Genomic DNA, 57,671 nt, shown 5'->3' with positions numbered 1-57,671 from the left:
CCGCCAAAGGCCACCCCTGCCGCCTGCGATGGCCGTAATTATCAGGCCCCCGAACAGCTATGCGGCGATCATCGCCTGCCCGAGTGCCAGCCTGACGCCTTGTGGAGCAGCAACGAAGATGACATCCACCAGCAGCTGCAGTCATTTTTGCAGCAGTCGGTGCAGCGTTATCATCAGTTGCGGGATATTCCATCACAGCCGGCCACCAGCCAATTATCCTGCGCCCTGGCGCTGGGGCTGATTTCAGCGCGCCAGTGTTTGTACAGCGCCTGGCAACAAAATGCCTGTGAACTGGCCGGAGGAGAGCCCGGCCTCGACAGCTGGATCAATGAACTGATCTGGCGTGAGTTTTACCGCCACCTGATCGTGGCTTACCCGCAACTGTGTCGCCATAAAGCCTTTAAGCCCGATACCGAAAACGTGCCATGGCGCTACAGTGAGAGCGATTTTAACGCCTGGTGCGAAGGCAAAACCGGCTATCCGATTGTCGATGCCGCCATGCGTCAGCTGAAGCAAACCGGCTGGATGCACAACCGCCTGCGCATGATCAGCGCCATGTTTTTAACCAAACACCTGTTGATTGACTGGCGCTGGGGCGAAGCCTGGTTTGCCAGCCAGCTGGTTGACTTTGATCTGGCGTCGAACAATGGCGGCTGGCAATGGAGTGCCTCCACCGGGGCCGACGGCGCGCCGTACTTCCGTATCTTTAACCCCACCACACAATCGCAGAAGTTTGACCCGGACGGTCAGTTTATTGTCCGCTTTGTACAAGAATTAGCAGCCCTGCCGGCCAAACAACGCCATCAGCCCGATAGCCTGAAACGCCGTCAGACCGGTTACCCACAGGAAATTGTGGCACATAAATTCGGCCGTGAACGGGCACTGGCTGCATTTAAAGGTGAACCTTTTGCACAAGTTATGTCTAACAATGGCAAAAGTTATACTGATGATCTGTTTTCAAATAATGGCGACGCCGCTGCGGCGTTACCTGACACTGATAAAAAAGGTGTGTAATGGACAAGCAACCGAGCATTCAACCTCAGTCGCGCTGGCGCAACATTCAGCGCTGGATTGATTCCGACGTTGGCCAGGATGAGGACATGACCAGTACCCGCTTTAACTGGCTGCGGGTGATGCCGTTTATTTTTCTTCATCTGATGGCGCTCGTGGCGCTGTTTATTGAGGTCAGCACCACCGCAGTGGTGGTGTGTTTTGCCTTGTACTGGTTGCGTCAGTTTGCCATCACCGCCTTTTACCACCGCTATTTTGCCCACCGTTCCTACAAAACCAATCGCTTCTGGCAGTTTGTGTTTGCCTTGCTGGGTAATATGTCGGCCCAGCGCGGGCCGCTGTGGTGGGCCGCTCATCACCGCGCCCATCATCAGCACTCCGACAGCGAACAAGACCTGCACTCGCCGGTACAGCGCGGCTTCTGGTGGAGCCATGTCGGCTGGTTCACCTGTGATGCCAGCTTCCGTACCCAGCTCAACCGCATCAAAGACTTTGCCAAATTTCCGGAGTTACGCTGGCTCGACCGCTTTGATATTACCGGCCCGGTGTTACTGGTGGCCTTGCTGTACCTGGCCGGCGAGTTACTGGCGCACTATTCGCCACAACTGAATACCAACGGGTTTCAGCTGGTGATCTGGGGTTTTTTTGTCTCCACCGTGATGCTGTTTCACTCCACGGTGGCGATTAATTCCCTCGGCCACATCTGGGGGAATAAACGCTTCAGCACCAAGGATCAGAGCCGCAACAACGCCTTTCTGGCGATTCTGACCCTGGGTGAAGGCTGGCACAACAACCACCACCGCTTTGCCGTCTCTACCCGTCAGGGGTTCTATTGGTGGCAGATCGACATTACCTATTACATCCTCAAACTGATGAGCTGGCTGGGCATTATTCACAGCCTTAATCCGGTGCCGGCGCATATTCTCGCCGAAGGCCGCGACGCTGAAAAAGTCGCTCGTGCCCAGGCAGAAACAGGTGTCTTGTCATGAATCAGGATGCGGTCACCGCGTTTCAGCAGCTCTACCAGCAACTGAACCGCGATACGGTGAATAAAACATTACTGGCCCAGGTATACGGCGACGCCATCCATTTTCAGGACCCGTTTCACCAGATATATGGCCTGCAGGCGCTGACCGATTATTTCGTCAACCTGTATGAAAACGTCGAATACATCGAGTTTGATTTTGGCCACTGCTGGTACGACAACAACCACGCTTTTATTCGCTGGCAAATGCACTATCGCCACCCCCGTATTAATGGCGGCAATACCGTCACGGTCGATGGTGGCAGTGAACTGATCTGGCAGGACAACCGCATCATTCAACACCGGGACTTTTTTGATGCAGGCCAGATGCTGTACGAAAAACTGCCATTAATCGGCTGGCTGATCCGCAAACTCAAGGAGCGCATGCAATGACCGCACAACCGCGCAAAACCGCCCCGCCGCTGGCGCAGCAAGTGATCTGGCTGACCGGCGCATCTTCCGGTATTGGTGAAGCACTGGTCAAATCACTGGCCAGCCGTTGCCTGCAATTAATTATTACCGCGCGCAACGCCGATAAATTACAGCAGGTCGCACAGCAGTCCGGTTGCAGCAATATTTTATGTTATCCGGCCGACATCACCGACCGCGATCAGCTGCACAAAGTCGCCGGTGAAATCGAACAACAATTCGGCCGCCTGGATACCCTGATTGCCAATGCCGGTACCTGTGAATACGTCGACGTAAAACAGTTCGATGCCGAATTATTCGAACGTGTGGTGCACACTAACCTGGTGGGTTTAGCGAATTGTACCGAAGCGGCGTTGCCATTATTGCGTCACAGCCAGCGCGGCTATCTGGTCGGTACCAGCTCAAGCGTGGCCTACTTGCCGCTGACACGGGCTCAGGCCTACGGTGCCAGCAAAGCCGCCACCAACCATTTTCTGGAAGCGATGAAAATTGACCTGGCTGGCGAACAGACCGATGTATCCGTGATTTGCCCGGGGTTTGTCAAAACACCACTGACCGATCGTAATGATTTTCCGATGCCGATGCGCATCAGCGCGGCTGAGGCCGCCGAGGAAATTATTCGCGGCATTGAGCGCCGCCAGTGGGAAATTCATTTCCCTCGTCGCTTCACCTGGATCTTAAAAACCATCGCGGCATTACCGGCCGGTTTACGGATGCGCATCACTCGCTCCATGAGCCGTAACCAAGCCAGCGCTTCCAGCCGCTAACCAAGGAATTCACTATGCCAACCGAATCGGTTTTCACCCCATCTGCGACGCCATTAACACCCGCTCCTGGTGGAAAAAAAATTGCCATCATTGGTTCCGGTATTGCCGGTTTAACCTGCGCTTATTTATTAAATGGTCGCCATGATGTGCACCTGTTTGAAGCCAATGACTACCTCGGAGGCCACACCCAGACCACCGATGTCCCGGTAAACGGCACCAACTATCCGGTGAATACCGGCTTTATTGTATTCAACGACTGGACCTACCCGAATTTTATCGAGCTAATGGATCAGCTGAAGGTGGCCAGTGAAGACTCCGACATGAGCTTCAGTGTAAAAAGCCCGCTGACCGATATGGAATACAACGGCCACGATTTTAATTCACTGTTTGCCAAGCGCCGCAACCTGCTGAATCCTAAATTCTGGCTGATGCTGCGCGATATTCTGCGCTTTAACAAAGAAACCAGTGCCGAGCTGGCCGCGGATGAAATTAACCGCAATGAAACGCTGGGCAGTTACCTGCAGCGTAAGCAATACGGCGATTATTTCCGCCGTTATTACATCATCCCGATGGGTGCGGCGGTCTGGTCAGCCAGCGAAGAAATGATGATGTCATTTCCGCTGTACTTCTTTGTGCGCTTTTTTAATAACCACGGCATGCTCAGCGTTGATGACCGCCCTCAGTGGCGCGTGATCAGTGGTGGCTCGCGCTCATACGTTGAAGCCATCGCCAAACGATTGCCGGAAAATCAGGTATTCCTCAACACCCCGATTCAATCGGTTGAGCGCCTCAGCCATGGCGTCGAGCTGACCTACAACCACCTGGGGGAAAAATGCCAGAACCACTTTGATGAGGTGATCTTTGCCTGTCACAGCGATCAGGCACTGCACATGCTCAGTGATGCCACCCATGTTGAAAAACAGGTGCTGGGTGCTATCCCTTATCAGATGAATGAAGTGGTGTTACACACCGATGAAACCATTTTACCGAAGCGCAAAGCCGCCTGGGCAGCCTGGAATTACCACATCGACGAGAACACCAAGCAACGCGACACCGTTGCCGTTACCTACTACATGAACCGGTTGCAGAATTTTGACCACTGCCCGAAACATTTCTGCGTCACACTGAACAAAACCGAAGATATTGATCCGGCCAAAATTATCCGTATTTTCCAGTACGCCCATCCGGTGTTCACCATGGAAGGCATGTTGGCGCAAAAAAATCATCACACCATTAACAATAAACACCACACCCACTTCTGTGGTGCTTACTGGTTTAATGGTTTTCATGAAGACGGCGTCAACAGCGCGCTGCGGGTGTGTGAATCGTTTGGCATTACGCTGAAAAATCATCACCCGGACGATGCCTGGGTTAACCAAAACCACACGTCAGACCGCACCTCAAACCGCACCTCAAACCGCAACTCAAACCGCACTACAGACCAGGCCGCAGCGGATAACAGCGGGAAGGTTGCCTGATGAATAGCCTGGTGGACTCCCCGTTTAACAGCCGCATTTACAGTGGCTGGGTGCGGCATCGTCGTTTTACCGCGGTAAACAATACCTTCCGCTATCGGGTCTTTATGGTGATGCTCGACCTGGATGAGGTGGATGCGATCTTTAAGCTGTCACCCTTTTGGTCGGTGCGCCGCTGGGCAGCGGCGCGTTTCCGCCGCCAGGATTATTTTGCCGGGCAACAGCCGCTCAGCCAGGCTGCAAGGACGGCGCAGGATTCTCAGGCCGCAGAACTGAAGCAGGCCGTCATCAGTCGCTTTTATCAGGACACCGGGCTGCGTGCCAGCCGCGTGTGTGTACTGACCAATTTGCGCTATTTCGGTTATCTGATTAATCCGGTGTCGTTTTATTACTGCTACGACGATAACAACCGCTTGTTGGGCACCCTGGCGGAAATCACCAATACGCCATGGGATCAGCGTTTTCATTACACCCTGATCGAACACCAGGCTGAGCAAGCTCAGGCGACACGCGCAATTGCTCCCAGCCGGGTGTTCAGCGATGCTCAGCAGCATAAAAGCGAATATCGCTTCGCCAAAAGTTTTCATGTCTCGCCGTTTAACCCGATGCAGATGAGCTATCGCTGGGTGATGCAGCAACCGGGCGATGAATTACTGATTCATATGGAAAACTACGCCGCCGCTGATGACAAACAACAAAACCAGGCCGACGACCAGCCACAGCGCCACTTTGATGCCACCCTGCGGCTGACGGCCGAGCCTTTTACCCGTGCCAGTATGCACCGCGTTATTCGCCAATACCCAATGATGACGCTCAAAGTGGTGGCCGGAATTTACTGGAACGCACTGAAACTCTGGTTACGTCGTTCACCGTTTTACGATCACCCTCATAACGATCCGGAGCAAACCCTGCGTCAGCAGCTGAGTCGCTCGGATCATACCGCGGGCCAACAACCCTCTTCGTTATCCACTGCGCTTCAGAAGGAGTCGTTGCAATGAAATCCACTACTGTTAAATCCACCCCCAGCACTCAGCCATCGATGCATTGGATTGACCGATTATGTCGCAACGGCCTGTTCAGTACGCTGGAAAAACTGCACACCGGCAGCCTGACCATTGTCGAAGGTGATCAGCGTTTTGTGTTCGGCCAACCGGAAAACAACGGCGATTATGCCAAGCACCAGTGTGAAATTGAAATTCACGATTTTGAGGCCTACCGCAACATTGCCTTATACGGCAGTGTCGGCGCCGGCGAAGCCTACATGACCGCCGACTGGAGCAGCCCCGATCTGCCTATGGTGATTCGGGTACTGGCGCTCAATAAAGACGTGGTGGATCAGATTGATGGCGGCTGGGCCACAGTCGGTAAAGTGGCACTGCAGTTTTTCCATCAGCTGAATAAAAATACCGAAAAAGGCTCGAAGCGTAATATTGCTGCACACTACGACCTCGGCAACGATATGTTCGAGCTGTTTCTAGATCCGACCATGATGTATTCCAGCGGTATTTTCCCCAGTGACGATGCCACTATGGAAGAAGCGTCGGTGTACAAGCTCGATCGTATTTGTCAGAAACTCGATCTCAAGCCGGGTGACCATCTGGTCGAGATCGGCACCGGTTGGGGATCCATGGCGATCCACGCTGCCAAGCATTATGGCTGTCATGTCACCACCACCACCATTTCTGAAGAGCAGTTTGCCTGGGCAGAAGATAAGGTCCGTGCCGAAGGCTTGCAGGATAACATTACGCTGCTGAAACAGGATTATCGGGTATTAGCCAGCGAACGTGCCGGCCAGTTCGATAAACTGGTATCGATTGAGATGATTGAGGCGGTGGGTTATCAGTACCTGAATACCTACATCGATGCCTGCAGCGCGTTATTAAAAGACAACGGCGTGGCACTGATTCAGGCCATTACCATCGATGATCAGCGCTACGAACAAGCCAAAACCGAAGTCGATTTTATTAAACGCTATATTTTCCCCGGCAGTTTTATCCCCTGCGTCACCGCCATTCAAAACGCGGTTACTCAGGCATCGGATATGAAAATGACCCATATGGAAGATATTACGCCGCATTACGCCCGCACCCTGGCGGCCTGGCGCGAGCGCTTCCTGGCCAACCGCGATGCCATTAAAGCGCTGGGCTACGACGACACCTTTATTCGCCTGTGGGATTTTTATTTCGCCTATTGTGAAGGGGGTTTTGCCGAGCGGGTCATTGGTGACGTGCAGCTGATGTTCGCCAAACCACGCAACCGTCGCACCCCGGTGCTGGGAAAGCTGGCTTAACTTATGAGCTGGTCAAATGTATTCAGCCGCCCGACTCCCTGGCTGAAAACCGTCATTAACGCACTGTTGTTTCAGGCTTGCTGGCTGGCCTGTGTAATTGGCGGAGACCCCTGGGCCTTTGCCGCACTACTGCTGTTGTTGGTGGTACACGCCGGATGGTTATTAACTCGGCAGGAATTCTCCCGGGAACTGGTCATTGTCTTACCGGTTATCAGCGCCGGTATTGCCTTTGATACCCTGCTACTGCATGTTGGCTGGCTGAGTTTTGCCGATCACAATTCGGCGGTGATTCCGTTCTGGCTGATGGTATTGTGGCTGGCGTTTGCCTGTACCCTGCGCCATTCCCTGGCGGGGCTTATTCGCCGTCGCTGGCTCGCCCTGTTATTAGGAGGCCTGGGAGCCCCCTGGAGTTATTATCTCGGCGATAAACTGGGCGCCGTTAATGCCACCACCGAAGGCTTAATTGCCATCGGTTTATTTTGGGGAGCGTTACTGCTGTGGGTCTGTGCGCAACTGCGCCGACCCGTACTGAACAACCCGGGAGAGACACTATGAACTGGCAGCCGTTATTGAAATGCTTACCGGGCCTGTTACCAAGAACGCGTTCAGTAACAAGATCACGCATAGTCACAAGCCGCTTGATGTTCACAGTGTTGCTATTGCTGTCATGCAACAGCCAGGCAAAACAGCTGATTAATTATCTCGGCGAAGCGCGGGCACTGGATGATGCGGATACCGTTTTGTATCGCGAGGAGCATCAGTTGTGGCAACAACAAGATCAACAAACCGGCCAGTGGCGACCGCTCAGACGTCTGGTGAATTATTATTCCGCCGACGGTGAACTGATCGCGCAAAAACGCAATGAGTATCCGGGCCTCGCCAGTCAGCCGGATTTTATACTGATGGATTTTCGCCAACCTTATAAAGAAGAGGCAAAACGCACCGATAAAGGCCTGCGCCTGACCTTATCGGAAAACGGCGACGTCAGTCGCGATATCGTCAACGACAGCGACTACTCTCTGGTGGTGGATGCCGGCTTCGACGATTTTATTCGTGCCAACTGGACGACACTGCTGGCCGGCGACAGCGTGCCCTTTAGCTTTGCCTCCGCCGCACGCCAGAGCAGCGTTAATTTTGAACTGCAGGCGCAAAACCCGGATGCCAGTAACAGCGAACCACTGAAGCTGACAATGACGTTAAATTCTGCGTTACTGTCATGGCTGCTGGACCCGATTGAGCTGGAGTATCACCGCCAGACTCAACAACTGCTGCGCTACCGTGGTATCAGCAATATCCCGGACGCCAACGGTGATGGCCAGCAGGTCGATATCCGTTATCGATACTTCCATAAAGATTCAGCTTCTGTTAATACTGACCAGCCACAATAACCGCCAGCGTTCGTTAAACAGGGAAATACCATGGCTTTTTCACCGACACGTTATTTATTGGCTGCCACCATCAGCAGTGCCTTGCCCACAGTGACACTGGCTGCTGAACAAACGGAGAGCAGCAGCGACACGGACAGTGTCAGACTGGACAGCGTTCAGGTACAGGGTGAAGAAGCACCGCTGACAGAAATATCTACCGACAAACTGTTGCGGGTACCCGGCTCCGGTAATGACCCGTTAGGCGCGATCGACAGTTTACCCGGTGTGGTGTTTGCCAATGGTAATCGCTCAGAGCCGGCAGTACGGGGGTCGTCACCGGAAGACAACGCGTATTACGTCGACTTTTTACCCGTGGGATATATTTTTCACCTGGATACCAGCAGTATTCTGAATGATAACGTGGTAAAAGACTTTACCCTGGAAGCCGCTGCCTTTGGCCCACATTACAATAACGCCACCGGCGCCGTCATTGATGCTGATTCGCGCCTGCCCTACCAGGACCGCGGCCAGACGGTCATCGATGTCAGCCTGTTAAAAGCCGGGATTTTTGTCGAAAATCAGGTCAGTGATGATCAGGCGTTTTATTTTTCTGCACGCCAGAGTTTATTTCAGTATTACATCGAAAACTTCCTGGATGAGGAAGATTTTGAATTCACCCAGGTACCGGAATTTTACGATTATCAGGGTAAATACAGCTGGCGTATCAGCGACAGCGAAAGCCTGACGTTTCAGGTGATTGGTGCACGGGATAAAGGCGCTGTTTTATTCGCCGAAGATTCCGATACCGTGTTGCAGGACCCGGGCCTGGAAGGTGGCATTCGCTTTGAACAGTTTTTTAATACCCAGGGGCTGGTATGGGATAAATTATACTCGTCCGGCATGACCCATAAAATCGGCATTTCCCAACTGGAAGAAAAGTTTGCCTTTGGTATTGGTGCCGACAACCGCATTGATGTCAAAGTGAATTCCTACCACCTGCGTTCCCAGTTTACCTATCCGCTGAATTACGATCATGAATTGCAGTGGGGTCTGCAATATAAAGAAGCACAAACCGGCTATAACGGCCGTTTCTCGGCCCCCAATTGCGATGGGTTTGACCCTGACTGTCGCATTGTTGATGGCACCGATACGTTATCCGGTAAAGGGAAACCTGTGATTAAAACCTGGTACGCCAACCTGGCGGATGCCTGGTCGGTTACGCCCTACTGGACGTTAACCCCAGGTGTGTTGATTTCCACCGACGACTATACCGACCAGAACTTTACCGAACCGCGCCTCAACAGCCGTTGGGAATTTACCCCGGGCTGGGCTTTTACCTCAGGTTATGGCCAGTACCATATACTGCCGGATAACTTTGGCGCTTATACGCCGGAATTTGGTAACCCGGAACTGGATCAGCCAACCGCCGATCATTATGAACTGGGTATCGAAAACGAACTGGCCAATGATTTGTTCTGGAAAGTGGAGGTGTATTACAAAACTCTGAAGGACATTATTATCGGTCGCCCGGGTCCGGAACTGTATAACTACGATCTGGAGCAACCCGCTGATCTGGCCGCTTATAATGCCTTACCACGTTATACCAATGACGCTGACGGCCGCGCCTGGGGCATGGAATTCTTTATCAATAAAAACCTGACCGATAAATGGTACGGCTGGTTATCCGCAGCGTATTCGCGTACCGAACGGAAAGACCAGCTGACCGGTGACAATTTCCGTTATAACTACGACCAGCCGGTAATCATTAATATGGTCAGCAACTACCAGTACAATAAAGACTGGCAGATTGGCTTTAAATGGCGCTTTCAGAGCGGTCAGCTGGTTACACCAATCATCGGAGCTGAGTTTAATCAGACAAAAAGTGACAAAGCTGGTCGTGATGTATATGACCCAATTTACGCCGATCTCAATTCCGAACGATTAAAAGCCTATCACAAGCTGGATATCCGCGCCGACCGCACCTTTATATTCAAATCCTGGGAAATGGACTTTTACGCCGAAGTGCTGAACGTCTATGGCCGCCAGAATGTGGTGGACTACGAATACGAAGGAGACGACTACAGCAAACGCAACGAGGTTACCGACCTGCCCACCATTATTTCATTTGGTATCAAGGCCAAACTCTGACCGGCAAAGCGGCCGCTGGCTTCAGGCTAGCGGCCAATATGGATCAATAACAAAATTATCATACCAATTGTTCCATAAACCTTTTAATTTCTGAAACAGCCCCCATACTGTGAATCATTGTTACCCTGAGGTCAGAAGAATATGTTGATCGGTAAACGTGAAGAATTTGATCTGAACGAAATGGCCATTTTTGTTCATGTGGTGGAAGCCGGTAGCTTTACCGGTGCTGCCAAAAACCTGGGGCTGCCTAAGTCCACGGTGAGCCGTAAAATTACTCAGCTGGAAGAGCGACTGGGCGTGCGCCTGATTCAGCGTACCACCCGCAGCCTGCGCCTGACCGATACCGGCAATGCCTATTATAACCACTGTGCCCGCATCCTCAGCGAAATAGAGGAAGCGAATATTGCCGTCACCCAGATGCAAAGCACCCCCACCGGTACCTTGCGCATTACCGCTCCGGTGTTGTTTGGTTCGACGGTGCTCAGTAGCCTGGTGGCGGAATATATGGAACAACACCCACAGGTCAGTATCGACCTGACGTTATCCGATCAGAAGCTGGATCTGGTACAGGAAGGCATAGACATCGCTTTCCGCGTTGGTCAGCTGGAAGACTCCTCCCTGATTGGTCGTCATCTGGGTGACGTACGTGGCCTGTTATGTGCCAGCCCGGACTATCTGCGTCGCCACGGTTCCCCTAACCATCCGAACGATCTCAGCGATCATATCCTGTTATCCAGCCCGGACTGGAACAGCTGGGGCTTTATCGGTCCGGATGAACAGGAGCATACGGTGCAGGTTAAACCGCGGCTGCAGGTGAACGACTTTGCCAGCCTGTATACCCTGGCACTGTCGGGAGTCGGGATTGCACCGCTGCCAATGATTATTGCCGCTTCCGCCATTCGTTCTAAGAATCTGGTGCCGGTATTATCTGACTGGCCGTTTGAAACCAGTCCGATCCATGCGTTGTACCCAAGCAATCGTCACTTATCAGCCAAGGTACGCAGCTTTGTTGATTTTGTCATTGAAAGTGTGCGGCCAAATCCGCCGTGGGAAGTGGAACTTGCTGAAGCCAGTCATTCTCTGAAGGACAATAACGACAGCCGTTCCTTACAATAATCCACAGGAGTTCCGCCATGGCTACCCTCGCACCGCAACTCAAGCTACACAGCCGGTTGCAGTCATCGCAGTGTGGCGGAACAAAGCCGTGATGCGGCGCGTCATCCGTTTGCCACGCTGGCATTTTTTGAACTGCAGCCGGATGATACCGTGGTGGAAATCTGGCCCGGCTGAAACTCAGCAGGGGCTTTAGTTGCCGGACGCTCGTGTTAATCAGTCGCTGCCGAATAAATCGCGGGTATACACTTTAGCCGCCACATCCTGCAGATCATCGGCCATCCGGTTCGCAACAATCACATCCGCTTCAGCTTTAAAGCGGGTTAAATCACGTTCCACCCGGGAGCGGAAAAACTCATCCTCTTCCATGGTCGGTTCGTAAATCACCACCTCAATGCCTTTGGCCTTGATGCGTTTCATGATGCCCTGAATGGCTGATGCGCGGAAGTTATCCGAGCCGGACTTCATCACCAGCCGGTATACCCCAACAACACTGGGATTACGGGCAATAATAGAATCGGCAATAAAATCTTTGCGGGTGGTATTGGCATCAACAATGGCACGCACCATGTTATTTGGCACGTCTTCAAAATTCGCCAACAACTGCTTGGTATCTTTGGGCAGACAATAACCGCCGTAACCAAACGACGGATTGTTGTAATGGCTGCCGATACGCGGATCGAGACCAACCCCTTCAATAATCTGCCGGCTGTTGAGACCATGTACTTCAGCGTAGCTGTCGAGTTCATTAAAATACGCTACCCGCATCGCCAGATAGGTATTAGAGAATAATTTAACCGCTTCGGCTTCGGTGGATTCGATAAATAACTGATCGATATCCTGTTTAACCGCACCGCCTGCCAATAAGCCGGCAAAGGTACGCGCCCGTTCGCTGTCTTCACCAACAATAATACGGGACGGGTATAAATTATCGTATAACGCTTTGCCTTCGCGCAGAAATTCCGGCGAAAAAATAATGTTATCGCTGCCGGTTTCCTGTTTGATACGCTGGGTAAAACCCACCGGCACCGTCGATTTAATAATCATCACCGCCTGTGGGTTTTGTTGCATCACATCATTGATGACCGATTCCACACTGGAGGTATTAAAATAGTTGGTATCGACGTCGTAGTCGGTAGGCGTGGCGATAATGACAAAATCTGCACCGTCGTAGGCACTGCTTTTATCCAGAGTGGCGCGAAAATTCAGATCATCGCGCTGTAAAAATTCTTCAATTTCTTTGTCCACAATCGGCGACTGACGCTGGTTCAGTAAAGCCACCTTGTGTTCATCAATGTCCAGTGCCACGACTTCATTATGTTGCGCCAGTAACATGGCATTGGATAATCCGACATAGCCGGTTCCGGCAACGGTCACTTTCATTTGTTTACTCGCTGTATCACAACTTCGCCAGTTCGCCGGCGTTTTACGTTAAAAAAACGAGGCTCACAATAACACCCCGGTTGCGTTGCGACCAGTCGCAACTGCGCCAGCTGTTATTGTCTGCCATATTTATCCTGTAAGCGGATAATATCGTCTTCGCCCAGATAATCACCGGACTGCACTTCAATCATTTCCAGCAACTCCGGCCCCGGATTCTGCAATGCATGGATTTCTCCGGCCGCGATATAGGTCGATTGATTTTTTTCCACCCGATAACTCTGATCGCCACGGGTTACCCAGGCACAACCGGCAACCACCACCCAATGTTCTGCCCGCTGCTGATGACGCTGTAATGAAATTTGCTCACCGGCACGGACACAGATTTTTTTGACCTTATAACCCGGCCCCTCGGTCAGCACATTATAATGCCCCCAGGGCCGGTACACCTGACGCAGGCGCGCTTCGTGTGCGGTTGCCGGCAAGCTGGCCACCAGCGATTTAATATCCTGTGCCCGGCTTTTATCAGCCACCAGCAGGGCATCTGCGCTATCCACAACCACCAGGTTATCCACCCCGGCCAAAGCAATCAGGCGCTGATCACCATAAATCAGGTTATCATGGCTGTATTGCAGTTCCGTGTGGCTGCTTTGCCCCATACAGACATTACCCTGTTCGTCTTTATCACCCAGCTGCCATAACGCTGACCAGCTGCCGATATCATCCCAGCCACAATCCAGTGTCGCGACGATGACTTCGCCCTGCGCCGCCAGCGGTTCCAGTAGCGCATAATCCACCGCTTCAGCCGGTGCACAGGCAAACGCGTGAGCGTCCGGCCGCAGAAAGTCCAGATCCTGCTGCGGCTCGGACATCGCCCGGGCACAGGCATCCGCCATCGCCGGACAGTACTGCTGTAATCTCTGCAGATACACATCAGCGCGCAGCACAAACATGCCACTGTTCCACAGGTAGCCCTGGTCAATAAACTGCTGAGCCCGCCGGACGTCCGGCTTTTCAACAAACGCCTGAACCGGCGACAAACGTTCACGGCTGGCGGGCTGAATATACCCAAAACCGCTTTCTGCCCGTGTTGGCAGTACCCCCAAAGTACCCACTTTCCCTTCTTGTTGTACCGCCGGTAATAAGCTGGCTACCGCCCGCAAAAACGCCTCCGGATCAGCGATCAGATGATCAGCCGGTAACACCAGCAGCACAGAGGCAGGATCGCCACTTTGCCGCTGTAACTGATGCGCCGCCAGGGCAATCGCCGGAGCGGTATTACGCCCTTCGGGTTCCAGCAGTATGGTCGCCGGGCAGTGCAACTGACGCAGTTGTTCAGCGGCGATAAAACGATGTTGCTCGTTACAGATCAGCAACGGCTCTGCCAGTTCGGCAGCCACCAGCCGCCGGACAGTCTGCTGCAATAACGACAACGTTTGCCCCAGCTGAAGGAACTGTTTTGGAAAGTCACTGCGGGAAGCAGGCCATAAACGGCTGCCATTGCCGCCGGCCAGAATTACAGGATAGATCATAGGCCGCGATTATAAGCGGCCCGGGCGTGTTAGCACAGCCTTGTCTCAGTGCATCCGGCCGCCACCGGGCAACTGCTTTAACAGTGCCTGCAGATTGTCGGCATCAACATGGCCCTGACTGAAAACGGTATCCACCTGATTGAGGAAGTCTTTTAAACCACGGTCAAGGCGTATGCCATCGTTAAAAATGCGGTTGGTGTCCAGAATGCCGTGCTCCATAATTTTCTGCAGCGCCGCTTCCTGATGTTCGTCCATGCCAAGAAACTGGATACTTTCTTCCACACCATCGGCCATATTCTCCACCACGTCAGCGATATCCCGCATCACGGCCTGGTAGGAATCATCCACTTCGCTGATCATATCGCGCATCTGCGCAGTCATACGTTTCACCAGCGCACTTTCCAGAGACAGATTCTGCAGATTATCGATCGCCACCAGACGAGCGTGTGCCCCCTGCAACAGCGAAAAAACGTTATCTTTGATGGCGCCGTATTTTTTATCGTCATGCAGCGGCATGTTTTTAACCAGCAGTGACACCGTTTCGTAATTCATGATGGAACGATGGCCAAAATCGACATAACGCCCCTGATCGCGGCACTCCATCAGCAACACCGACTCCATCGCTTTGGCCATGCCATTGGCTTCCATATTTTTAACCCCGTGTTCGCTGCGCATCTGCAGGCTGCAGCTGAGGCCATAATTCTGTAACGCCTGGAATAACCGCATGCCCAGCTCATCCAGGTTATTACAGCGGTTACAATCGAGCAGGAACTGTACATTCACCCCCAGGTCAGAGGTATCCGACATGGCGATAAACGCCATTTCATTGGCTTGCTTCAGCTGGGCTTTCAGCTGGTCGTTGGCCAGCTTATTCATCACCACGCGGTCGATGCGGGCCCGCAACTCCCACATTGCATCACTTTCGATCAGATCATCGAAGCCGGCATCAAAGGCATCCATCCGATCCGCCAGCCGATCACGATCGGCCAGCATCACCAGTGGAATTTGCCGCAGAATTTCCTGTTCTTTAATTTGCCGGCAAACGCCGATTGAAGCGGCCAGACCACTGTTTACTGCGTTAATCAGGATGGCATGACAAGGCTGGTCCACGGCGCCGCTGAGCAAAGCATTGATGTCAGCGACCGCGATCAGCTGGTAGTGTTCGCCCAGCTGTTGTTCCAGTTGTGGGTAGTTGGCCTCCCCGATCACCACGACACAATAATCCATTGGCACTCCCTGTTATGATCATTTATTCAACAGGTTTAGCCAAAAAGCGCCGTCATTGCCAGCAAAGACCGGATGTTCAGGTAAAGCGATCTGCTTCCCGCAGAACACCGACCATTTGGTTATAAAAATCTCCGGTTAAATCAGCAGAAGCTCTTTAGCACGATGTAACGCCTGGGTGCGGCTTTTAGCCCCCAGTTTCACATTGATTTTACGCGCATGGGTTTTCACCGTATGCAGAGAAATAAACAGCTGATCGGCAATTTCCTGATTGGATAATCCCTGGTCGATCTTACGCAGCACTTCCAGCTCACGTTCACTGAGAGACACGTTAGCCGGCAACAAGGGCGCATCTTTTTCCGCCGCCAGGCTGGCCTGCTGCAGTTGCGGAATCCAGCGGTTAAGGTCCATACCAATGTTTTCCCGCTCCAGCACCTGTTGCAGATAACGCAGCTGGGATTCACTTTCTGCAGGCTTACTGCCCCGTAATGCCACCGCCCGGAACATCATCACCACCACACTCATCAGGCTCTGATTATTGTTGCGTAACCAGGCGTCAGCCTCAGCGATACAGGCTTCCGGATGATTGCCCACCAGATAAAGCCGGGCCCGGGTGGCGGCAATAAAGCCGGGTAACATCGGGAACACATCCGAGCGGGTCAGCGGCCCGTCGGCCTGCATTTTGATAAATTCATCAATGTAACTCTGAGCACGGGATAACTTACCTTCAGAGATCCAGACATTGGCTTTGATCATCGCCAGCCACTGATAACTTTCAACCCCGACCTGCCAGCGCTGCATCAGCCGCTCAGCCTGATCGAGTAAGTCCAGCGCCCGGTCAAATTGTCCGGTTTCCGTATGTGCCATCGCCAGTAAGGCATAGCCATAACACACAGCGATATCATGACCACTGGTACTGGCTGCCACTCCCTGCTGCATCATATCGATCAGCTGGTCACGGTTTTCTCCCATCAGCCACAAAACAAAGGCTTTATAAGACAACAACCGGCCAAGCGACACCCCACAACGTTCGTTGTGCTCCTGCATTAACGCCAGGCCCTGTTCAATCACCGCCAGGCTGCGTTTGATATGGCCACGGTTCAGCTCGATCCGGCCATAATCGAATAACACCTGAGCCTCCATCGCCGGTACCTGATACTGACGCGCCAGATCCTGGGCAAAACGGTTCCAGATACGGGCGCCATCGGCATCGTGGTGCATCAGGCACAACAGCGACAACGTGCTGCTCATCAGAATACGTACGGTAAAACGATCGGCGGGCAGGTGTTCCAGCGCGTATTTACATAACTCTTCAGCCCGCCGGGTCTGGCCATCAAGCCGTGCCAGATAACCTTCCAGCGCCGCTTTTTCATAATCGGCTAAACGACGGTCATTCAGCAGCCGCTGTACCAGAGGTTCTGCTTTTTCCCGTTGCTGGGTAAACAACCACGACCAGGCAGCGACCTGCATCAGCCGGGGCGAGGCGTGTAGCAGTTCATCACCCAACACATCAAACCATTCCAGCATCGCCGGAATATCCAGGCTGCCAATCAGGTATTCCGCCTGTTGCTCAACCCAGGGCACAATTTCATACGCCAGACCGGCCTGCCGGGCATGATGCAGCGCCGCCATACGATCGCGGCCGGTGCGTAACCAGTCAAACGCTTTGCTGTGCAAGGCATGGCGCACCGGTTCAGATAACTGATGACTGAGCAAACCGGCCATCACCGGATGCATGCGATACCAGCCCGGCTGGTCATCGAGGGCTTCGAGAAACAGATTATGGTTCAGGCTGATCTGCAGTTGCTGATGGTAGTCACTGGCGCCGAGACAATATTGCAATAACGCATCGTTAAAACGCCCCAGTACCGCCGCCTGCTGAATAAAACTCTGCAACTCCGGGGCTAATTCATGCAGGGTTTCGCCTTGCAGATAATCACTCATTTCCTGTTGCCCCAGCAGCACCGGCGGCTCGGCCGGCTTACCCAGAGCACGATAACACCCCAGCCACAAACTCAGCCCGGCAGGCCAACCCTGCAGACGGCTGTTCAGCTGTGCCACCAGCCGCCCGGCCTGAGGAATGTCGTTATGCATCAGAAAGCGTTGTACCTGATCGTCGGCGAATGCCAGATCCCGACTGCTCAGCCAGCTCAGTGCCGGCTGTAAGCGCAGGCTGGCTAATGGCTGGGGTAAAAAGCGGCTGGCTAATAACAAGGTGACATTGGCCGGGCGTTCACGGATCAGGCGATCCACCAGCTGCAAAGCAACGCCGCTGGTCAGGCGGTGAACATCGTCCAGACACAACAACAGCGGTTGCTCCAGTGTGGCGATTTCTGCCAGCCACAATAACAACACCTGCTCGCTGCACAGCGGTCCGGCTTCACTGGCAAATTGCCAGTGAGCCAGGGCATTGGTTGCCACCCCTTCGTACTGGCGTTCACACACTTCCAGCAAATTCAGCAGAAATGACGGCGCTGGTTGCCGCTCGTCAGTCGCCAGGTTGTCGCGTTCATCACAACGAAACCAGATCACCCCGGCGCCCGACTGCTGTTGTGCCAGCAGGTCGCAATATTCACTCATTAACAGGGTTTTGCCGTATCCGGCGGCACAATTCAGCCAGACCACATCAGCCTGCTGAAAGGCATCCGTCAGTATGCCGGCCCGGGGCCAGAAACGATCACCGAACAGCGGCCGTTTACTTTTGCTGTGCAGCCAGGCTTTTTGTGCCCGCTGGTGCAGATCCTGCTGCCAGTGGCCAGCATCCGGCTGCCCGGCGTCAAAAGCCGCTGAAGCCGCCTGATCCGGTTTTTTTGTTGTGTTCATGCGGGTCAATGCGAAATAAAAACAGCCGGTATAGAAACACGCTTATTGCGCCAACTCAATGACGCAAAATAGCGGATTACATTTTTTAACCTGTGGTGTTCGCCGCAAAAGCGCCACCGCCCGGGGTATGAATGCAGAAAACATCACCGGCTTCCAGAGTCACGTCAGCACAACCTGACAACCGTTCCAGCCGTCCCTGATGGCGCTTAATAAAATTAACGCCGACCTGACCCGGCCCTCCGCCGTTGAGTCCGAAGGTCGGCACCCGGCGGTGGCCGCTGATGATATTGGCGCGCATATTTTTTAAAAAACGGATATGACGTTCAACACCATCACCCCCGGGATAATACCCCTCACCACCGGACATCGGCCGGATATGAAACCACTCCAGCATCACCGGATAACGTTGTTCCAGAATTTCCGGATCCGTCAGCCGGGAGTTGGTCATATGGCTGTGAACCGCACTGGCACCAGCCCCCCTGGCACTGGCTCCGGTACCGCCACACAGGGTTTCGTAATACTGGTGCTGCTCATCACCAAAAGTGAAATTATTATTGGTACCCTGACAGCCGGCCATCAATCCCAGCGCCGCCATCATACAATCCGTCAGATATTGTGCCGTTTCCACATTGCCGGAGACCACCGCCGCCGGATAAACCGGGGCAAGCACCGATGCCGCCGGAACACGAATGGTTAATGGCCGGAAAAACCCGGCATTCAGCGGCATGTTTTTATCCACCAGCGCACGGAAGCTGTATAACACCGCGGCATAAACCACAGAAGTCGGGGCGTTAAAGTTTCCCGGGTGCATTAACTGATCAGGCCGGTAACCGCTGCCGGAGAAATCAACCAGGGCTGTTTTTTCTGCCGTGTTGACTTCGATACTGACCGTAAAACGGGTGCCGTCATCCATATCGTAAGAAAAACGACCATCCGCCAGCGTACTCAGGCAATCGCGCAGTGTTTGTTCCGCATTATCCTGTACGTATTGCATATACGCAGATACGGTATCCACCCCGTATTCATCACAGACGCGCAATAATTCACTGGCACCTTTTTCACACGCTGCCAGCTGTGCCATTAAATCGGCAATATTCTGTTGCGGATTGCGAGCCGGATAACGGGCCGAGGTTAACGCCGTCATGATGCTGTGCGTCTGGAACTCGCCCGCACGCATCAGTACCAGGTTATCAAGCAATACCCCTTCCTGTTCGATATGACCGCTGTTGGCCGGCATCGAACCCGGGGTAATGCCACCAATGTCAGCATGATGGCCACGGGCAGCGACAAAAAAATCTGGTTTTCTGGCTGCCGCAGAAGGCCCGACAAACACCGGTTTCACAACGGTTACATCGGGTAAATGCGTACCGCCGTTATAGGGAGTATTCAACACAAACGCATCACCGGGTCGCATGTCCTGATGATCTTTCATGACCACTTTAATGCTTTCACTCATTGAGCCTAAATGCACCGGAATATGTGGCGCATTAGCGACCAGTTCACCACACTGATCAAATAAGGCGCAGGAAAAATCCAGACGCTCTTTAATGTTGACACTGGTAGCGGTTTTTTCCAGCACAAAGCCCATCTGCTCCGCCACCGACATAAAAATATTATTAAATATTTCCAGCCGTACCGGGTCGTTTTTAATTCCCTCTGAGGCCGCCGGCAGCGCTGTTGTTTGCCGACATTTTTTCAGTACCAGCGCACCGCTGTGCAAAACTTCCAGGCGCCAGCCCGGCTCCAGCACAATGGTGCTGTTGGCGTCGGTAATCAGCGCCGGACCTGTTAAGGTAAAACCGGCGGGCAGTTGCTCCCGCTGATAAACAGCGACCCGGTGGTTATGACCGGCGGAGAATAAATCACACTGTTCTTTTATTTCCGCTTCAGCCGTTGCCAGAGTTAAAACTTCGGGCTGATAACCACCGGCCACCACTTCCAGCTGTACCGCATCCAGCAGCAGATTTTTATCCGTGTGTACAAAACCAAATAACTGCTGATGTTGTTGTTCAAATTCCGCACGCATTGTTTGCGCATCAGCGTATTGCAGCAACAGATGGGTATCAGAACCGTCATAGCGACAATAAGCACGACGTTGTTGCCGGCCGTCAGACAGTGGAACCTCGCTCTGCTGAGCCAATTGCTGATACGCCAGTTCGGCTTTTTCCAGCGCTTGGGTCGCATCGGTTGTTAAACACTGCTCCACCGCGTCTTCACCTAACCAGCGCTGTTCCGCCAGACCAATGCCATAAGCCGATAACACTCCGGCCAGCGGATGCAGATAAACGTTATCCATCCCGAGCGCGTCTGCCACTAAACACGCATGCTGAGCCCCGGCACCACCAAAAGCATTGAGTGCATAATGCTGAATATCGTACCCACGCTGTACGGAAATCTTTTTTACCGCGTTGGCCATATTATCCACCGCGATGGTTAAAAACCCTTCAGCAATCTGTTGCGGAGTTAATTGTTCGCCGGACTGACATTCAATCAGCTCTGATAACTGACGGAATTTCTGTTCCACTACAGCCTTATCTAACGGCTGATTTTGCTGTTCACCAAACACCCGGGGAAAATGTTGCGGCTGAATTTTTCCCAGCAAAACGTTGCAGTCAGTCACCGTTAACGGACCTCCGTTGCGGTAACAGGCCGGTCCGGGAAAAGCGCCGGCAGATTCCGGCCCCACCTGAAAACGACCGTCTGCATATTTCACGATGGAGCCACCCCCGGCCGCCACGGTGTGAATATTCATCATCGGCACCCGTAGCCGGATGCCGGTCACCTGGGTTTCCGTTTCACGTTCCAGATCTCCCTGGCCGTCTGCACTTCCGGCATAATGGCTGACGTCCGTCGAGGTGCCCCCCATATCAAAACCAATCAGCTGATGAAAACCATCCGCAGCCGCAGTACGCACCATGCCCACCACACCACCGGCCGGGCCGGATAACACCGCATCTTTACCATGAAAGGCAGCGGCATCGGTCAGGCCACCGTTGGATTGCATAAACTGCAGCCGGGTTTCGCAGCCATCACTTTGTTGCGCTAAGCCGTCTTTCACCTGTTGCACGTAGCGCTTTAATACCGGAGACAAATACGCGTCTGCGACCGTGGTGTCACCGCGGGGCACCAGTTTAATCAGCGGGCTGACCTGATGAGATAAAGAAATCTGACTGAAGCCCATTTGCCGGGCAATTTTTTCTACCTGCAATTCATGTTGCGGGTATTTATAGGCGTGCATAAACACCACCGCCAGTGACTGGTAACCCGCCTCCTGCACTTCCCGCAGAATGACCTGAACCCCTTCTTCATCCAGCGGCATATCGATACTGCCGTCGGCTAATATCCGCTCCGGCGCCTCATAAACACAACCGTATAATAAATCCGGCTGGTCAATATGAATGGCAAAAATATCCGGCCGGGTCTGGTAACCAATTTCCAGCTGGTCACGCAACCCGCGGCTGATTAACAGGCAGGTATTTTCCCCCTTACGTTCCAGCAACGCATTAGTGGCCACCGTCGTGCCCATTTTTACCGCATCAATCCGTGCGTCGAATTGTGGAAATTCCGCCTGCAGCCGACGAATACCTTCCACCGCGGCATCCGGATAATGCTGAGGATTTTCCGACAATAATTTGCGGCTGATTAACTGCCCATCCGGGCGGCGGGCGACGATATCGGTAAAGGTACCACCACGATCAACCCAGAATTGCCATAACGATGTATCGGAAGCGGAAGGACGGGGAAATGACATGAAGAAAACGCCTGCAAACAGCCACAAAAGAGCCGATAGTAGGCAGCCACCCGGCGGAGTTCAACCATATACAAACGTTATAGCTCAGACTCCAGCGGCAGCCAGCCCAGCAGCCAGGACTGTAAACGACGCCACACACCAGCTTTGGGATCCCGGCGATACCACCGCGATTTGCCACCTTCGCCGGCCTCCTGCCACAGCAACTGACCCTGCTGCCAGCTCAGGCGATAAGCCTGCTGCGGCAGCTCCGCCAGCAATGTCTGATACGCATGTGCCGCCAGCTGGGGCTGATCGATCAACAAACCGGTTTCGGTGTTATGCACCACGCGGATCAAAATTCATCGACCCGACAAACAGATAACGCTGATCAGCAATTAACATCTTGGCGTGTAAACTGGCAGACGACGAACCGCTCCAGTGGCTAATCCGCCCGACCCGGGAATCCGGCTTCAGCTCCCATAACGCCACTCCGGCCTGTAACAAGGCGCGGCGATAGTGTTTATAGGCCGAATGCACCGCCGGTACATCCGTTGCCGCCAGCGAATTGGTTAAGACCGTGACCTCCAAACCCCGCTGCACCAGCTGCTTCAGATAGGCAACTCCGGCTTCCCCCGGAACAAAATAAGGCGACACCAACAACACACTCTCGCGGCTCTGATCACTCAACTGACGCACACCGGTTAATAACGCCGACCCGCTGCCGGGCTGCAGCAGTTTGTCCGGTGTATCCGCCAGCACAAAAGCACGACCGTTATACATACGCCGTCCGACCTCATGGGTCAGCAGCTCCAGACGTTGTTTAAGCGCCTGAATATAGCGGTGTTGCTGCTGTTGCTGAACCCAGCTTTGCAGGTCACTGCGCAAGGCTTCCAGCTGCTGTGGCCGGACCGCAGATTGATTCAGCTGCTGTACCGGAAACGTGAGCGGGCTGTTCCAGTAACGATCAAACAAGGCGGAGCTGTCGCTCACCACCGGGCCACTGAACAACACATCCAGATCACCAAAAATCACATCATCACGGGCGGCATTAAAATATTCATCACCGATATTGCGCCCTCCAACCAGCGCCATCAGGTTATCGGAGATCAGCGCTTTGTTATGCATCCGCCGGGTTGAGACACCGTAACGGCTGATAAACTGCAACTCGCGGGAATAATCACGCCGGAACGGATTAAACAGCCGGACGGCAATATTTGGGTGCACCGCCAGTACCGCAAGCGGACCGTCTTTGCCGCGACTGGTCATATCATCCAGTAATAAACGCACCCGCACCCCACGATCAGCGGCCTGCAACAACGCCAGGGTTAATACCCGGCCGGTAAGGTCATCGTGGTACAGGTAATATTGCAGATCCAGACTCTGGCGCGCATTGCGGATCAGCACCAGACGGGCAAGAAAAGCCTCCAGGCCATCCGCCAATAACGATAACTGTGCTTCCTGGCCGGTAGTGGTGCTGTGCGGTTGCCAGGATAAAAACGGCGATTCGGCCGGGGCGGCTGAATAATAATCGGCAGCAGGATGGGAATACTGCGGGAAACCGGCGCAGCTGCTGAGGCAGCCCGCCAGTACGATGAATGCTGAAAGGTTATGGCATATGCGCCACATAGGCGGCCACATCTTTCAGTTCCTGTTCGCTGAGATTCTGCACCACCGACGACATAGGTGAGTTTTTACGTTCCGGATCTTTGTGCAGGAACTTCATCAGCGTCAGTTCCAGATATTCATACGGCTGACCGGCAATGCGTGGGTATTGCTGACTGCCATGAGCGTCACTGCCGTGACAGGCGAAACACATCGACTTATACAGCTTTTCACCCCTGGGATTACTCTCAACCGGCTGCTGCCGTGGGGTAACCGGATTCTGGGAAAAATAAATGGCAATGGCGATGCGGTCATCTTTACTCAGGTGACCGGCCAGCTTACTCATCACATAATCTTTGCGGCTGCCGTTGGCAAAATGTTCAAACTGGGTGAACAGATACAGGGCATTCTGACTGGCCAGATTAGGAATATAATCCCGCTTGGAATTACCATCATCACCGTGACAACGGAAACACAGCTGGCCACGTTCACGGCCATCTTCAACCGCCGCCTGCATCAGCGCAGTATTGTTCTGGATCAGATTCATTTCCACCAGCATGTCTTCCGCTGTTTCAGCGGCCGCCGGCAGGGCCACACAACAAATGGCGGTCAGCAGGGTGCGGAGTAATTGCTTCATATGTACGGTTTTTCTGTTTTTTACATGATGAGACGCGAAAATACGCGGGATGTCGGCGCAGGCCAAGGGACAATGCTCGCCAAGCTGTTGAAATTATCACCTTGCCTGACCTGCATCAAGAATCACTATTCTGTCCTTTATAAATACCCAAAATCACGCCGTACTTAGGTCGCGGACCAGATCTGCCAGCCGGCCAACGGCCGAAACACGTTATCTGGTGTGAACCCGCAGCGGTTTCAGGTAAACTTTCGCGCTTTATTATTCCTTCTTATTATTCGTGTCTGGAAACAGGCCCCGATCAGAATCTGTAGTGACGCCATGATGCAAGAGACTTATCAACCCAAAGCCATTGAAGCTGCCATTCAGCAACAGTGGGAAGAAAAGCAGGTCTTTAAAGCCGTAGTCGATGCCAATAAAGAAAAGTTTTATTGCCTGTCGATGTTCCCCTACCCCAGTGGCCGACTGCATATGGGCCATGTGCGTAACTACACCATCGGTGACGTGATTTCGCGCTACCAGCGGATGCAGGGCAAAAACGTGATGCAGCCGATGGGCTGGGATGCGTTTGGTCTGCCGGCCGAAAATGCCGCGATCAAAAACAACACCGCACCGGGTAAGTGGACCGACGAAAACATCGCCTATATGAAAGGCCAGCTGAAATCACTGGGCTTTGGTTACGACTGGAACCGCGAACTGGCCACCTGTAAGCCGGAATATTACCGCTGGGAACAATGGTTCTTTACCCAGCTGGTTGAGAAAGGCCTGGCTTATAAAAAAGTCTCGGCGGTGAACTGGTGTCCGCACGATAAAACCGTACTGGCTAACGAGCAGGTGATCGACAACTGCTGCTGGCGTTGTGACACCCCGATTGAGCGTAAAGAAATTCCGCAGTGGTTTATCCGCATTACCGATTACGCCGAAGAACTGCTCAACGACCTCGATCAGCTGGAAGGCTGGCCGGAGCAGGTGGTTGCCATGCAGCGCAACTGGATTGGTAAGAGTCAGGGCGTTGAACTGCACTTTGGTATAAAGAGAGAAGGTGAAGAGCAAGGAAAAGAAGAAACCCTTGAGGTGTACACCACACGCCCGGATACCTTAATGGGCGTGAGCTACGTGGCGGTTGCCGCCGGCCACCCATTGGCTGCTGAAGCGGCTGAAGGCAATGCCGAACTGGCTGAGTTTATTGAAGAATGCAAAAAAGGTGGCACCGCCGAAGCGGATATCGCCACCATGGAGAAGAAAGGCCATGCTACTGGCCTGACGGCGATTCACCCGATTTCCGGCAAAGAAGTGCCGATCTGGGTCGCTAACTTCGTACTGATGGATTACGGCACCGGTGCCGTGATGGCGGTACCGGCACACGATCAACGTGATTTTGAGTTCGCTCAGAAATACGGTCTGGAAATCAACCAGGTGATCGAACCGGCAAACGGTGAAGAGATTAACCTGGCGGAAGAAGCCTTTACTGAAAAAGGTAAGCTGGTGAACTCCGGCGAATTTGACGGCCTGGAATTCGACGCCGCTTTTGATGCCATCGCCAAATGGCTGACTGACGCCGGCAAAGGCCAGGTCAAAACCAACTACCGTCTGCGCGACTGGGGCGTTAGCCGTCAGCGTTACTGGGGTACCCCGGTTCCGATGATCAACAAGGCCAACGGTGAGCAGGTACCTACTCCGGCGGATATGCTGCCGATTGAGCTGCCAACCGACGTGGTGATGGACGGCGTTAACAGCCCGATCAAAAACAACCCGGCATTCGAAAACATCGAATTCGAAGGCGAGCAGGCATTCCGTGAAACCGACACCTTCGACACCTTTATGGAGTCGTCGTGGTATTACGCCCGTTATTGCTCTCCGTGGGACGACACTCAGATGGTGGATCCGTTAGAGGCCGATTACTGGCTGCCGGTTGACCAATACATCGGTGGAATCGAACACGCCATTCTGCACTTATTGTATGCCCGCTTCTTCCACAAGCTGATGCGTGATGTGGGTCTGGTTAAAGGTGATGAGCCATTTGCCAGCCTGCTGTGTCAGGGCATGGTACTGGCCGATGCCTTCAGCTATCAGAACGACAACGGCGGTAAAGAATATGTAGCACCAAAAGACGTGGAAGCTGAACGTGACGAAAAAGGTCGCCTGATCAAAGCCAGCTGGAATGGTCAGGAGCTGAAGCACGAAGGCATGATTAAGATGTCGAAGTCGAAGAACAACGGCGTCGATCCACAGGAAGCCATTGATGTCTACGGTGCCGATACCGTGCGTCTGTACACCATGTTCGCAGCGCCCCCGGAGCAAACGCTGGAGTGGTCTGAAAACGGTGTTCAGGGTGCGCAAAAGTTCCTGCAGCGGGTATGGCGCTTAAGCTTCGAGCTGCTGCAACAGGAAGATCGCTCGACCGTTGCTGCGGATCAGCTGAATAAAAACGCCAAAGACGCACGTCGTAAGGTGCACGAAACCATTCAGAAAGTCAGTGATGACATCGGCCGTCGTTATTCGTTTAACACCGGCATCGCCGCCATTATGGAGCTGATGAATACCCTGCAGAAACTGGATCTGAACGACGCCGGCGAACGCAGTGTGGTAAGCGAAGGCCTGAACGCCGTTGTGCGTATGCTCAGCCCAATGGCACCTCACATCGCCCAGGAACTGTGGCTGGCCTTTGGCCATGACGGCCTGGTACTGGATGCCGAGTGGCCTGAAGTCGACGAAAGCGCACTGGTGAAAGACAGCATCGTTCTGGTGGTTCAGGTAAACGGTAAAGTCCGCGCCAAACTGGATGCGCCAGCCAGTGCAACAAAAGACGAGCTGGAAGCCATGGCCATGGCGGATGCCGCGGTACAGAAACAGATTGATGGCAAAACCGTGCGCAAGGTAATTGTGGTGCCGGGTAAGCTGGTTAATATTGTGGCTAACTAGGCGAAGCTTCATGTAGGAGCGGACCTTGTCCACGACATGATCAATACAACTCTTTGGTCGGGGACAGAGTCCCCTCCTACAAAAGTCAAAAAGGAACGGCAGATGCGAATCATAGTCTGGATGTTAATGTTCTCATTGCTGACCGCCTGCGGCTGGCATTTGCGCGGTGTCACACCACTGCCAAAAGAGTACCGGGTTCTGTACCTGCAGACTCAGGCCAGCAACAGCTTTAATCAACAGCTGAAACTGCAGCTGGAATTCAACAACGTGCTGCTCACCGACATGGCCGCTGACGCCCCAGCTATTCTGCAGGTGGATGCCGTCGATATTGAGAAACGTACGTTATCGGTTACCAGTTCCGGCCAGGTGGCCGAATACGAACTGAACGGGCGGTTAAATGCGCGCTTGCTGCACCTTGAGCGCAACAGCGAATTACCGCTGCAGATCAAATCCCGGCGGCGCTTAACCAACGACATCAATAATGTCGTGGGTACCGCCAGTGAAGAAGCCAAACAACGCCGGGAATTAGAAAAAGACCTGGTTGGCAAACTGATGCGACGACTGCAGAAAGCCAAAGCGGATGCTTTTATTCCGCTGCCGGCCAGCAACGCAGAGGAAAGTTCACAGCCATGAAGATTCGTCAGGATCAGCTCAGCGCCACACTGCAGAAAGGCCTGGCATCCTGCTACCTGGTCGCCGGTGATGACCCCTTACTGGTGATGGAAGCCTGTGACGAAATACGCGCCGCCGCACGCCAGGCAGGTATCGAGGATCGTGAGCTGTTTCATGCCGAAGCCGGTTTTGACTGGAATGGCCTGCGCGAAGAAGCCAACGCCATGTCGCTGTTCGCCAGCCGCCGTATTCTGGAAGTACGTATCGCGAACGGCAAACCTTCAGATAAGGGGGCGGCATTACAGGACTTGTGTAAACAACCCAACCCCGACAACCTGCTGCTGATCGTCTGTCCCCGGCTGGACGCCGCCGCACAGCGCAGCGCCTGGTTTAAAGCCGTCGACAAAGCCGGTGTTTTTCTGCCGGTATGGCCGATTGAACGCAACCAGTACCCGGGCTGGCTGAAACGTCGCTTACAGATGGCCGGCTTACAGGCTGAGCCCGCCGCGTTAGCCGCACTGGCACATCAGACTGAAGGTAACCTGCTGGCGGCGGTGCAGGAAATTGAAAAGCTGCGTTTACTCGGCCAGCAAACCATCAGCGAAGAGATGATCAACGACGCCATCGGTGACAGCTCCCGGTTTGATGCCTTCAGCCTGGCGGACGCCTGCCTGCTGGGCAAACAGGCCGAAGCCAGCCGTATTCTTTCTCACCTGCGTGGCGAAGGCATTGAACCGCTGATGATTCTCGGCGCACTGAGCCGCAAAATCCGCCAGCTGATCGCCCTGAAAAACACATCCGGGCAACAACTCAGTGAAGCCTTTAAAAAACACAATATCTGGCCAAAACAGCAACCACCTTACAAAAAAGCACTGCAGCAACTGGGCCTGAAAGAGCTGCATAACGCGCTGCAAAAAGCCGAAGCTGTTGACAATGCTGTCAAAGGTGACGGTAACGATCCGTGGTTATTGTTAAGCGAGTTAACCCTGCTGTTAACGAGTGTAAAACTGCCAACTGGTTAACCTGTAAAACAACGAAAAACGCACACCATTATTCCCCCTCCCGGCGCATACTTACCAATAACAAAGTGACCTGCTTCACAATGTGGTGACAATTTACGTCACCTTCTGGCAATGGACGGCAATGGATGTAGATAAATAGACAGAATTGATTACTATGTAAGATATCCATCAGGTAAGCAGATCTGATGAACAGGGGTAGATTAAATGAACAATGCGGCAGTAAACCAACAAAATACAGACCTGGTCTGGGATCTCCATTCCCTTAACCAGCATCAGCGTGCGATGAACTTCGTCAAACAGTTTGAGAACCGTTTGTGTGTATTTTCATCCTCCGTAAAACAACTGTATACCAACTACAGCATTTTCTTTCCGGAAGAAGCGGACCGTCAGATGGTGATTCTGCCAGACCCGTATGCCTTCCACGATACCTTCAGCCATCTGAACGCCAATGCCGTTCAGTCAACCGGTCTGCATGTTATCCCTGGTAACCTGATTGGCAAGCAGGGCCTGTATCTGGTGATTTCGCACAAAAACAAAAATGTGCGCTCCGTGCCAATTCCATTCCAGGAAGGCATGCGTCAGATTTTACGCCGCTCCAACAGCGACGATCCGTTCCTGCCGGTACTGATGAAAGGCGATCTGCGGGAATTCAACGACAAGCTGCCATGCCTGCACCTGAATCGCCTGCGTCTGAGTGAACTGAATTCCTTATCCAGCCTGGAGCGCGAGGGCATTCGTACTGTCATTACCGATAAACTGATGGCACTGTATCAGGAGTCCGCGGCATTAAATCTGGCCTGAACGGCCAGACAGTTTAATGCTGATTTGCCAACTCTGTTATTGTTCTTCGATCCGGTAATACTTCTGAAGCAGGCGCGACACCCCCTGGCGCCAGGCTTTAGCCTGAATACCAAAGGTATGGAATAAACGGGTATTATCGGATTCCGATGTCCACACCACAGGCATCATACCGCCCTCCTGAGAACCGAGTTTAACCTCGGTAAAGTCTTCATACTGACCCGCCTGAGCCAATAAAACCTCAGCAAAAGCAAATGACGACACCGCCTCAACACCACTGAAGTGATAGGTGCCAAACAACTCATCGCTACACACCAGCTGACGCATCATGGCCAGAATCACATCCGCCGTATCATCCACCGGAGTCGGACAAAACAGTCGTTGCATATCCATATCCAGTGGCTGATGTTCCCGTGCACGGGCAAGAATCTGGCTGGCAAAATCCTCCCCCTGCAGAGATACCGACTGCCCGGCACGCAGAATCACATGACGTTCGTTTTGGCGCGCTTTGGCCTCCAGCGCCACAACCTGTTGCGCCAGTTCAGAATCCGCAAATTCCTCATCATCTTCCGCCAGCGCCATCCCCGCCCGATAGCGATACACCGCCATGGACGACAGCAGAATGACACAGGCGTCCATTTCCTGAGCACGCTCCAGCCAGAACTCAGCATGCTCCAGATCCACCACATCCAATAATGACGGTGTCAGAACAAAAAAAGGCCGGCCAGCTGACATCGCGGGCAACTTATCACGGCTTTCCAGCGCAATACTTTTATACATTAACCCCTGCTGACTGAGGCTCCGGCTGAGGAACTGGCCGACCGGTTGATTGGCACCAATTATAAAAGTCTGAAAACTACTGCTCGCCACCACACTTCTCACTCTGAAAAACAGACGCCAAGATAACCATGCCCCGCTTCCCGGTCAATGCAGCCAAAGTCACGGAAAAGTGCGCAGTTATCAGTTTTGATGCTTTACACACAAATTCATTGATGTACTTTAGTACCAATATAATAAAATGCGCCTACCTGTCTGAGGAGTTTATGATGACAAAAATAAAAACACTGGCTGCTGCGGTTGCAGCCATTGCCGCATCCAATGGTTATGCCCAGGGATTTTATGTCGATGAACAATCGGCTATTCGTTTAGGGGATGCTTTTTCTGCCGGTGCCGCTGCCATCAGCGATGCCTCCGTTGCCGCCTACAACCCGGCGGCGATGCTGGCCACCCGCGAAGAGCTGGCCATTAACCTGTCGGCCATTTCGGTACAATCCGAATTTAAAGGTGATGCCACCACCGGTGTCGGTACAACTGCGATTCAGGGCGACAAAGCCGAAGCCGATAACTTCGATCTGTTACCCACTCTGTATTACGTCAACCACCTGGATAACACCCTGGCCTTTGGGGCGTTTATTAATGCGCCCTACGCGACCGGCACCGACTTTGGTGATAATTCAGTCGCCCGTTACGCGGTTACCGAAAGTGAAATTACCGGTATCGACGCCGGTGCATCTTTTGCGTTTCAGCTGACAGAGTCCACCTCCATGGGCCTGAGCGTGATCGCTCAGTATATGAACGCCAAGATGGCCACCGCCATCAATACCACGGCACTCTGCCTTGGTGAGCTGGATGCCAGCACGTGTGCCAACCTGGGCGTTGATCCGGCGGAACTGGGCAACAACACCCACGATGGCTTATTTGTACTGGAAGGCAATAATGTTGCCTTTGGTTTTACCGCCGGAGCACTGACACAGTTTGATCATGGCGGCCGCCTGGGCATTAACTACCGCTCGCGGGTGGTACATGACCTGAAAGGCAGTGCCGCCGTCAGTTTCAGTGACAGCGCCGCCGGCTTCACTTCACTGGCTGGCCTGGAAAACACCAGCGCCCGCGGCAGTGTACAGATCACCACGCCGGAAAGCGCTAACCTGAGTTATTCTCAGGAGTTCGGCAACCTGACGCTGCAATCGGACGTACAGTGGACCAAATGGTCGCGCTTTGATCAGCTGAATATTGAAAGCCGCAACAGCACGGTTGCTATGCTCACCGCTGAACCACAACAACACCAGTGGCGTGAAAGCTTCCGTTTTGCTCTGGGGGCCAACTACCGGCTGTCTGAGCAACTGACAGTACGTACCGGGATGGCGCTTGACCGCACGCCAATCGGCGATAAAAATGCCAAAATCGATTTTGCGTTTGCCGACTACCGGGCCATTTCTCTGGGTATGACTTACGAAATTTCCGACGGACTGGATCTGGATGCCGGTTATCAGCACACCCTGCAGCAAAACCGTGATATCGACCAGAATGAGCTGACCTCAACCGGTTCCCGCCTGAATGGTGAAGTGACCACCGACGTCAACTCCTTTGCGCTGGGCCTGCGCTGGGCGCTGTAATCCCACCAGCCACTGGGTTAGCGTCAGCGCTTAACCCAGTGGCAGCCGCACCACTTCGTTCTGATTACGCAGCGCATCCTGCTTCGACGGGAACATCTGTACGTCGTTGAGGGTAATCAGCAGCACCCGTCCGTCACTCAGGCCAACATAACCGGCCCGGTGTTCCTGGATAAATGCCTGAGTCTGCACAGGCAAGGTATAAGCCGATGGAATCGAAACACTGGCCCGCAAACCATTGCCCAGCTCATCACTGACATCCGCCACACTGCGATACACCGCCAGGGCATCTTCACTGACCACCAGCACCTGACCATTCACCAGGGTCGCCAGATCTGCAGGCTTACCAGACGGCAGCTGAGCCTGTTCAACACTCTGAATTAAATCGGAACTGTTTTCGATCAGCATAATGTTCTCGCAAAAAGCACCATTATAAAGCGAAGCGGCCAACGCTGTCTTTCTGATATAAATCAACTAACAAAACATTTAATTTAATTTATTAATTTTATTTTAATTTTTCCGCCATACTGTGGAAATTACATCAGCACAACATCAATACGAGGATAACTCATGACGGCGTTAACCAATCAGGAAGGACAAACCGTCCCCTCAGTCAGCTGGCCAACCCGGGTTGGCGAAGACTGGGTCAGCATCAGCAGTGATGAAATCTTTAACGGCAAAACCGTAGTGGTATTTTCCCTGCCCGGCGCTTTTACACCAACCTGCTCCAGCACACATTTGCCACGTTATAACGAGCTGGCAGCCGTGTTCGCCGATAACGGCGTCGATGAGATCGTTTGTATCAGCGTCAACGACACCTTTGTGATGAACGCCTGGGCCGCCGATCAGGAGGCCGGCAATATCCGCATGATCCCGGATGGTAATGGTGAGTTTACCGCCGCCATGGGTATGTTAGTGGATAAGTCAGACATCGGTTTTGGGAAACGCAGCTGGCGTTACAGCATGCTGGTTAAAGACGGCGTGGTGGCGAAGATGTTCATCGAACCACAAAAACCCGGCGACCCGTTTGAGGTGTCGGATGCCGATACCATGCTGAATTACATCAATGCCGATGCAGAGTTACCGCAGTCCATTTCTTTATTCACCAAACCCGGCTGTCCGTTCTGCAGCAAAGCCAAGCAGGCGTTAACACAGGCCGGACTGAAATTTGAGGAAGTGTTATTAGGCCGCGATGCCAGCCTGACCAGTCTGCGCGCCATGAGTGGCCGGGAAACAGTGCCCCAGATATTTGTTGCCGGCCAGCATATCGGCGGCAGTGAAGAGCTGGAAGAATATCTGCAGGCTCGCACCTGATAACAACATAACAACGCAGCCCGGGCCGGGCATCAGGACGGTTCGGCGAGGGATCTGACGGGCCCCCTGCAGGTCTCTGTTTTTACCTGATTCCGACCGCCGCGCTTGGCATCGTAGAGCAGGCGGTCGGCACGATTCAGCAGTTCATCGGCATCTTCTCCGGGATGGTACTGGGCCACACCAATCGATACCGTCAGAGGAATCTGTGCCTGTGAAAACGTTCGTTCCATCACCTGTAACCGAATACGTTCCAACACCTGGCCGGCATCCGCCAGTGCCAGACCACTCAACAGCAATACAAACTCTTCGCCGCCATAACGGGCCGCCAGATCAACCTCACGGATCGACATTTTCAACACCGCAGATAACTCCGCCAGTACCTGATCACCCACTTTATGGCCGTGCAGATCATTGATCTGTTTAAAATGATCAATATCGACAAATGCCAGCACAAACGGTAAACCTTCACGCTCCGCCAACGCCCGCTGCTTCTCCAGCGTGCGTAACAAATAGCGGCGGTTAAACAAGCCGGTTAATTCGTCGGTAACCGCCAGCTCTTCAATACGCACCATTGCGCGACGCAGTTCCCGGTTTTTACGGCGGTAAGCATCACGCAGAATGGTGAATTCCCGCCCCATTACGGTATACGCCATAATGCAGGCGAAAAAGGTGATGCCAAGAAACGCTTCCAGCTGCGGAATCCATAAGCCGCCGCTATCAAACTGAAAATACAGAATGGCACTGGTATAACAGGCCATGGTGAACAAACCAACACCCAGATAACCTTTCCAGGTCAGGCGAAAGACGCCAAACGGCATGACCGTCAGATAAGCCAGCAGTAATACCGGGCGTAACGCCGGGGCAGACATCAGCATAATGGTGAAATAGCTGATCGACAGCAGCATAAAAGGCACGGTCAGGCTGGGATCTTTACAGCGTTCGGCCCGGCCACTGCACACCCAATACAGCAATCCCGCCTGGATCAGCCAAAAACTGCCGAGCAACAACACCAGTTGATTGCCCGACAGCCGGGTCAGTTGCAGGTAATACCCTGCCAGGAATAATAAACTGAACACCAGGGCGCCGGATGCTGCCAAACCATGGCGACGGATGATATCTCTGCGAAGTTGCCCCACCTGTGCTTCCCGTGCATCAGAACAAGCCTCGATTATAGAGATTCGGGCACAAACAGCTATGTCATATTACGTAAAATAACCAAAGTAACCTTTGTCATTACGCTAGGCTGCATCAGGCATCTACCCGCACCCGGTTAACCGCATCAATCCAGCCCTGATAGAGGCGCTCGCGAGCCTCTTCCGGCAGACTGGGTTCAAATGCCTGCTCATGCACCCACAGTTCAGCCAGTTGTTCCAGACTGCTGAAAATGCCAACCTGCAAACCCGCCAGGAAAGCCGCCCCCAGCGCTGTGGTTTCCGTCACCTGCGGCCGGGCAATACTGATGGCCAGCGTGTCAGCCAGAAACTGCACCAGCCAGGCGTTCACAACCATACCGCCATCGACCCGCAAAGCGGCTGGCTTAACACCATCTTCGGCCATGGCTTCTAATAGGTCCCGGGTCTGGTAACACACCGCCTGCAAACCAGCCGTCACGATCTCTTTAATGCCGGTGTCCCGGGTCAGACCCATAATGGCGCCTTTGGCTTGTGGGTCCCAATACGGCGCTCCTAAACCAGCAAAAGCCGGCACCATATACACCGGATTTTCATACCCGGTTTGTTCAGCCAGCGGCTGAGTTTCCCGGGCATTACAGATCAGTTGCAGGCCATCGCGAATCCACTGAATGGTCGCTCCGGCCATAAAAATAGATCCTTCCAGGGCATAGGTGGTTTCCCCGTTAAGCCGATACCCCACGGTTGTCAGCAACCGATGACTGGAATGCAGCGCTTTGTTGCCGGTGTTCATCATCATAAAACAGCCGGTACCGTAGGTACTTTTTGCCATTCCCGGCTGGAAGCAGGCCTGACCAATCAGCGCTGCCTGCTGATCACCGGCAATACCGGCAACCGGAATTTCGGCGCCCAGCCACTTAGATTGTGCATTACCAAAGTCGGCGGCACTGTCTTTTACCTGCGGTAATAAAGCGGCCGGCACCCGGAAGGTTTCTAATAATTCGTCATCCCACTGCTGACTGTGAATATTGAACAACAGGGTGCGTGACGCATTGGTAGCATCGGTGGCATGACATTCACCGCCACTGAGCTGCCACAATAAAAAACTGTCGACGGTGCCAAAAGCCAGCTCTCCGCGCTCCGCCCGTTCTCTGGCGCCCTCAACATTGTCCAGGATCCAGCTGATTTTAGTGGCCGAGAAATACGGGTCGAGTAACAAACCGGTTTTTTTATTAATTTTATCTTCCAGTCCGGCCTGTTGTTTCAGAGCCAGGCACTGATCAGCGGTACGTCGGTCCTGCCAGACAATCGCCGGATACACCGGCTCTCCGGTGTTGCGATCCCAGATCAGGGTTGTTTCACGCTGATTGGTAATCCCGATCGCAGCAATATCACTGGCCAGACACCCCGCTTCCGCGATGGCCTGGCGGGCACTGCTGAGCGTGGTTTGCCAGATTTCCTGGGGCTCATGTTCAACCCAGCCAGGCTGTGGAAAGTGCTGGCTGAATTCCTGCTGGCCGCTGGCAATAATGGTTCCCTGATCAGAAAAAACGATGGCACGGGAGCTGGTTGTCCCCTGATCCAGGCTGAGAATGTAACGTGGCATGATGAGTTCCTCTTTATTATGGCGCGAATATTACTGTCATGCCCCGTTGCAACCAAACAGTTTTCCGGCAGCTGGCGCAAACTGAACTATAGTTAAGCCCTGTTTACTGCTGAAATACCAACGACTTATGCGCAACAACCAACCGGTCAGCCAACGGGATATCCCTCTGCACGACGATGCCCATCTGGTTTCTTCGACCAATCTGAAAGGTGTCATCACCCACTGTAATCAGGACTTTATCGATATCAGTGGTTTTTCTGAGGATGAATTATTAGGTTCACCACACAACCTGGTGCGCCACCCGGATATGCCGGTCGCTGCGTTTGCCGACATGTGGACAACGCTGAAATCCGGTAAACACTGGATGGGACTGGTTAAAAACCGCGCCAAAAACGGCGACCACTACTGGGTTGATGCTTATGTCACCCCGATTTACGACGGTCAGCAGATCGCCGGTTATGAATCCGTCCGCATCAAACCCAAACGAGAACAGATCCAGCGTGCCGAACAGGCCTACCAGCGCCTGAACCGGGGTAAAAACAACAACGCGATAAATACCCTGAAACAAGGCGCCCAACATCCGCTTACTCCCTGGCTGTTACTCCTGGTGGCACTGCTGGCCGGCAGCACCCCGGCCTGGCTGATTCTGCTGGCCTTAATGCTGGCAACGCTCAGCAGCGGCTATCAGTGGCGTCAGCACAACGCCCTCCGTCGCAGTGCGCAAAGCATTGCCGATTCAGACTTATTAGCCTGGATTTATACCGGTCGTTCCGACCTTCAGGGTCAGGTTGACTATGCGTTATATGCCCAGGAACGCAGCCAGCAAACGGCACTGACACGTATTTCTGACAATACTCAGGAACTGCTGAACAGCGCTACTGAAACCCTGACCTTGTCGCAACAAACACTGGAAAAAGTCCGTCAGCAACGTATTCATACCAGCCAGGTTGAACACACCAGCCAGAACATTGCGACCGCAACCGGGCAACTGCTCGACAACAGCAGTCAATCAGCCAGTGCCAGCGATACCTCTTCCGCCACCGTCACCCGCGGCGAACATACGGTAGCGCGGATGATGGAGCAAAGCAGCGATTTACAACAACAACTGAGTTCGACCGCAGAAGCCATCAGCGCTCTGGCAGAAGAAACCCAGGCGGTGAATAACTTTTTGCAGGCCATCACCAATATCGCCGAACAAACCAACCTGCTGGCGCTGAACGCCGCTATTGAAGCTGCCCGCGCCGGTGAGCAGGGACGGGGGTTTGCTGTGGTTGCCGACGAAGTGCGGCACCTGGCACAGCGTACTCAGGAATCGGCCGGTGAAATTCAGACCATCGTCAATGGCCTGAATCAACACAGTCAGCACGCCGTCGAACAGATGGAACGTGGCCAGCAATCAACCCAGTCAACGCTGGATCAGGCACAGCAGGTCACCGAAGTATTTCAGGCGATCCGTCAGGATCTGAGCACCATTAACCAGCTGAACGGCAGCAACAACAACACAGTGCAACAGCAGAATCAGGACGTGCATGAAATTGGCAGCAGCCTGCAACAACTTGAAAGCCTGTCGCAGGATGCTGAAACCATTGCCGGAGAGATGCACCACCAGTGTGAAACCCTGTCACAACTGATGCATCAGCAAAGCAATATCATTCGTCGCTTCCAACAGCGGTTATGAAGGTTTAACATTTAAAGATGTAAAAACCTGAGAATTACTCATGTCCATTCTGGATACCAAACACCTCCGTACCCTCACCGCCCTGAGGGACGGTGGTACTCTGGTCGAGGCGGCGCGTCGCCTTCACCTGACCCAGTCCGCGTTATCCCACCAACTGAAAGACCTTGAAGAACGCCTCGGTATTTCTTTGTTTCTGCGAAAAACCAAACCGCTGCAGTTCACCCGCGCCGGGCTGGAAATACTGCAACTGGCCGACAAGATATTGCCTCAGCTGCAACACACAGAACGCAACCTGAAAAAACTGGCCGGTGGTGATGCCGGCCGGTTGCATATGGCGATCGAATGCCACAGCTGTTTCGACTGGCTGATGCCGGCGATTAACAGCTTTCGCGACCACTGGCCCGAGGTGGAGATTGATCTCAGTACCAGCTTTAATTTCGAACCGATTCCGGCTCTGATCCGCGGAGATATCGACCTGGTGGTCACTTCAGACCCCCATCCACACGGCGATATTCATTATCAGCCACTGTTCCGTTACCAGTCGATGCTGGCCGTTGCCAATCAACATCCACTGGCAAACCGTCAGGCGATTGAACCGGCCGATCTGACAAACGAAACCCTGATTCATTATCCAGTCGACCGTAAACGACTGGATATCTTCGAACGTTTTCTGACTCCTCAGGGTATTGAGCCACAAGCAACCCGTGAGACCGAACTCACGCTGATGATGGTGCAGCTGGTTGCCAGCGGGCGTGGGGTTGCCTGTTTACCCAACTGGGCACTGCAGCCGTACCTGGATGCCAGCCTGGTCAGCTGCCGGCCACTGGGCAAAGACGGTGTCTGGCCCACTCTGTATGCCGCGGTACGTAACGAACAAAAAGACAGTGCCTTTATTCAGGATTTTTTTGATCAGGCATTACAAACCTGCTTTAAACATTTACCGGGCATTGTGCCGGTTGCCGGGGAAGGCTGAGTTATCAGCCTGGCCAGGTGGCCGCAGAAACTCAGAATTGAAGGCAAAAAAAAGGGCTCAAAATTTGAGCCCCAAAAAAGCGAATTTCTTCGCTACATTCTCACCACGTCTCCTAGGGATACGCAGGAACTATATTGCCGTTAAGGCTCTGTTAGGTCTGTAGCGAATACGTAGTTAAGTGTAACCAAGTGTATACGGCTGTTGTCTGATTTGTTACTCCTGATGACGCCGTGGCCAGATCAGACTGAACTTGGCGCCGCCTAAACGCTCGCTGCGTGACACCATCGCCCGACCACCATGCCAATAGGCTATACGCCGCACAATCGACAAACCCAGACCATAGCCACCGGATGCCCGGGTACGGCTGTCATCCAGCCGGGCGAACGCGGTAAAGACCCGATCCCATTCTTCTTCCGGAATACCGGGACCGTCGTCTTCAACATCCACCCGGCAGGTATCACTGCCCACACTGCAGCTGACCAATACCCGGGAACTGGCGTAACGTCCGGCATTACCCACCAGATTCTGGATCGCGCGATGCACATAGCGGGGTTCCACTTCCGCCATCTGGCTACCATCCGGCTGAGCACCGGTGTAAGCCACGGTCACTTTTTCCGGCGGTCGTGCCTCTTCCACAACCTGCACGGCAATATCAGCGATATTGACCCGCTGAAAATCCAGAATCGGCCCACCCTCTTCCAGCCGGGCATAGGTCAGAATCTCATCAATCAGCTCATCCAGTTCCTGAATATCAGAATCCATCCCCTTCAGCTGCTTCGCCACAAAGGGATCATCAAACAAGGTGTCTTCGATAATCTGCACACCAAAACGAATGCGTGCCACCGGCGTGCGTAACTCGTGTGACACCGCACGTACCATTTCCCGCTGAATCGAAATCAGACGCTGAATATGTTCCGCCATTTTGTTAAAGGCAGAGCCTAAACGACTGACGGGATCGCCCGAAGTCACCGCCACCCGGGCATTCAGATGGCCCTGTGCCAGCCGGCTGGTCGCCTGTTCCAGTTTACGCAGACGGATTTCGAAGGAATTCACCACCCAATATACCCCCAGGCCGATCAGCATAATGCCGATGATGGCAATCACCACAATCGCCTGCCAGGAATACGGGTTAAACGCGTTGATCGGTCCCATCACCAGCGCCCGGTTTTCCCCCGGTAATTTGGCCAGTGCCTCAGCTTTATTGCCTTCAATGGATATGCGCACCAGAATATCGCCATAAAACAGCCGGCCAACATCGGTTTCCGTCAGATATAAATCATTGAAGGGCATAACACGCAGCGGGAAACCAAAGTGCGGCTGCATCTGTTGCAGAAAGTCTTCGATCGCCAGACCACTGCGACGAAAATCCTGCATCAGCAGGAAAGCCGCTGCCTGTGCCTGAATATCCGTCACTGCATTCAGTTCCACGTACAGCAGCCGCTGATCACTGAGCGCTTTCAATAAACGCACACTGCGTCCCTGATTAGTACGGAAAATCAGCGCCTGGCCGCGTCTCAGGCGGTTGATCTGGTATTCATCGAGATCGTTGGCTTTATCAAGCAAGGGCAGCAACCGCATATCGGCATCAAACAGCGCCGACAACTCATCCAGTGCTGCCGGATTTTCTTCCAGCCGCTGGGCCAGCATATACAGGCTGCCGCTGACGATATCTTCGTTAAACTGAGAAGTCCGGACAAAGTTGACCAGCTGCAGGGCAGCCATACATAACAGGCCAACCACCAACAATGCTGCCAGCAGCCCGGTATAAACCCGGATAAAAATAATCGTGCCCTCAGATTTCCTTAACGAACAAATAACCCTTGGAACGTACTGTTTTAATACGTTTTGGATTCATCGGATCATCACCGACTTTTGGCCGGATGCGCGACACCCGTACATCAATCGAACGATCCTGACCGTCGTATTCAATGCCGCGCAGCTGATGGAAAATTTCTTCCCGGGTCAGAACACGTCCGGCGCTGGAACTGAGCAGCCATAATAAATCAAACTCGGCACTGGTCAGATCGATGCTCTGACCATCCAGCCAGGCCTCACGCATGGCGTTGTCCACCACCAGATTGCCAAAGGTCAGACGGTTTTCACCACCGGTTTCAACTTCTTCATGTTCCGGCTCGTCTTTTACCCGGCGCAATAAGGCTCGGATCCGGGCCAGCAATACCCGTGGCCGTACCGGTTTGGCGACGTAATCGTCAGCCCCCATTTCCAGCCCCAGCACCTGATCCAGGTCCTCAGTCCGGGCCGTCAGCATCAGAATCGGCCCTTTATAATATGGCCGCACAATACGACACACTGCCAGGCCATCTTCGCCCGGCAACATCAGGTCCAGCACCACCAGATCCGGCTGCTCGGTTTTGATGCGCTCAATGGCACGGCTGCCATCACCCTCGACGGAAACCTTCAGGCCATTACTTTCCAGATAGTCTTTGGTCAGTGTGGCCAGTCGCTCATCATCTTCAACGATCAGAATACGCCAGTTCTCTTCCGGGTTTTGACCATTTTCTTGTTTCACCATGGTTCTCCACCATTCCTAAAATACTTCGCCCCTCGGCCTTTTGCTTATAACTTTAGACCCAGTTACGCTTTGTTGCATAGTAACTAAAAAACATTTCCTTTGATGCCATTTTGTATCACATTCAGGCACAGCAACGGCTACAGAAAACTATAAAAACGATGTCCACCAGCTACGCACAAGTTATCCACACCGATTTTGCGATACCCACAATATATTGGGGTTGAAAACCCACCTGCACCGCATTATCTTGTGCTTCGCCTTTAAAAATCTGTCGATAACTCAGTCACTTAGCCGAGCATCTACAGGGTTTTCCAGGCGGCGTCAATATCTAAAGGACTCAATTCGTTTCTATCAGGGATAGATGGAGTATTTTCCCTTGAATACAGGCACTAACAGCATGAACAGCGAGCTCAAAGTCAGCAAACGTGACGGGCGTCAGGAATCTCTTGATCTGGATAAAATTCACAAAGTCGTTACCTGGGCCGCTGATGGCCTGGATAAGGTGTCCGTATCCGAAGTTGAACTGAAGGCACATTTGCAGTTTTTTGATGGCATTCAGACCTCTGAAATCCACGAAACCCTGATCAAGGCAGCCGCCGACCTGATTTCTGAAGAGGCACCGGATTACCAGTACCTCGCAGCCCGGCTGAATATTTTCCACCTGCGCAAAAAAGCGTATGGCCAGTTCGAGCCACCGGCACTGTACGATCATGTCAAACGTATGGTCGACGCTCAGCGTTACGATGAACACCTGCTGAGCGATTACAGCGCCGAAGAATTTGCCGCGATGGACCACTTTATCGACCATTCCCGCGATATGAACTTCAGCTACGCTGCGGTTAAACAGCTGGAAGGTAAATATCTGGTCCAGAACCGGGTGACCGGTGAAGTGTACGAAAGTGCTCAGTTCCTGTACGTGTTAATCGCAGCCTGCCTGTTCGCTTCCTACGACAAAGAGCGTCGTCTGGATTACATCAAGCGTTTTTACGATGCTGTTTCTACCTTTAAGCTGTCATTGCCAACGCCGATTATGTCGGGCGTCCGTACGCCAACCCGCCAGTTCAGCTCCTGCGTGCTGATCGAAGCCGGTGACAGCCTGGACTCTATCAATGCCACCGCCGGCGCCATCGTTAAATACGTTTCCCAGCGAGCCGGTATTGGTATCAATGGCGGCCGTATCCGTGCTCTGGGCAGTCCGATCCGTGGTGGTGAAGCTTTCCATACCGGCTGTATCCCATTCTACAAGCATTTCCAGACCGCCGTTAAATCCTGCTCTCAGGGCGGTGTACGGGGCGGCGCAGCAACCCTGTTCTACCCGATCTGGCATCTGGAAGTCGAAAGCCTGCTGGTACTGAAAAATAACCGTGGTGTTGAAGAAAACCGCGTACGTCACCTTGATTATGGCGTGCAGATCAACAAGGCCATGTACGAGCGACTGATCAAAAACGGTAATATCACGCTGTTCTCGCCGTCCGATGTGCCGGGCCTGTACGACGCATTCTTTGAAGATCAGGAACTGTTCGATCAGCTGTACGCCAAATACGAAGCCGATGACAGCATCCGCAAAAAAACCGTTAAAGCGGTCGACCTGTTCTCTGCCATGATGCAGGAGCGTGCCAGCACCGGCCGTATCTACGTTCAAAACGTTGACCACTGTAACACCCACAGCCCGTTCAACCCGAAACGCGCTCCGGTTCGCCAGTCCAACCTGTGTCTGGAAATTGCACTGCCAACCAAACCACTGAACGAAATCAACGACGAAAACGGTGAAATCGCACTGTGTACCCTGGCGGCGTTTAACCTCGGCAAGGTTGATGACCTGAACGAACTGGAAGAATTAGCCGACCTGATCGTGCGTGCCCTCGACAGCCTGCTGAGTTACCAGGACTACCCGGTCAAGGCAGCACAACGTGCCAGCCTCGGTCGCCGTACGCTGGGTGTCGGTGTAATTAACTATGCTTATTACCTGGCGAAAAACGGAGTGAAATACTCCGACGGCAGCGCTAATGGTCTGACTCACCGTACCTTTGAAGCCATTCAGTACTGGTTACTGCGTGCCTCCAACCAGCTGGCGAAAGAACAGGGCAAATGTGAGCTGTTCGACGACACAACTTATGCTCAGGGCGTATTGCCGATCGACAGCTACAAAAAAGAAGTCGATAGTTTCTGCGATGAACCTCTGCACTACGACTGGGAAAGCCTGCGTAAAGAAATCCAGGAGCACGGCCTGCGTAACTCCACGCTAACCGCTCTGATGCCTTCAGAAACGTCATCCCAGATCAGTAATGCCACCAACGGCATTGAGCCACCGCGCGGTTATATCAGCGTGAAACAAAGCAAAGACGGCATCCTGAAGCAGGTTGTACCGGATTATGACCAGCTGAAAAACAACTATGAGTTGTTGTGGCAGATTCCAAGTAACCAGGGATATCTGCAACTGGTGGGCATTATGCAGAAATTCGTCGATCAGGCGATTTCGGCCAACACCAACTACGACCCGTCGCGCTTTGGTGGCAAGGTACCGATGCAGCAGCTGTTAAAAGACCTGCTGACCGCCTACAAGAACGGCCTGAAAACCCTGTATTACCACAATACCCGCGATGGTATGGAAGATCCGCAGAATAGCGTTGAACAGGAAGACGACGATTGTGCCGGCGGCGCTTGTAAGATCTAATACACACTGACAACTGAATATTATCCACCCCCGATCTGCCGGAGCGTTTCGCTTCGGCAGTGTCATTGAGAGACAGCGATGGCGTACACCACTTTTAACCGTAATGAATTTGATACCTTTGCCCAGCCCATGTTTTTTGGTGAGCAGGTTAACGTTGCGCGTTATGACCAGCAAAAACACAAAATTTTTGAAAACCTGATCGAAAAGCAGCTGTCTTTTTTCTGGCGACCGGAAGAAGTGGACCTGACCAACGACCGTAAGGATTTTCTTGACCTGCCGGAACACGAGAAGCACATTTTTGTCAGCAACCTGAAATACCAGACATTACTGGATTCGGTTCAGGGACGTTCGCCTAATGTTGCGTTGCTGCCGGTTGTTTCCCTGCCAGAGCTGGAAACCTGGATTGAAACCTGGTCGTTCAGTGAAACTATTCACAGCCGTTCTTACACCCATATCGTACGGAATATTGTGCCAAATCCGGCAGAAATTTTTGACGATATCACCAAAAATGAACACATCACCAAACGTGCTGAGTCCGTTACCAAACACTACGATGAGTTTATTGCGCTATCGAACTATTACATCCAGCTGGGTGAAGGCAGCCACACGGTAAATGGCGAAACCATTGACGTTAACCTGCGCGAATTAAAGCGTCGTATGTACCGTATGATGATTTCGGTTAATGTACTGGAAGCCATCCGTTTCTACGTCAGCTTTGCCTGCTCATTTGCCTTTGCCGAACGCGCCAAAATGGAAGGCAATGCCAAAATCATCAAGCTGATTGCCCGTGACGAAGCCCTGCACTTAACCGGTACTCAGCACATTCTGCAGATTATGGCACGTGGTAAAGATGATCCGGAATTCGCTCTGGTAGCAGAAGAGTGCCGCGATGATATGATCACCATTTTCCGTGAAGCGGCCGAGCAGGAAAAAGAATGGGCAGAATACCTGTTTAAAGATGGCTCAATGATTGGCCTGAACAAAGATATCTTATGCCAGTACGTTGAATACATAACCAACCAGCGCATCGGTGCATTAGGCTTTGACCCGATATTTGAGGTTAAAAATAATCCGTTACCCTGGATTAACGCCTGGCTGAACAGCGACAATGTACAGGTTGCGCCTCAGGAAGCCGAAATCAGCTCTTACTTGGTGGGAGCCATCGACAGCGAAGTTGATACCAGCGACTTCGGCGATTTTGACCTCTGAAGCGGAACAGAAACGGATGTCTGCCACAGCACTCGCCACCATGCCTGACGACAACCAGCCGGAATTCGAACTGAATGCTGACGACGATCAGCATCAGGAAGTATTTGAACTGGAAGCACTGACCCCGGACAGCAGTGAAGCACTGCTGCAGGGGGAGCTGTATCTGCCCGAAGGTAATCCGGAACAGCCCGAAGTGGATCCGCAAATCGAGCTGGATGGTATGGCACGGCCGGTTTATGCCGTTGAGGTATCCGGCCAGCAACAGCTTGCGACTCGTTTTCAGCACGCTAATACCTTGCTCGATTCGCTGGAAGCTCAGGGCGTGGAGGTTCACTACCAGTGTCGCGAAGGTTATTGCGGCAGCTGTCGTACCCAACTGCTGGAAGGCGAAGTTCATTACCAGGAAGAGCCGATGGCCTGTATCGCTGACGATGAAATCCTCCCCTGCTGCTGCATCCCGAAAACCCATCTGAAGATCAAAATCGACTGATCGCTGATCACTGTGTTAACGCAGGACCATTCCCTGCGTTAAATCAATTGTTATTTTTTTCCCTTGCTCTAACATCAGATCCATCAATAAAACAAACCATAAGAAGGGAACCCAGCATGTCTTTTATCTGTATTACTCCAAATGTTGCCATGGTACGCATGAATGCACGCGAGCATCTGGAAGAAATTCCGGGCGATTTTTACATCAACCTGGATACTCTGGTTGAAGCCCGTATGCGCCCGGTACGCGAAGAACACGATGGTGATTTTTGTGCCGATGTCCTGCTGGTCATGGAAAATAAAACTCACGAGTTTTTATTCCGCAACAGCCCGGCGGGTAATAAAGCCAAAGAAACTCTGGCTCATTATCTGAACGAACAGAGCATCAACCTCTGATCACAAACAACCGCAGCTCCGGCTGCGGTTGATTTCTGTCACTCTTAAGGTAGCCTTGTTTTTTTAACCGCAGCAATCAGAGCACCTTATGAGTAAGTTAAACCTGCCTGAAGTGGGCCAGCCGGCTCCGGATTTCACCACCGTCAACCAGGACGGAGAAAGCGTTTCTCTGAGCGACTTCCGCGGCAAAACCGTGGTGTTGTATTTTTATCCCAAAGCCAGCACGCCAGGCTGTACGGTACAAGCATGTGGAATTCGCGACAGCCGCGAAGAGCTTGAACAACGCAACGCCGTGGTACTGGGAATCAGCCCCGACGAACCGAAACGACTGGTCAACTTTATCAGCAAACAACAGCTGAACTTCACCCTGCTGTCAGACCCGGAACATAAAATTGCCGACGATTATGGCGTCTGGGCACTGAAAAAATTTATGGGCAAAGAATACGAAGGGATCCACCGGCTGACCTTTATCATTAATGGCGACGGCCAGCTGGTCCACATTATGGAAAAAGTGAAAACCAAAACTCACCATGATGATGTCCTGGCGATTCTGGACAGCCTCTGACCCTTAACTTATTGCTCTGGCAGCCGATAACCTGACCATGAAACTATTTTTATGCGTGCTGTTATTCGCCTTGTCGGGAGCCGTCAGCCAGGCGGCAACCCTGCTGGGTTGCGGCCCGGCAATCTTTCAGCCACAAGTCGCGTTATTATCTTCGGTACGCCATCGCTACGAACGTTATCTGACCGCAGGCTGCCAACTGCAAAGCCAGACGACAGATGGCCTGGACCGCTGGTTTCCGGCGCTGCCACATATCAGCATCAATCAAATATTGCCATCAGAGGTATCACGCTACCCCCGAGCAGCAGAATTTCAGCGCAGTTACATCAATCTGCCATTACGCCGCTTTCAACGCCATCTCTGGTCTGTCTCACTGCTCTGGCAACATCATCAGTGGCACACTCAGCTAAAACACACCAGCTATTCAACCGCGTTACAACAACGCCTGGCCAGCGGGCAGGCGATGCGGTTACAGCAGCAACAGCTGCGGCTGGGCACAGAACTGCAACTGGCAGGCAGCAAACCCGGTTTATCCGTCGTCGGACTGTATTATATTCAGGCCAAACAACCCTTAACCGTGCAACCGCGCACTGCGGCTCAGACTGATATTCTGACCCCGGTGTTGTACGACATTATTGGTCTCGGAGCTGGCAGCCGGCAACTGTTACGCGGCTGGCAACATAACTGGCAGTTTTATATTGGCCAGGGACGGTTGCGTGATAATGGTGTTGATGGCTTAACCAGCCTGGGCCTTGATCGGACGTTCAGCTACCTCGAGCTGCAACTGTACAGTGGCTATCGCTGGCGTCTGGCAAACGCGTTGTACGCTTTCAGCGGCTATCAGGCACAGCTGAACTATTACGCCTTTAATCAGCCAGCAGCGGATCATCCGTATTACATCCGTAATAGCCACAGCATCAGCCAACAGCTTATCGGGCGGCTGGAATGGCGCTTTTAATCATTGCCATGATTCAGCTGGCGCCGGTATTCCAGTGGCGACAAGCCACTCCAGCGTTTAAAAGCCCGACTGAACGCACTGCTTTCGGCAAAACCCAACTGATCGCTGATAACCGATAACGCCTGGTCCGTGCTGGCTAACAGTGTTTTTGCCCGCCGCTGACGTTCCTGTTCCAGCAATATCTGGAAAGATGTGCCTCTGTCGCGAAGTTTACGCTGCAGAGTACGGCTACTCATGTGAAGTTGTTGTGCAACCTGCTCACGATCGAGATGTAATTCAACAGCGCAACGTAACATATGCTCAACCAGATTGGCGGTATCCGGTTGCAGCAACTGGGCCAGTTGCTGCTCCAGCATTTGTTCATGCATCGCTGCCAGGTTGTTATCACTTAATGCCAGCGGTTCTGTTAATACCTGTGGTGCAAACACCAGCGCATTACGTGGCGCGGAAAATATCACCGGGGCATTAAAAATACGCTGATAATTACTCAGATCTTGCGGTTCGCAATGAGTGACTTCCAGCCGAATCAGCGGCAACGTTTTACATACCAGCCAGTTGGCAAAGCTACGCAGCAACACCAGCACGGCATCAATCTGATGACGGCTGAAATTATCACCGGCCGGACGATAAACCAATGCCGCCTCTGCCCCCTGCTGCTGCAGAAAATAATCACCGCCATCACTGACCAGGCGGGTATAGCGAATGGATTTTTCAAATGCCCCTGCCAGCGTTTCGCTGTGCATCAGGCTCACGGAAAACAGCTGAAAGTGACTCGGTTTCACCTGCTCCCCCATCAACAGACCAAAATCAGGCGACTGACATAAAGCTTCTGCCGTACGCCAGATCTTCAGGGTTTTTTCCAGTGATACGCGGGCATAAGGCTGCTCCAGTGTTTCCTTGTCCAGCCCGGCAGCTGCTAACAAGGTTGCCACATCAATCCCCTGGTGCTCCGCTCCCATTAATAAGGCACGTAACCAAAGACTGGATACTGTTTTTATTGTTTGATTATTCATTGACCAATCCGAACCACCAACCCGGCAGATTTATCCGCAAATCAATACGAGCGAAAGTCTGTAAAATATCAAACAAGCCGTTGCAGGTAAAAGTTATCACATCAGGCGTGACAATCGCCGGCTTAAATGGCGGTTTTGACACCTGTCATGTCCTTCAGAGCTCAGTATAGTGAGCGCTTTTATTGATCGCACATTACCTGTGCATGGCTCTGTCAGGAGAAAGTAATGGCAATATCGTATTGGTGTGTTCTGGTCGCGGCGTTAATGCCCTATCTGTTTACCGGCATCGCTAAATTTGGTGGGCGGCGTTATAACAACCATGTTCCGCGCGAATTTCTCGAAGGACAACAGGGATTTCGCAAACGTGCTCACTGGGCACAACTGAACAGTTTTGAAGCGTTTCCGGCCTTTGCTGCGGGGGTTATTATTGCTCATCAGCTGGGAGTCGCCGCAGAAACCATTAACTTACTGGCCGTCAGTTTTATTCTGTTGCGACTGGTGTATGGCATTTGTTATCTGACCGATCAGGCATCGTTGCGTAGCCTGGTCTGGATGGCCGCCTTAGGGTGTACAATTGCCTTATACGTTCAGGCAGGATTGGTGATTTAAACCGTCACTGTCATACCGCTGCGTTTGTAACAATATGACGCGTTGCAATAAATGGTAATCAGGCGCCCTTTATCTGGCGTCTGAATCATATACAAATCGGTAAATTCCGGGGTGCGCTCCATAAATGTGGCGTTGTGAATCTGCTGGGCCAGCTGAATATTCACAGCCGGCTGCGGAGTACTCAGAACCAGTCCGATACAAACGAGGACTGCCAGAGAGATTGTTGTTTTCATATAAACCTCCAGCGTTAGCTATAGGTTTCAGTATAGAAACGGCCAGACAGGACGGTTGTATTTTTTTGTTATAAACAACGGATACAAAAGGCCCATATACCGCGCAATATATTTTATTGCCGCTTAAGAGAGACTAATAATTCGGCCTCTCCGCGCGCCATACCGCAACTGTCGACCAACTCGGCCGCAGTTGCTCCTAAGCCAACCAGGCGTGCAGCCTGAGCAAAGGTTTCGTCGTCGGCCTGTGGCGAAATGGCCTTTTTTTCTACCTTATGAAAACGTGCTTCAACCTGTTTCAGACGGCGCCCCATACCAATCGCACTACGACTGACCGCCTGGTTTGCCTCTTCCAGTGCCTGCAGAGTCTGACTGACTCTGAGTTGTTCCTGTAATTGCTGTCGTTTCAGTGACCACAAAAATGCGCCTACCAGCAGCAACATGGAAAAATTACCAATCAATAACCAGTGAACCAGAGTCAGTGACGCCATAACAGACCTCTATAAGCCTTGAAGTTCGTTCCACTCCTCATCTGTCATCAACTTTTCCAGATCCACCAAAATCAGTAATTCGTCATTTTTATGACAAACCCCCTGAATAAACTTGGCGCTCTCTTCATTGCCGACATTCGGAGTGGTTTCGATTTCCGACTGACGCAGATAAACCACCTCAGCCACCGCATCCACGAGAATGCCAACCACCTGCGCCTCTGCCTCGATAATCACGATGCGGGTCTGATCGGTGGTATCAGAAGTCGGCAAGCCAAAACGCTGACGCGTGTCGATAACAGTCACGACATTGCCACGCAGATTAATAATTCCCAGTACATAAGGGGGCGCTCCCGGAACCGGTGCAATTTCACTGTAACGCAGTACTTCCTGAACCTGCATCACATTGATACCGTACGTTTCGTTCTCTAATCGGAATGTCACCCACTGCAGAACCGGATCGTCTGCACTTTTGTTTCCGGCTATTGCTGACATAAAACATCCTCGCTAAGAAAGGGCAGTGCGTCAAAAACACGTTGAAACCTTTCTTAACTATAGTTGACAGCACAAAGTGTACCAGCCGATTTCACGGATTTTTTTAAAAATTAAGAACGGGTATTTTGCTCCAGCATGTCGAGCAAATTAGTAACATCAATCAGAGCGCACATTTCTGAAATAACCGTGCCGGCAAGCCATGGCCGCTTGCTGCAATCGCCCCGCCACTTGATCGATTCCTGCGTCAGCGTCATGGTATCGCAGATCTCCTGGCAGGCCAGTGCCCAGGGAGAACGATCAAGTTGGATGACAAAATCATATCCCTGTTCTGCCATTGAAATACCCCGCTCCGGCATAATCAGCGCCGCACTATCAACAATGGTCAGCTTCTGCTCATCACTCTGCCATACACCTAACGACCAGCTTGCCTGACCAAATAATGGCGTAATCTGCTCACTGCGGTTATAGACCCCACCCAGCACCGCTAATGGAATGGCGAGTTTTAACCCCGCCACTTTAAAGATCAGACACTCCACCCCCTGTACCGCACGCCAATCCGGTCCACCGGAAACAGCTGTCGCTACTGTCATGTCACTGTCTGCACTATCAGCCGACACGACAGATGGGGTTGGTGCCAGACTCACCAAGGGTTCGGCCACAGCCTCTTTAACAACCTCGGGAGCGACTTCCGAGGTCGGCGTACTGACTTCGGCAACGACCGTCAACGGTTCGGTGGCTGTGACCAGCAACTGATCAAGATATCCCTGCAGAACATCATCCACCTGATTAGCGGTTTTTTGTTCCACCGGACTAGTCATGACAAGCTACCTGTACCGAGCCGCTGACCGGATGAGTCAGACCGCTCCAGCCAACACCAAACCGGGCTGGCTTCAGGTCCTCACAGGCCTGCAACACAGTCTGCCGCAAGCGGGAATCCGGCAAACAGGCTGCCAGCTGTATATTCAGTAAAAACTGGCTGTACCGGGCAACCGGATTCAGTTGGGCCGCCCACTGACACACCACCAGCTCATGGCCGGCAGCCAGTGTGGACGCTGAAAACACCGGTGGCGTCAGCTGTTTATGAGGAGCTACCGCCTCACTCAGCAGGGTATCCCAGTCCGCTGGCTGGTTGGCAACAGGTGCCAATAATTCGTCAAAATAATCGCCCAACGGGTTATCCGTATTGTGTTTCATCCACCACCCTCCGCAGCGGCAGCCTGCTCTAGACTGGCCAGCAAATGCCGGTAGGCCCGCACACCACGCCCCCCTGCATCCAGCTGATGTGGGAAAACACCTTCATGGCTGGCATCCCGTAGCCGGGTGTCAACCGGAATGGCCTCCTCCCATAAGGCGTCCTGATAATTACGCCGCATTTCTTTCAGTGTGGTCAGTGACGCGCCGGTACGACGATCAAACAAGGTCGGCACAATGGTGTAGGGGAGGCTGCGATTTTGCGAACGCATCACCATACGTAAGGTGTGAACCATCCGCTCCAGACCTTTCAGCGCCAGGTGTTCTGTTTGGGTCGGAATGACCAGACGCTGACAGGCTGCCAGCGCATTCACCAGCAGCACCCCTAAGATCGGCGGCGTATCCAGTAATACATGATCGTATTCTTCCCAGAGCTGGGCCAGGCTGCGCGCCAGCACCAGTCCCATACCTTCCTGGCCACTGACCTGACGTTCCAGCGTTGCCAGCGAAGTGGTCGCTGGCAACAAGGCAACGTTATTCAGGCTGGTTGGCTTAAGTACGCTTTGGATAAAGCTTTTATCTTTATGACGCTGTTCAAAAAAAAGATGATAAAGGCTGCGATCCAGGCTGTCCGGATCCTGACCAAAATAACTGGTCAGCGACCCATGAGGATCCAGGTCCACCAGCAATACCCGTTTTCCCTGGCTGGCCAGCAGCCCACCCAGGGAAACAACAGTGGTGGTTTTGCCAACACCACCTTTCTGATTAGCTATCGACCAGATACGCACGTACATCACCTTATTCAATTGATCGGCTGCCACTGTTACCGCCCGCAGGGCAGCAACGTGGCATTTACGTAAGATGAGGAAGCAAAAATCGTGTCAATTTATTGCGCAGGCCGCGACCAGGGGATCTGTTGTGCTCCCTGGGTCATATAAATCACCACCCGGCGGTTGCGCGCTTTTGCGGCTTCAGACTCACCACTGTCTACTGGATGATAGTGTGACATCCCCATAGCCGCCATTCTTTGCGGTGCAACACCATATAGCGCCAGATTCTGAACAACGGACGCCGCACGCAGGGCCGAAATTTCCCAGTTACTGATCCCTCTGGCCGGCACATCATCACTATGCCCCTGGACGTTCAGCGGGTACGGCCAGGAACGCAGGTGGCCGGCAATCGCCTCTATCAGCGGCAAAGCCTGGTCTCTGATCCGGGTCTCTCCGCGAGCGAACAATAAATCAGCATTCAGCGACACACTGATCCAGTCTTGCTCTCCTCTGACTTCTATATCGTCCGTTTCCTGAATAAATTGAGAAACCTGACGAATATCCGCTAACAGAGGTAACAAGCCGTTGTGCTGCTGCAATCTGGCTGATGGGTTGTCTGGCGTTGGTATCGTTGACGGTGAGTTATTGGAAAATACCGCTTCAATTTCAGAGCGGATAGCCGCGCCCTCTTCCTCATCAATCAGCTGCAACGCATATAACATGATAAAAAAAGCACACAGCAGCGTCATATAATCGGCGTATGACACCAGCCAGCGATGAGGATCCGGCCCGTTGCGGTGTTTCATATCACCACGCCCTGCAGCCGAAAGCGCAGCGATGCCGGATTAACACCCTGACGTACAGACAACAGCCCCAGTAACATAGCATCGTAATAACGACGACGAATGGCAATATGCTGACGCAGTGTATTCGCCAGCGGTATCACCACCAGATTGGCAGCGGCGACCCCATAAAAGGTCGCCACAAAGGCAGTCGCAATTCCCTGGGCCAGGGCATCAGGTTGCTGAATATTCGACAACACCTGCATTAACCCCAGCACAGCACCAACAATCCCTAACGTCGGCAGATAACCCGCCAGATTATCTAACACCCCCACCAGGTCGAGATCCCGTTGCTCAAGAGTATTCAGTTCCAGCTCCATGGTTTCCCGTGTGGTGTCATCATCATAACCGTCAGCCAGCAGCATCAGGGCTTTACGGAAGACCACATCATTTTCAATATTGGCGAGTTTTTCCAGAGCCAGCACACCGTCGCGGCGTAACGCATGACCACAGGTCACCAGCTTGTTGACCAGGCCATCGAACGACAATACGGGCGGCACAATCAGCCAGCCCAATAATTGCAAAAGCGGACGAAAATACGACAGCGGAATCTGTGCACAGGCCGCCAGCAGACTGCCACCGAAGACAATCAAAGCCGCTGCCGGGTTCCACAATAAAGACAGACTGCCACCTTCCAGAAGATGACCAGAGACAACTGCTGCCAGTGCCAGCAAAACAACCACAAGACTCCAGCGATCCATGCCACCCTCCTCAACCTGACGTTAGCCGAGTTCTTTCGCTAACCTCGGGCCAATGTCATTAAGTGCCAGGACTTCATCATTCAGTCCTTCTTTAATCACCGCCAGCGGCATACCAAAAATCACACTCGACTCTTCATCCTGGGCCCAGACAACCGAGCCGGATTTTTTCAGCAGTTTCGCGCCCTCTTTGCCATCAGCTCCCATACCCGTCAGCACCACGGCCAGCGTACTGCGGCCAAAATGTTTTGCCGCTGAAGCAAATGCAATATCAACGCTGGGGCGATAATTCACCCGCTGATCACTTTCATGAATATGAATGGAACCACCACCGCGTTTATCCACCATCAGCTGCATACCACCCGGTGCAACATAGACATGGCCCGGCTTCAGCACGTCACCTTCTGCCGCCTCTTTAACGGTAAGCGGACTCATACCATTAAGTCGCTCAGCAAACGCTTTGGTGAAGGAACCCGGCATATGCTGGACAATCACAATCGGTGTCCGGAAGCTGCCGGGAATACTTTTAAACAGAGTCTGTAATGCCGCAGGCCCGCCGGTTGAAGTACCAATCATCACCAGCTCAGTCTTATTCAGACTGCGCTGTTCGGTACGACGTGGCGCAGGTGCAGTTACAACCCGGCTTTGCTTGCGGGCCACGGCGGCAATTTTATCGGTCAGGGTTTTACGGATTTCGGTTGTGCCTTTGGCAATGGCATCAAAATTTTTCGATAAAAAATCGACAGCACCGGCATCCAGTGCATCCAGAGTGACCCGGGCACCCTCAAATGTCAGTGAAGAAAACATCAGGATTGGCACCGGTCGCTGCTGCATAATGGTCCGCACAGCGGTGATACCATCCATGACCGGCATCTCATAATCCATCGTGATGACGTCCGGCTGCAGGCTGGCGTTCATTTCTACCGCCTCACGGCCATTGGCTGCCGAGCCCACCACTTCCATGCGGCCATCGCCATTAATAATCTCAGCAACACGACGCCGGAAAAATCCGGAATCGTCTACCACCAGAACACGAATACTCACTCAGTTCCCCTTGTATAAATCAGGCCGCAGAAACCTGCTTTGAGGAATAATGGTTCAGCATGCTCGGTATATCGAGAATCAGGGCAATCCGACCGTCACCAGTGATCGTTGCACCCGCCATTCCTGCGGTACCGTGCAGCATTTTCCCCAGCGGTTTAATCACCACTTCTTCCTGTCCGATCAACTGATCAACCACAAATCCCACACGTTTTGTTCCGACCGAGACCACCACGACGTGGGCCGTTTCATCTGCCCTGGCATGTTCTTCACCATGCACCAGCCAGCGTTTGAGGTGGAACAATGGAATCGGTTTTTCACGCACAACCACCACTTCCTGACCATCAACAATATTGGTTTGGGTCAGATCCAGGTGGAATATTTCATTAACGCTGACTAACGGGAAGGCAAAAGCCTGATCTTTCAGCATCACCATCAGAGTTGGCATAATCGCCAGCGTCAGCGGTACCTTAATACGGATACCGGTGCCAACCCCCATTTTGGATTCAATATTAATGGTGCCGTTAAGCTGGGTGATTTTGGTTTTCACCACATCCATCCCCACACCACGACCGGACACGTCAGAAATCTGCTCTTTAGTGGAGAAACCCGGAGCAAAAATCAGGTTATAACATTCGTTTTCGGTCAGGCGATCCGCGGCGTCCTGGTCCATCAGACCTTTTTCCACCGCCTTACGGCGTAATACTTCAGCATCCATACCACCGCCATCATCCTGAATGATCAACAGAATGTGATCCCCTTCCTGCTCTGCCGAAAGCACAACGGTACCAACTCTGGGCTTACCATCCTGCTCCCGCTGATCCGGCATTTCCACACCATGATCGACAGCATTACGCACTAAGTGAACCAAAGGATCAGCCAACGCCTCGACCAGATTTTTATCCAGATCGGTTTCTTCACCGCGTAATTCGAGATTGATTTCTTTTTTCAACTGACGAGCCAGATCCCGTACAACCCGGGGGAAACGGCCGAATACTTTTTTGATCGGCTGCATCCGGGTTTTCATCACGGAGGCCTGTAAATCACCCGTGACAACATCCAGATTGGCAACGGCCTTAGCCATCGATTCATCATTACTTTCCAGCCCCAGACGCACCAGACGGTTACGCACCAGAACCAGCTCCCCCACCATGTTCATAATGTCGTCAAGGCGTTTGGTATCAACCCTGACCGTCGTTTCCGCAGCCGGAGCGTGTTCTTTTTCAGGCGGACGTTTGGCGGCGGGCTTTGGTGCTTCTTTAGCAACCGCTGCAGCAGGTTTTGCCGGAGGCTGGGGTTCTGGCTTAGGCTGGGCAGGGGGTTGGGCAGCAGCTGGTTTCTCGACTGCTGGTTTCTCGACTGCAGGTGTTTCTGTTGCTGGTGCTGCCGCCGCCGGTTCAGCGGACGTGGTCGCTGAATGCTTCCCTTTACCGTGCAACCGATCCAGTAACTCTTCGAATTCTGAGTCGGTGATCAGATCATCACCACCGTCAGGTGTTGCCGGGGCCACACTGCCGGTTGCTGTTTCACCAGCGTCAGCTGTGCTGCTTTCCTGCTGCACGTCCGACGCACTGACGTGTTTACCTTTACCATGAATCTGATCAAGCAGCGCTTCAAACTCTTCTTCGGTAATTTCATCATCCTCTCCGTCATCACTGGAGGAGCTGACATCAATAAAATCATCATTGTCGTCAAAGAGTTCGGCACCGGAATCAGTTTCCGGCGCTGTCGGAGCCGGGGCATCAGTATTGTCATCCAGCGCATCAAGCAATTGCTCAAACTCATCATCGGTAATATCACCGGAGTCTTCTGCAGCAGGGGATTCCACCACCGACGGAGGAACCGCTTCTGGCTCACTAACCGGGGTTTCACTGACGGGGTCGGCGGCTGGTGCTTCATCGGCACTGACCGGCAATGCCAGCTGATGCAGACGCTCGATCAGCGCCGGATCCGCTGATTCCGGCTCAACACCTGAACGCACACTCTCGAACATTTCATTAACGCTGTCGAGTGCCTGTAAAACCACATCCATTAAGTCTGGGTTAACACCGCGATTACCATTACGCAGCGTATCAAATACATTTTCCGCTGCATGGCAGCAGTCCACTAAAGGATTAAGCTGCAGAAAGCCAGCGCCGCCTTTAACGGTGTGGAATCCCCGGAAAATTGCATTCAGTAAATCATTATCATCGGGGCGTTGCTCAAGATCGACGAGCTGCTCGGAGAGCAATTCCAGAATTTCTCCGGCCTCAACCAGAAAGTCCTGGAGTATTTCTTCATCTGCATCGAAACTCATCCGTTAGCTCCTTTAAAAGCCAAGACTGGATAACAAATCATCAACATCATCCTGACTACTCACTACATCATCACTGCTTTTATTAATCTGCGGGCCTTCGGCAGCAATATCCGCTCCCTCCTGATCTGCTGATTGTTCTGTTGCAGTGTCTAAATCTGAATGGGTAATCCCCGTAATGGA

General features: G+C 52.8%; 52 protein-coding genes (2 of these 52 cut by a window edge). 26 read left to right on the top strand and 26 right to left on the bottom strand.

The window, feature by feature from the left end; genetic code table 11:
• The 11 genes from phrB to ACFOMG_RS15660 form a co-directional block, all read left to right on the top strand.
• Positions 1-1,014, top strand: the 3' portion of a protein-coding gene (gene phrB / locus ACFOMG_RS15710; protein ID WP_376868015.1) for a deoxyribodipyrimidine photo-lyase. The gene continues 531 nt to the left of window position 1, outside the view; the window shows 1,014 of its 1,545 coding nt (coding positions 532-1,545); the start codon falls outside the window, past its left edge; its stop codon occupies positions 1,012-1,014.
• Positions 1,014-2,000 (top strand): acyl-CoA desaturase, encoded by a 987-nt coding sequence (locus tag ACFOMG_RS15705; protein ID WP_376868013.1) that lies wholly within the window; start codon positions 1,014-1,016, stop codon positions 1,998-2,000. Before phrB ends, ACFOMG_RS15705 begins: the two co-directional genes overlap by 1 nt.
• The gene (locus tag ACFOMG_RS15700; protein ID WP_376868011.1) at positions 1,997-2,428 is read left to right on the top strand and encodes a nuclear transport factor 2 family protein; all 432 of its coding nucleotides are present in this window, start codon (positions 1,997-1,999) and stop codon (positions 2,426-2,428) included. The genes ACFOMG_RS15705 and ACFOMG_RS15700 overlap by 4 nt, the downstream gene beginning before the upstream one ends.
• A complete protein-coding gene (locus ACFOMG_RS15695; protein WP_376868010.1) occupies positions 2,425-3,231 on the top strand; it encodes an SDR family NAD(P)-dependent oxidoreductase in 807 nt (268 codons plus the stop codon). The genes ACFOMG_RS15700 and ACFOMG_RS15695 overlap by 4 nt, the downstream gene beginning before the upstream one ends.
• Positions 3,232-3,245: 14 nt before the next feature.
• On the top strand, positions 3,246-4,709 hold the full coding sequence (locus ACFOMG_RS15690) for an NAD(P)/FAD-dependent oxidoreductase (protein WP_376868009.1): 1,464 nt from the start codon (positions 3,246-3,248) through the stop codon (positions 4,707-4,709).
• On the top strand, positions 4,709-5,704 hold the full coding sequence (locus ACFOMG_RS15685) for a DUF1365 domain-containing protein (RefSeq protein ID WP_376868008.1): 996 nt from the start codon (positions 4,709-4,711) through the stop codon (positions 5,702-5,704). The genes ACFOMG_RS15690 and ACFOMG_RS15685 overlap by 1 nt, the downstream gene beginning before the upstream one ends.
• Positions 5,701-6,996: a class I SAM-dependent methyltransferase gene (locus tag ACFOMG_RS15680; RefSeq protein ID WP_376868007.1), complete on the top strand. Its 1,296-nt coding sequence runs from the start codon at positions 5,701-5,703 to the stop codon at positions 6,994-6,996. The genes ACFOMG_RS15685 and ACFOMG_RS15680 overlap by 4 nt, the downstream gene beginning before the upstream one ends.
• Before the next feature lie 3 nt (positions 6,997-6,999).
• Positions 7,000-7,551 carry a DUF2878 domain-containing protein gene (locus tag ACFOMG_RS15675; RefSeq protein ID WP_376868005.1) on the top strand — a complete coding sequence of 184 codons (552 nt, stop codon included), beginning with the start codon at positions 7,000-7,002 and terminating at the stop codon, positions 7,549-7,551.
• An 86-nt stretch (positions 7,552-7,637) separates the two neighbouring features.
• Positions 7,638-8,384, top strand: coding sequence for a hypothetical protein (locus tag ACFOMG_RS15670; protein ID WP_376868004.1), 747 nt, complete (start codon positions 7,638-7,640; stop codon positions 8,382-8,384).
• A gap of 30 nt (positions 8,385-8,414) precedes the next feature.
• Positions 8,415-10,511, top strand: a complete 2,097-nt coding sequence (locus tag ACFOMG_RS15665; RefSeq protein ID WP_376868002.1) for a TonB-dependent receptor plug domain-containing protein — start codon at positions 8,415-8,417, stop codon at positions 10,509-10,511.
• Between the two features lie 141 nt (positions 10,512-10,652).
• On the top strand, positions 10,653-11,627 hold the full coding sequence (locus ACFOMG_RS15660) for a LysR family transcriptional regulator (RefSeq protein ID WP_376868000.1): 975 nt from the start codon (positions 10,653-10,655) through the stop codon (positions 11,625-11,627).
• Positions 11,628-11,840: 213 nt separating this feature from the next.
• Here ACFOMG_RS15660 and ACFOMG_RS15655 read toward each other — a convergent pair whose 3' ends face one another.
• From ACFOMG_RS15655 to ACFOMG_RS15620, 8 genes are all read right to left on the bottom strand, one after another.
• Positions 11,841-13,007, bottom strand: a complete 1,167-nt coding sequence (locus ACFOMG_RS15655) for a nucleotide sugar dehydrogenase (protein WP_376867998.1) — start codon at positions 13,005-13,007, stop codon at positions 11,841-11,843.
• Positions 13,008-13,120: 113 nt separating this feature from the next.
• Positions 13,121-14,536 (bottom strand): mannose-1-phosphate guanylyltransferase/mannose-6-phosphate isomerase, encoded by a 1,416-nt coding sequence (locus ACFOMG_RS15650; RefSeq protein WP_376867996.1) that lies wholly within the window; start codon positions 14,534-14,536, stop codon positions 13,121-13,123.
• A gap of 45 nt (positions 14,537-14,581) precedes the next feature.
• The gene (locus ACFOMG_RS15645; protein ID WP_376867992.1) at positions 14,582-15,763 is read right to left on the bottom strand and encodes a hypothetical protein; all 1,182 of its coding nucleotides are present in this window, start codon (positions 15,761-15,763) and stop codon (positions 14,582-14,584) included.
• A 135-nt stretch (positions 15,764-15,898) separates the two neighbouring features.
• Complete coding sequence (locus tag ACFOMG_RS15640; protein ID WP_376867991.1) at positions 15,899-18,583, bottom strand: LuxR C-terminal-related transcriptional regulator; 2,685 nt, start codon at positions 18,581-18,583, stop codon at positions 15,899-15,901.
• Positions 18,584-18,668: 85 nt separating this feature from the next.
• Positions 18,669-22,334 carry a hydantoinase B/oxoprolinase family protein gene (locus ACFOMG_RS15635; protein WP_376867989.1) on the bottom strand — a complete coding sequence of 1,222 codons (3,666 nt, stop codon included), beginning with the start codon at positions 22,332-22,334 and terminating at the stop codon, positions 18,669-18,671.
• A gap of 77 nt (positions 22,335-22,411) precedes the next feature.
• Positions 22,412-22,660 (bottom strand): hypothetical protein, encoded by a 249-nt coding sequence (locus ACFOMG_RS15630; RefSeq protein ID WP_376867987.1) that lies wholly within the window; start codon positions 22,658-22,660, stop codon positions 22,412-22,414.
• A complete protein-coding gene (locus ACFOMG_RS15625; protein ID WP_376867986.1) occupies positions 22,650-23,951 on the bottom strand; it encodes a phospholipase D family protein in 1,302 nt (433 codons plus the stop codon). The genes ACFOMG_RS15630 and ACFOMG_RS15625 overlap by 11 nt, the downstream gene beginning before the upstream one ends.
• Positions 23,920-24,552, bottom strand: coding sequence for a c-type cytochrome (locus ACFOMG_RS15620; RefSeq protein WP_376867985.1), 633 nt, complete (start codon positions 24,550-24,552; stop codon positions 23,920-23,922). The genes ACFOMG_RS15625 and ACFOMG_RS15620 overlap by 32 nt, the downstream gene beginning before the upstream one ends.
• A gap of 321 nt (positions 24,553-24,873) precedes the next feature.
• On the opposite strand from ACFOMG_RS15620, the gene leuS reads away from it, so the two are divergent.
• The 4 genes from leuS (at position 24,874) to ACFOMG_RS15600 (ending at position 29,906) form a co-directional block, all read left to right on the top strand.
• Positions 24,874-27,471, top strand: coding sequence for a leucine--tRNA ligase (gene leuS / locus ACFOMG_RS15615; protein WP_376868087.1), 2,598 nt, complete (start codon positions 24,874-24,876; stop codon positions 27,469-27,471).
• A 102-nt stretch (positions 27,472-27,573) separates the two neighbouring features.
• Complete coding sequence (locus ACFOMG_RS15610) at positions 27,574-28,104, top strand: LPS-assembly lipoprotein LptE (protein WP_376867983.1); 531 nt, start codon at positions 27,574-27,576, stop codon at positions 28,102-28,104.
• Complete coding sequence (gene holA, locus ACFOMG_RS15605) at positions 28,101-29,105, top strand: DNA polymerase III subunit delta (RefSeq protein WP_376867981.1); 1,005 nt, start codon at positions 28,101-28,103, stop codon at positions 29,103-29,105. Before ACFOMG_RS15610 ends, holA begins: the two co-directional genes overlap by 4 nt.
• A 204-nt stretch (positions 29,106-29,309) precedes the next feature.
• Positions 29,310-29,906: a hypothetical protein gene (locus ACFOMG_RS15600; RefSeq protein ID WP_376867980.1), complete on the top strand. Its 597-nt coding sequence runs from the start codon at positions 29,310-29,312 to the stop codon at positions 29,904-29,906.
• A gap of 36 nt (positions 29,907-29,942) precedes the next feature.
• Here ACFOMG_RS15600 and ACFOMG_RS15595 read toward each other — a convergent pair whose 3' ends face one another.
• Entirely contained in the window at positions 29,943-30,683 is a 741-nt protein-coding gene (locus ACFOMG_RS15595) for a sugar nucleotide-binding protein (protein WP_376867978.1), read from the bottom strand.
• A gap of 263 nt (positions 30,684-30,946) precedes the next feature.
• Here ACFOMG_RS15595 and ACFOMG_RS15590 point away from each other — a divergent pair, with 263 nt between their 5' ends.
• The gene (locus ACFOMG_RS15590) at positions 30,947-32,299 is read left to right on the top strand and encodes an OmpP1/FadL family transporter (RefSeq protein WP_376867976.1); all 1,353 of its coding nucleotides are present in this window, start codon (positions 30,947-30,949) and stop codon (positions 32,297-32,299) included.
• A 30-nt stretch (positions 32,300-32,329) separates the two neighbouring features.
• On the opposite strand, the gene ACFOMG_RS15585 is transcribed toward ACFOMG_RS15590, so the two are convergent.
• Positions 32,330-32,704 (bottom strand): hypothetical protein, encoded by a 375-nt coding sequence (locus ACFOMG_RS15585; RefSeq protein ID WP_376867975.1) that lies wholly within the window; start codon positions 32,702-32,704, stop codon positions 32,330-32,332.
• 162 nt (positions 32,705-32,866) lie between these two features.
• Here ACFOMG_RS15585 and ACFOMG_RS15580 point away from each other — a divergent pair, with 162 nt between their 5' ends.
• The gene (locus tag ACFOMG_RS15580) at positions 32,867-33,610 is read left to right on the top strand and encodes a glutathione peroxidase (protein ID WP_376867973.1); all 744 of its coding nucleotides are present in this window, start codon (positions 32,867-32,869) and stop codon (positions 33,608-33,610) included.
• Positions 33,611-33,642: 32 nt separating this feature from the next.
• On the opposite strand, the gene ACFOMG_RS15575 is transcribed toward ACFOMG_RS15580, so the two are convergent.
• Both ACFOMG_RS15575 and glpK read right to left on the bottom strand, forming a co-directional pair.
• A complete protein-coding gene (locus ACFOMG_RS15575) occupies positions 33,643-34,746 on the bottom strand; it encodes a GGDEF domain-containing protein (protein ID WP_376867972.1) in 1,104 nt (367 codons plus the stop codon).
• 112 nt (positions 34,747-34,858) lie between these two features.
• The gene (glpK, locus tag ACFOMG_RS15570) at positions 34,859-36,346 is read right to left on the bottom strand and encodes a glycerol kinase GlpK (protein ID WP_376867971.1); all 1,488 of its coding nucleotides are present in this window, start codon (positions 36,344-36,346) and stop codon (positions 34,859-34,861) included.
• A gap of 127 nt (positions 36,347-36,473) precedes the next feature.
• Here glpK and ACFOMG_RS15565 point away from each other — a divergent pair, with 127 nt between their 5' ends.
• Together ACFOMG_RS15565 and ACFOMG_RS15560 are read left to right on the top strand one after the other, a co-directional pair.
• Complete coding sequence (locus ACFOMG_RS15565; protein WP_376867970.1) at positions 36,474-38,024, top strand: methyl-accepting chemotaxis protein; 1,551 nt, start codon at positions 36,474-36,476, stop codon at positions 38,022-38,024.
• Between the two features lie 46 nt (positions 38,025-38,070).
• On the top strand, positions 38,071-38,997 hold the full coding sequence (locus ACFOMG_RS15560; RefSeq protein WP_376868085.1) for a LysR family transcriptional regulator: 927 nt from the start codon (positions 38,071-38,073) through the stop codon (positions 38,995-38,997).
• A 213-nt stretch (positions 38,998-39,210) separates the two neighbouring features.
• On the opposite strand, the gene ACFOMG_RS15555 is transcribed toward ACFOMG_RS15560, so the two are convergent.
• On the bottom strand, positions 39,211-40,719 hold the full coding sequence (locus ACFOMG_RS15555) for an ATP-binding protein (RefSeq protein WP_376867968.1): 1,509 nt from the start codon (positions 40,717-40,719) through the stop codon (positions 39,211-39,213).
• 70 nt (positions 40,720-40,789) lie between these two features.
• Entirely contained in the window at positions 40,790-41,530 is a 741-nt protein-coding gene (locus tag ACFOMG_RS15550) for a response regulator (RefSeq protein WP_376867967.1), read from the bottom strand.
• Between the two features lie 397 nt (positions 41,531-41,927).
• Between ACFOMG_RS15550 and nrdA the strand changes: the two genes are divergently transcribed.
• The 6 genes from nrdA (at position 41,928) to ACFOMG_RS15520 (ending at position 47,818) form a co-directional block, all read left to right on the top strand.
• Complete coding sequence (gene nrdA, locus ACFOMG_RS15545; RefSeq protein ID WP_376867965.1) at positions 41,928-44,204, top strand: class 1a ribonucleoside-diphosphate reductase subunit alpha; 2,277 nt, start codon at positions 41,928-41,930, stop codon at positions 44,202-44,204.
• Positions 44,205-44,282: 78 nt separating this feature from the next.
• On the top strand, positions 44,283-45,413 hold the full coding sequence (gene nrdB / locus ACFOMG_RS15540) for a class Ia ribonucleoside-diphosphate reductase subunit beta (RefSeq protein ID WP_376867963.1): 1,131 nt from the start codon (positions 44,283-44,285) through the stop codon (positions 45,411-45,413).
• A gap of 16 nt (positions 45,414-45,429) precedes the next feature.
• Positions 45,430-45,903, top strand: coding sequence for a class I ribonucleotide reductase maintenance protein YfaE (gene yfaE / locus ACFOMG_RS15535; protein WP_376867961.1), 474 nt, complete (start codon positions 45,430-45,432; stop codon positions 45,901-45,903).
• A gap of 116 nt (positions 45,904-46,019) precedes the next feature.
• Complete coding sequence (locus ACFOMG_RS15530; RefSeq protein WP_376867960.1) at positions 46,020-46,298, top strand: hypothetical protein; 279 nt, start codon at positions 46,020-46,022, stop codon at positions 46,296-46,298.
• Positions 46,299-46,386: 88 nt separating this feature from the next.
• Entirely contained in the window at positions 46,387-46,863 is a 477-nt protein-coding gene (bcp, locus tag ACFOMG_RS15525) for a thioredoxin-dependent thiol peroxidase (protein ID WP_376867959.1), read from the top strand.
• A 37-nt stretch (positions 46,864-46,900) separates the two neighbouring features.
• Complete coding sequence (locus ACFOMG_RS15520; RefSeq protein WP_376867958.1) at positions 46,901-47,818, top strand: hypothetical protein; 918 nt, start codon at positions 46,901-46,903, stop codon at positions 47,816-47,818.
• On the opposite strand, the gene ACFOMG_RS15515 is transcribed toward ACFOMG_RS15520, so the two are convergent.
• The gene (locus ACFOMG_RS15515) at positions 47,815-48,831 is read right to left on the bottom strand and encodes an AraC family transcriptional regulator (RefSeq protein WP_376867957.1); all 1,017 of its coding nucleotides are present in this window, start codon (positions 48,829-48,831) and stop codon (positions 47,815-47,817) included. The two genes, ACFOMG_RS15520 and ACFOMG_RS15515, sit on opposite strands and share 4 nt — an antisense overlap.
• Before the next feature lie 225 nt (positions 48,832-49,056).
• On the opposite strand from ACFOMG_RS15515, the gene ACFOMG_RS15510 reads away from it, so the two are divergent.
• Complete coding sequence (locus ACFOMG_RS15510) at positions 49,057-49,440, top strand: MAPEG family protein (RefSeq protein ID WP_376867956.1); 384 nt, start codon at positions 49,057-49,059, stop codon at positions 49,438-49,440.
• Here the strand turns inward: ACFOMG_RS15510 and ACFOMG_RS15505 are convergent.
• From ACFOMG_RS15505 to ACFOMG_RS15455, 11 genes are all read right to left on the bottom strand, one after another.
• The gene (locus ACFOMG_RS15505) at positions 49,437-49,673 is read right to left on the bottom strand and encodes a hypothetical protein (RefSeq protein ID WP_376867955.1); all 237 of its coding nucleotides are present in this window, start codon (positions 49,671-49,673) and stop codon (positions 49,437-49,439) included. The two genes, ACFOMG_RS15510 and ACFOMG_RS15505, sit on opposite strands and share 4 nt — an antisense overlap.
• 113 nt (positions 49,674-49,786) lie before the next feature.
• On the bottom strand, positions 49,787-50,161 hold the full coding sequence (locus ACFOMG_RS15500) for a DUF2802 domain-containing protein (RefSeq protein WP_376867954.1): 375 nt from the start codon (positions 50,159-50,161) through the stop codon (positions 49,787-49,789).
• A gap of 9 nt (positions 50,162-50,170) precedes the next feature.
• Positions 50,171-50,653 (bottom strand): chemotaxis protein CheW, encoded by a 483-nt coding sequence (locus ACFOMG_RS15495; protein ID WP_376867953.1) that lies wholly within the window; start codon positions 50,651-50,653, stop codon positions 50,171-50,173.
• A gap of 110 nt (positions 50,654-50,763) precedes the next feature.
• Positions 50,764-51,471, bottom strand: coding sequence for a chemotaxis protein CheW (locus ACFOMG_RS15490; RefSeq protein WP_376867952.1), 708 nt, complete (start codon positions 51,469-51,471; stop codon positions 50,764-50,766).
• Complete coding sequence (locus tag ACFOMG_RS15485; protein WP_376867950.1) at positions 51,464-51,847, bottom strand: hypothetical protein; 384 nt, start codon at positions 51,845-51,847, stop codon at positions 51,464-51,466. Before ACFOMG_RS15485 ends, ACFOMG_RS15490 begins: the two co-directional genes overlap by 8 nt.
• Complete coding sequence (locus tag ACFOMG_RS15480) at positions 51,844-52,632, bottom strand: ParA family protein (protein WP_376868083.1); 789 nt, start codon at positions 52,630-52,632, stop codon at positions 51,844-51,846. The genes ACFOMG_RS15485 and ACFOMG_RS15480 overlap by 4 nt, the downstream gene beginning before the upstream one ends.
• Positions 52,633-52,730: 98 nt before the next feature.
• Positions 52,731-53,420 carry a flagellar motor protein MotB gene (locus ACFOMG_RS15475; RefSeq protein ID WP_376867949.1) on the bottom strand — a complete coding sequence of 230 codons (690 nt, stop codon included), beginning with the start codon at positions 53,418-53,420 and terminating at the stop codon, positions 52,731-52,733.
• On the bottom strand, positions 53,417-54,157 hold the full coding sequence (locus ACFOMG_RS15470; protein ID WP_376867948.1) for a flagellar motor protein: 741 nt from the start codon (positions 54,155-54,157) through the stop codon (positions 53,417-53,419). Before ACFOMG_RS15470 ends, ACFOMG_RS15475 begins: the two co-directional genes overlap by 4 nt.
• Before the next feature lie 21 nt (positions 54,158-54,178).
• Complete coding sequence (locus ACFOMG_RS15465) at positions 54,179-55,198, bottom strand: protein-glutamate methylesterase/protein-glutamine glutaminase (protein ID WP_376867947.1); 1,020 nt, start codon at positions 55,196-55,198, stop codon at positions 54,179-54,181.
• A gap of 19 nt (positions 55,199-55,217) precedes the next feature.
• On the bottom strand, positions 55,218-57,491 hold the full coding sequence (locus ACFOMG_RS15460; protein WP_376867945.1) for a chemotaxis protein CheA: 2,274 nt from the start codon (positions 57,489-57,491) through the stop codon (positions 55,218-55,220).
• A gap of 12 nt (positions 57,492-57,503) precedes the next feature.
• On the bottom strand, positions 57,504-57,671 hold the 3' end of the coding sequence (locus ACFOMG_RS15455; RefSeq protein WP_376867943.1) for a protein phosphatase CheZ. 618 nt of this gene lie beyond the right edge of the window; only the last 168 of its 786 coding nucleotides appear in the window; the start codon falls outside the window, past its right edge — the gene reads right to left on this strand; its stop codon occupies positions 57,504-57,506.

The sequence above is a fragment of the Bacterioplanoides pacificum genome (assembly GCF_042648445.1).
Taxonomy (GTDB): domain Bacteria; phylum Pseudomonadota; class Gammaproteobacteria; order Pseudomonadales; family Oceanobacteraceae; genus Bacterioplanoides; species Bacterioplanoides pacificum.
This window is presented reverse-complemented; position numbering and strand designations above follow the sequence as displayed.

Bases quoted from the DNA above. Each gene is read 5' to 3' on its own strand.
- ACFOMG_RS15675 (WP_376868005.1), top strand. From the start codon at position 7,000: ATGAGCTGGTCAAATGTATTCAGCCGCCCGACTCCCTGGCTGAAAACC.
- ACFOMG_RS15550 (WP_376867967.1), bottom strand. From the start codon at position 41,530: ATGGTGAAACAAGAAAATGGTCAAAACCCGGAAGAGAACTGGCGTATT.
- ACFOMG_RS15705 (WP_376868013.1), top strand. From the start codon at position 1,014: ATGGACAAGCAACCGAGCATTCAACCTCAGTCGCGCTGGCGCAACATT.
- ACFOMG_RS15685 (WP_376868008.1), top strand. From the start codon at position 4,709: ATGAATAGCCTGGTGGACTCCCCGTTTAACAGCCGCATTTACAGTGGC.
- ACFOMG_RS15500 (WP_376867954.1), bottom strand. From the start codon at position 50,161: ATGGCGTCACTGACTCTGGTTCACTGGTTATTGATTGGTAATTTTTCC.
- ACFOMG_RS15460 (WP_376867945.1), bottom strand. From the start codon at position 57,491: ATGAGTTTCGATGCAGATGAAGAAATACTCCAGGACTTTCTGGTTGAG.
- ACFOMG_RS15470 (WP_376867948.1), bottom strand. From the start codon at position 54,157: ATGGATCGCTGGAGTCTTGTGGTTGTTTTGCTGGCACTGGCAGCAGTT.
- ACFOMG_RS15625 (WP_376867986.1), bottom strand. From the start codon at position 23,951: ATGTGGCCGCCTATGTGGCGCATATGCCATAACCTTTCAGCATTCATC.
- ACFOMG_RS15645 (WP_376867992.1), bottom strand. From the start codon at position 15,763: ATGGATTATTGTGTCGTGGTGATCGGGGAGGCCAACTACCCACAACTG.
- ACFOMG_RS15655 (WP_376867998.1), bottom strand. From the start codon at position 13,007: ATGAAAGTGACCGTTGCCGGAACCGGCTATGTCGGATTATCCAATGCC.
- ACFOMG_RS15660 (WP_376868000.1), top strand. From the start codon at position 10,653: ATGTTGATCGGTAAACGTGAAGAATTTGATCTGAACGAAATGGCCATT.
- ACFOMG_RS15580 (WP_376867973.1), top strand. From the start codon at position 32,867: ATGACGGCGTTAACCAATCAGGAAGGACAAACCGTCCCCTCAGTCAGC.
- bcp (WP_376867959.1), top strand. From the start codon at position 46,387: ATGAGTAAGTTAAACCTGCCTGAAGTGGGCCAGCCGGCTCCGGATTTC.
- ACFOMG_RS15475 (WP_376867949.1), bottom strand. From the start codon at position 53,420: ATGAAACACCGCAACGGGCCGGATCCTCATCGCTGGCTGGTGTCATAC.
- ACFOMG_RS15485 (WP_376867950.1), bottom strand. From the start codon at position 51,847: ATGAAACACAATACGGATAACCCGTTGGGCGATTATTTTGACGAATTA.
- ACFOMG_RS15510 (WP_376867956.1), top strand. From the start codon at position 49,057: ATGGCAATATCGTATTGGTGTGTTCTGGTCGCGGCGTTAATGCCCTAT.
- ACFOMG_RS15490 (WP_376867952.1), bottom strand. From the start codon at position 51,471: ATGACTAGTCCGGTGGAACAAAAAACCGCTAATCAGGTGGATGATGTT.
- ACFOMG_RS15690 (WP_376868009.1), top strand. From the start codon at position 3,246: ATGCCAACCGAATCGGTTTTCACCCCATCTGCGACGCCATTAACACCC.
- ACFOMG_RS15700 (WP_376868011.1), top strand. From the start codon at position 1,997: ATGAATCAGGATGCGGTCACCGCGTTTCAGCAGCTCTACCAGCAACTG.
- ACFOMG_RS15680 (WP_376868007.1), top strand. From the start codon at position 5,701: ATGAAATCCACTACTGTTAAATCCACCCCCAGCACTCAGCCATCGATG.
- ACFOMG_RS15650 (WP_376867996.1), bottom strand. From the start codon at position 14,536: ATGATCTATCCTGTAATTCTGGCCGGCGGCAATGGCAGCCGTTTATGG.
- ACFOMG_RS15600 (WP_376867980.1), top strand. From the start codon at position 29,310: ATGAACAATGCGGCAGTAAACCAACAAAATACAGACCTGGTCTGGGAT.
- nrdB (WP_376867963.1), top strand. From the start codon at position 44,283: ATGGCGTACACCACTTTTAACCGTAATGAATTTGATACCTTTGCCCAG.
- nrdA (WP_376867965.1), top strand. From the start codon at position 41,928: ATGAACAGCGAGCTCAAAGTCAGCAAACGTGACGGGCGTCAGGAATCT.
- ACFOMG_RS15670 (WP_376868004.1), top strand. From the start codon at position 7,638: ATGTTCACAGTGTTGCTATTGCTGTCATGCAACAGCCAGGCAAAACAG.
- ACFOMG_RS15515 (WP_376867957.1), bottom strand. From the start codon at position 48,831: ATGAATAATCAAACAATAAAAACAGTATCCAGTCTTTGGTTACGTGCC.
- ACFOMG_RS15595 (WP_376867978.1), bottom strand. From the start codon at position 30,683: ATGTATAAAAGTATTGCGCTGGAAAGCCGTGATAAGTTGCCCGCGATG.
- leuS (WP_376868087.1), top strand. From the start codon at position 24,874: ATGCAAGAGACTTATCAACCCAAAGCCATTGAAGCTGCCATTCAGCAA.
- ACFOMG_RS15620 (WP_376867985.1), bottom strand. From the start codon at position 24,552: ATGAAGCAATTACTCCGCACCCTGCTGACCGCCATTTGTTGTGTGGCC.
- ACFOMG_RS15565 (WP_376867970.1), top strand. From the start codon at position 36,474: ATGCGCAACAACCAACCGGTCAGCCAACGGGATATCCCTCTGCACGAC.
- ACFOMG_RS15635 (WP_376867989.1), bottom strand. From the start codon at position 22,334: ATGTCATTTCCCCGTCCTTCCGCTTCCGATACATCGTTATGGCAATTC.
- ACFOMG_RS15585 (WP_376867975.1), bottom strand. From the start codon at position 32,704: ATGCTGATCGAAAACAGTTCCGATTTAATTCAGAGTGTTGAACAGGCT.
- ACFOMG_RS15555 (WP_376867968.1), bottom strand. From the start codon at position 40,719: ATGGCTGCCCTGCAGCTGGTCAACTTTGTCCGGACTTCTCAGTTTAAC.
- ACFOMG_RS15520 (WP_376867958.1), top strand. From the start codon at position 46,901: ATGAAACTATTTTTATGCGTGCTGTTATTCGCCTTGTCGGGAGCCGTC.
- ACFOMG_RS15610 (WP_376867983.1), top strand. From the start codon at position 27,574: ATGCGAATCATAGTCTGGATGTTAATGTTCTCATTGCTGACCGCCTGC.
- ACFOMG_RS15640 (WP_376867991.1), bottom strand. From the start codon at position 18,583: ATGAACACAACAAAAAAACCGGATCAGGCGGCTTCAGCGGCTTTTGAC.
- ACFOMG_RS15505 (WP_376867955.1), bottom strand. From the start codon at position 49,673: ATGAAAACAACAATCTCTCTGGCAGTCCTCGTTTGTATCGGACTGGTT.
- ACFOMG_RS15695 (WP_376868010.1), top strand. From the start codon at position 2,425: ATGACCGCACAACCGCGCAAAACCGCCCCGCCGCTGGCGCAGCAAGTG.
- ACFOMG_RS15530 (WP_376867960.1), top strand. From the start codon at position 46,020: ATGTCTTTTATCTGTATTACTCCAAATGTTGCCATGGTACGCATGAAT.
- ACFOMG_RS15495 (WP_376867953.1), bottom strand. From the start codon at position 50,653: ATGTCAGCAATAGCCGGAAACAAAAGTGCAGACGATCCGGTTCTGCAG.
- glpK (WP_376867971.1), bottom strand. From the start codon at position 36,346: ATGCCACGTTACATTCTCAGCCTGGATCAGGGGACAACCAGCTCCCGT.
- yfaE (WP_376867961.1), top strand. From the start codon at position 45,430: ATGTCTGCCACAGCACTCGCCACCATGCCTGACGACAACCAGCCGGAA.
- holA (WP_376867981.1), top strand. From the start codon at position 28,101: ATGAAGATTCGTCAGGATCAGCTCAGCGCCACACTGCAGAAAGGCCTG.
- ACFOMG_RS15665 (WP_376868002.1), top strand. From the start codon at position 8,415: ATGGCTTTTTCACCGACACGTTATTTATTGGCTGCCACCATCAGCAGT.
- ACFOMG_RS15590 (WP_376867976.1), top strand. From the start codon at position 30,947: ATGATGACAAAAATAAAAACACTGGCTGCTGCGGTTGCAGCCATTGCC.